At 72.2% G+C, this 44,186-nt stretch carries 42 protein-coding genes and 1 pseudogene; 29 read left to right on the forward strand and 14 right to left on the reverse strand.

The genetic code is table 11. From position 1 onward, the window contains the following. Nucleotides 1–25: 25 nt before the first annotated feature. Entirely contained in the window at nucleotides 26–415 is a 390-nt protein-coding gene (locus ACFCY7_RS22740; protein WP_376487766.1) for a hypothetical protein, read from the reverse strand. Between the two features lie 77 nt (nucleotides 416–492). Then, complete coding sequence (locus tag ACFCY7_RS22745; protein WP_376487767.1) at nucleotides 493–1,704, reverse strand: pyridoxal phosphate-dependent aminotransferase; 1,212 nt, start codon at nucleotides 1,702–1,704, stop codon at nucleotides 493–495. Between the two features lie 123 nt (nucleotides 1,705–1,827). Between ACFCY7_RS22745 and ACFCY7_RS22750 the strand changes: the two genes are divergently transcribed. From ACFCY7_RS22750 to ACFCY7_RS22760, 3 genes are all read left to right on the forward strand, one after another. Next, nucleotides 1,828–2,292: a hypothetical protein gene (locus tag ACFCY7_RS22750; protein WP_376487769.1), complete on the forward strand. Its 465-nt coding sequence runs from the start codon at nucleotides 1,828–1,830 to the stop codon at nucleotides 2,290–2,292. 110 nt (nucleotides 2,293–2,402) lie between these two features. After that, a complete protein-coding gene (mptB, locus tag ACFCY7_RS22755; protein ID WP_376487770.1) occupies nucleotides 2,403–3,908 on the forward strand; it encodes a polyprenol phosphomannose-dependent alpha 1,6 mannosyltransferase MptB in 1,506 nt (501 codons plus the stop codon). A gap of 11 nt (nucleotides 3,909–3,919) precedes the next feature. After that, complete coding sequence (locus tag ACFCY7_RS22760; RefSeq protein WP_376487771.1) at nucleotides 3,920–4,345, forward strand: glutaredoxin domain-containing protein; 426 nt, start codon at nucleotides 3,920–3,922, stop codon at nucleotides 4,343–4,345. A 34-nt stretch (nucleotides 4,346–4,379) separates the two neighbouring features. Here the strand turns inward: ACFCY7_RS22760 and ACFCY7_RS22765 are convergent, their stop codons facing one another. Beyond that, entirely contained in the window at nucleotides 4,380–5,975 is a 1,596-nt protein-coding gene (locus ACFCY7_RS22765; protein WP_376487772.1) for an amidohydrolase family protein, read from the reverse strand. Between the two features lie 17 nt (nucleotides 5,976–5,992). Then, nucleotides 5,993–7,339: an alanine racemase gene (locus tag ACFCY7_RS22770; protein ID WP_376487774.1), complete on the reverse strand. Its 1,347-nt coding sequence runs from the start codon at nucleotides 7,337–7,339 to the stop codon at nucleotides 5,993–5,995. 123 nt (nucleotides 7,340–7,462) lie between these two features. On the opposite strand from ACFCY7_RS22770, the gene ACFCY7_RS22775 reads away from it, so the two are divergent. From ACFCY7_RS22775 to ACFCY7_RS22785, 3 genes are read left to right on the forward strand one after another with little or no spacing between them, the layout of a single operon-like run. Then, the gene (locus ACFCY7_RS22775) at nucleotides 7,463–8,542 is read left to right on the forward strand and encodes a sugar kinase (protein ID WP_376487776.1); all 1,080 of its coding nucleotides are present in this window, start codon (nucleotides 7,463–7,465) and stop codon (nucleotides 8,540–8,542) included. After that, nucleotides 8,539–9,312, forward strand: a complete 774-nt coding sequence (locus ACFCY7_RS22780; RefSeq protein ID WP_376487777.1) for an IclR family transcriptional regulator — start codon at nucleotides 8,539–8,541, stop codon at nucleotides 9,310–9,312. Before ACFCY7_RS22775 ends, ACFCY7_RS22780 begins: the two co-directional genes overlap by 4 nt. Then, entirely contained in the window at nucleotides 9,309–9,719 is a 411-nt protein-coding gene (locus ACFCY7_RS22785; protein ID WP_376487779.1) for a RidA family protein, read from the forward strand. The genes ACFCY7_RS22780 and ACFCY7_RS22785 overlap by 4 nt, the downstream gene beginning before the upstream one ends. A 63-nt stretch (nucleotides 9,720–9,782) precedes the next feature. Here ACFCY7_RS22785 and ACFCY7_RS22790 read toward each other — a convergent pair whose 3' ends face one another. After that, entirely contained in the window at nucleotides 9,783–11,138 is a 1,356-nt protein-coding gene (locus tag ACFCY7_RS22790) for a M14 family metallopeptidase (RefSeq protein WP_376487780.1), read from the reverse strand. A gap of 117 nt (nucleotides 11,139–11,255) precedes the next feature. On the opposite strand from ACFCY7_RS22790, the gene ACFCY7_RS22795 reads away from it, so the two are divergent. Then, nucleotides 11,256–12,758 (forward strand): protein kinase, encoded by a 1,503-nt coding sequence (locus ACFCY7_RS22795; protein ID WP_376487782.1) that lies wholly within the window; start codon nucleotides 11,256–11,258, stop codon nucleotides 12,756–12,758. Nucleotides 12,759–12,841: 83 nt separating this feature from the next. On the opposite strand, the gene ACFCY7_RS22800 is transcribed toward ACFCY7_RS22795, so the two are convergent. Continuing rightward, nucleotides 12,842–14,557 carry a chitinase gene (locus ACFCY7_RS22800; protein WP_376487784.1) on the reverse strand — a complete coding sequence of 572 codons (1,716 nt, stop codon included), beginning with the start codon at nucleotides 14,555–14,557 and terminating at the stop codon, nucleotides 12,842–12,844. 418 nt (nucleotides 14,558–14,975) lie between these two features. Between ACFCY7_RS22800 and ACFCY7_RS22805 the strand changes: the two genes are divergently transcribed. From ACFCY7_RS22805 to ACFCY7_RS22860, 12 genes and pseudogenes are all read left to right on the forward strand, one after another. After that, the gene (locus ACFCY7_RS22805; protein ID WP_376487785.1) at nucleotides 14,976–15,941 is read left to right on the forward strand and encodes a hypothetical protein; all 966 of its coding nucleotides are present in this window, start codon (nucleotides 14,976–14,978) and stop codon (nucleotides 15,939–15,941) included. A gap of 91 nt (nucleotides 15,942–16,032) precedes the next feature. After that, the gene (locus tag ACFCY7_RS22810; RefSeq protein ID WP_376487787.1) at nucleotides 16,033–16,743 is read left to right on the forward strand and encodes a Flp pilus assembly protein CpaB; all 711 of its coding nucleotides are present in this window, start codon (nucleotides 16,033–16,035) and stop codon (nucleotides 16,741–16,743) included. Between the two features lie 7 nt (nucleotides 16,744–16,750). Beyond that, a complete protein-coding gene (locus ACFCY7_RS22815; protein WP_376487789.1) occupies nucleotides 16,751–18,016 on the forward strand; it encodes a CpaE family protein in 1,266 nt (421 codons plus the stop codon). Between the two features lie 2 nt (nucleotides 18,017–18,018). Continuing rightward, nucleotides 18,019–18,387, forward strand: coding sequence for a TadE/TadG family type IV pilus assembly protein (locus ACFCY7_RS22820; RefSeq protein ID WP_376487790.1), 369 nt, complete (start codon nucleotides 18,019–18,021; stop codon nucleotides 18,385–18,387). Between the two features lie 143 nt (nucleotides 18,388–18,530). Continuing rightward, nucleotides 18,531–18,977, forward strand: coding sequence for a TadE/TadG family type IV pilus assembly protein (locus tag ACFCY7_RS22825; protein ID WP_376487792.1), 447 nt, complete (start codon nucleotides 18,531–18,533; stop codon nucleotides 18,975–18,977). Then, complete coding sequence (locus ACFCY7_RS22830; protein ID WP_376487794.1) at nucleotides 18,974–20,320, forward strand: CpaF family protein; 1,347 nt, start codon at nucleotides 18,974–18,976, stop codon at nucleotides 20,318–20,320. Before ACFCY7_RS22825 ends, ACFCY7_RS22830 begins: the two co-directional genes overlap by 4 nt. A gap of 37 nt (nucleotides 20,321–20,357) precedes the next feature. Further along, nucleotides 20,358–21,299: a type II secretion system F family protein gene (locus ACFCY7_RS22835; protein WP_376487796.1), complete on the forward strand. Its 942-nt coding sequence runs from the start codon at nucleotides 20,358–20,360 to the stop codon at nucleotides 21,297–21,299. 11 nt (nucleotides 21,300–21,310) lie between these two features. Further along, nucleotides 21,311–22,198, forward strand: a complete 888-nt coding sequence (locus ACFCY7_RS22840; protein ID WP_376487797.1) for a DUF5936 domain-containing protein — start codon at nucleotides 21,311–21,313, stop codon at nucleotides 22,196–22,198. 208 nt (nucleotides 22,199–22,406) lie between these two features. Beyond that, entirely contained in the window at nucleotides 22,407–22,616 is a 210-nt protein-coding gene (locus ACFCY7_RS22845) for a Flp family type IVb pilin (protein ID WP_376487799.1), read from the forward strand. Between the two features lie 35 nt (nucleotides 22,617–22,651). Further along, nucleotides 22,652–23,221 (forward strand): annotated as a pseudogene (locus tag ACFCY7_RS22850) (pilus assembly protein TadG-related protein); the annotation flags it as partial. Nucleotides 23,222–23,252: 31 nt separating this feature from the next. Further along, a complete protein-coding gene (locus ACFCY7_RS22855) occupies nucleotides 23,253–23,834 on the forward strand; it encodes a hypothetical protein (protein ID WP_376487801.1) in 582 nt (193 codons plus the stop codon). Nucleotides 23,835–23,843: 9 nt separating this feature from the next. Further along, the gene (locus ACFCY7_RS22860; RefSeq protein ID WP_376487803.1) at nucleotides 23,844–24,461 is read left to right on the forward strand and encodes an OmpA family protein; all 618 of its coding nucleotides are present in this window, start codon (nucleotides 23,844–23,846) and stop codon (nucleotides 24,459–24,461) included. A 9-nt stretch (nucleotides 24,462–24,470) separates the two neighbouring features. Here ACFCY7_RS22860 and ACFCY7_RS22865 read toward each other — a convergent pair whose 3' ends face one another. After that, nucleotides 24,471–25,391 (reverse strand): hypothetical protein, encoded by a 921-nt coding sequence (locus ACFCY7_RS22865; RefSeq protein ID WP_376487805.1) that lies wholly within the window; start codon nucleotides 25,389–25,391, stop codon nucleotides 24,471–24,473. Between the two features lie 122 nt (nucleotides 25,392–25,513). On the opposite strand from ACFCY7_RS22865, the gene ACFCY7_RS22870 reads away from it, so the two are divergent. Continuing rightward, nucleotides 25,514–25,924, forward strand: a complete 411-nt coding sequence (locus ACFCY7_RS22870) for a hypothetical protein (RefSeq protein WP_376487806.1) — start codon at nucleotides 25,514–25,516, stop codon at nucleotides 25,922–25,924. Nucleotides 25,925–26,077: 153 nt separating this feature from the next. Then, nucleotides 26,078–27,181: a hypothetical protein gene (locus tag ACFCY7_RS22875; RefSeq protein WP_376487808.1), complete on the forward strand. Its 1,104-nt coding sequence runs from the start codon at nucleotides 26,078–26,080 to the stop codon at nucleotides 27,179–27,181. A gap of 196 nt (nucleotides 27,182–27,377) precedes the next feature. Here ACFCY7_RS22875 and ACFCY7_RS22880 read toward each other — a convergent pair whose 3' ends face one another. Further along, nucleotides 27,378–27,737 carry a DUF192 domain-containing protein gene (locus ACFCY7_RS22880; RefSeq protein WP_376487810.1) on the reverse strand — a complete coding sequence of 120 codons (360 nt, stop codon included), beginning with the start codon at nucleotides 27,735–27,737 and terminating at the stop codon, nucleotides 27,378–27,380. A gap of 40 nt (nucleotides 27,738–27,777) precedes the next feature. On the opposite strand from ACFCY7_RS22880, the gene ACFCY7_RS22885 reads away from it, so the two are divergent. Then, a complete protein-coding gene (locus ACFCY7_RS22885) occupies nucleotides 27,778–28,518 on the forward strand; it encodes a prepilin peptidase (protein WP_376487811.1) in 741 nt (246 codons plus the stop codon). A gap of 306 nt (nucleotides 28,519–28,824) precedes the next feature. Here the strand turns inward: ACFCY7_RS22885 and mgrA are convergent, their stop codons facing one another. Next, on the reverse strand, nucleotides 28,825–29,862 hold the full coding sequence (gene mgrA / locus ACFCY7_RS22890) for an L-glyceraldehyde 3-phosphate reductase (RefSeq protein WP_376487812.1): 1,038 nt from the start codon (nucleotides 29,860–29,862) through the stop codon (nucleotides 28,825–28,827). Between the two features lie 127 nt (nucleotides 29,863–29,989). On the opposite strand from mgrA, the gene ACFCY7_RS22895 reads away from it, so the two are divergent. From ACFCY7_RS22895 to ACFCY7_RS22915, 5 genes are all read left to right on the forward strand, one after another. Further along, the gene (locus ACFCY7_RS22895) at nucleotides 29,990–30,751 is read left to right on the forward strand and encodes an isoprenyl transferase (RefSeq protein ID WP_367821361.1); all 762 of its coding nucleotides are present in this window, start codon (nucleotides 29,990–29,992) and stop codon (nucleotides 30,749–30,751) included. A 298-nt stretch (nucleotides 30,752–31,049) separates the two neighbouring features. Next, entirely contained in the window at nucleotides 31,050–32,375 is a 1,326-nt protein-coding gene (locus ACFCY7_RS22900; protein WP_376487814.1) for a PhoH family protein, read from the forward strand. Between the two features lie 378 nt (nucleotides 32,376–32,753). Then, nucleotides 32,754–33,455 (forward strand): transglycosylase SLT domain-containing protein, encoded by a 702-nt coding sequence (locus ACFCY7_RS22905; protein ID WP_376487816.1) that lies wholly within the window; start codon nucleotides 32,754–32,756, stop codon nucleotides 33,453–33,455. Nucleotides 33,456–33,610: 155 nt separating this feature from the next. Then, complete coding sequence (locus tag ACFCY7_RS22910; protein WP_376487818.1) at nucleotides 33,611–35,080, forward strand: AI-2E family transporter; 1,470 nt, start codon at nucleotides 33,611–33,613, stop codon at nucleotides 35,078–35,080. Continuing rightward, the gene (locus ACFCY7_RS22915; RefSeq protein WP_376487820.1) at nucleotides 35,077–35,748 is read left to right on the forward strand and encodes a hypothetical protein; all 672 of its coding nucleotides are present in this window, start codon (nucleotides 35,077–35,079) and stop codon (nucleotides 35,746–35,748) included. Before ACFCY7_RS22910 ends, ACFCY7_RS22915 begins: the two co-directional genes overlap by 4 nt. 61 nt (nucleotides 35,749–35,809) lie before the next feature. Here the strand turns inward: ACFCY7_RS22915 and ACFCY7_RS22920 are convergent, their stop codons facing one another. Next, entirely contained in the window at nucleotides 35,810–36,343 is a 534-nt protein-coding gene (locus tag ACFCY7_RS22920) for an alkyl hydroperoxide reductase (protein WP_017239860.1), read from the reverse strand. Nucleotides 36,344–36,359: 16 nt separating this feature from the next. Then, complete coding sequence (locus ACFCY7_RS22925) at nucleotides 36,360–36,914, reverse strand: peroxiredoxin (RefSeq protein ID WP_017239861.1); 555 nt, start codon at nucleotides 36,912–36,914, stop codon at nucleotides 36,360–36,362. 135 nt (nucleotides 36,915–37,049) lie between these two features. Here ACFCY7_RS22925 and ACFCY7_RS22930 point away from each other — a divergent pair, with 135 nt between their 5' ends. Further along, nucleotides 37,050–38,024 carry a hydrogen peroxide-inducible genes activator gene (locus tag ACFCY7_RS22930; RefSeq protein WP_376487822.1) on the forward strand — a complete coding sequence of 325 codons (975 nt, stop codon included), beginning with the start codon at nucleotides 37,050–37,052 and terminating at the stop codon, nucleotides 38,022–38,024. Between the two features lie 52 nt (nucleotides 38,025–38,076). On the opposite strand, the gene ACFCY7_RS22935 is transcribed toward ACFCY7_RS22930, so the two are convergent. Genes ACFCY7_RS22935 through ACFCY7_RS22945 form a run of 3 tightly spaced genes read right to left on the reverse strand, consistent with a single transcriptional unit; the run spans nucleotide 38,077 to nucleotide 41,650 of the window. After that, a complete protein-coding gene (locus ACFCY7_RS22935) occupies nucleotides 38,077–40,449 on the reverse strand; it encodes an FtsX-like permease family protein (RefSeq protein ID WP_376487823.1) in 2,373 nt (790 codons plus the stop codon). After that, on the reverse strand, nucleotides 40,446–41,129 hold the full coding sequence (locus ACFCY7_RS22940; RefSeq protein ID WP_376487824.1) for an ABC transporter ATP-binding protein: 684 nt from the start codon (nucleotides 41,127–41,129) through the stop codon (nucleotides 40,446–40,448). Before ACFCY7_RS22940 ends, ACFCY7_RS22935 begins: the two co-directional genes overlap by 4 nt. Then, on the reverse strand, nucleotides 41,126–41,650 hold the full coding sequence (locus tag ACFCY7_RS22945) for a PadR family transcriptional regulator (RefSeq protein ID WP_376487826.1): 525 nt from the start codon (nucleotides 41,648–41,650) through the stop codon (nucleotides 41,126–41,128). Before ACFCY7_RS22945 ends, ACFCY7_RS22940 begins: the two co-directional genes overlap by 4 nt. Before the next feature lie 277 nt (nucleotides 41,651–41,927). Here ACFCY7_RS22945 and ACFCY7_RS22950 point away from each other — a divergent pair, with 277 nt between their 5' ends. After that, a complete protein-coding gene (locus tag ACFCY7_RS22950; RefSeq protein WP_376487827.1) occupies nucleotides 41,928–44,141 on the forward strand; it encodes a transglycosylase domain-containing protein in 2,214 nt (737 codons plus the stop codon). The last annotated feature ends 45 nt before the right edge of the window (nucleotides 44,142–44,186 follow it).

Raw genomic sequence — 44,186 nt, forward strand, 5'->3', positions numbered from 1 at the left:
GTTCGTGCCGCGCGGACCGGGGCCGTCAGGGGGCGGCGACCAGGGTGTCCCCGGTCAGTGCCGCGGTGTGCGCGTCCATGCGCCCGGCGGCGAGGATCGCGGCGGCCGTGTCGGCCCGGGAGGCGGCGACGACCAGCGCGCGGCCCGCGAGGGCGTGCGCCTTGCGGTGCAGGTCCGGCGCGGACGAGCCGCTCAGACCTGCGTGCCGCGCGGGCGGTGCGCCGCGCAGCCGCGCCACCTGCCGGGCGATGAGCTCGCCGGCCTCCGTGTCGCCGAGCTCGTCGGTGACGGCGAGCAGGGCGGCGAGGTGTCCGGCGAGCTGGATGTCCAGCTCCTCCTCGCGGGAGCGGTGCGGATACGCGTGGTCGTCGTCGGACATCCGGTGGACCGACTTGGTGCGGATCGGTTCGTACATGGATGGCCTCCTGATTGCTCGAAAGCCATCCTAGCTTAGATTCGGTCTAAAGTTGAGTGTTGTCCGACTGCTGGTCGCTACGGCTGGCTGTAGCCGTCCAGGAACCGGCCGATCCGCGTCACCGCGTCCGCCAGGTCGGCCGCCGCCGGCAGCGTGACGATCCGGAAGTGGTCCGGCTCGTGCCAGTTGAAGCCCGTCCCGTGCACGACCATGATCTTCTCGGCCCGCAGCAGGTCGAGGACCATCTGCCGGTCGTCCTTGATCTTGTAGACGTTCGGGTCGAGGCGCGGGAACAGGTACAGCGCGCCCTTCGGCTTCACGCACGTCACGCCCGGGATCTGCGTCAGCAGCTCGTACGCCGTGTCCCGCTGCTCCAGGAGCCGCCCGCCCGGCTGCACCAGGTCCTCGATCGACTGCCGGCCCTGCAGCGCGGCGGCCACCGCGTGCTGCGCCGGCATGTTCGCGCAGAGGCGCATGTTCGCGAGGATCGTGAGGCCCTCGATGTACGAGGACGCGTGGTGCTTCGGGCCGCAGACCGCGAGCCAGCCGGAGCGGAAGCCCGCCACCCGGTAGTTCTTGCTCATCCCGTTGAAGGTGAGGCAGAGGAGGTCGGGGGCGATGGCGGCGGTCGGCGTGTGCGTGGTGCCGTCGTAGAGGATCTTGTCGTAGATCTCGTCCGAGCAGACCACCAGGCCGTGGCGCCGGGCGATCTCCGTCAGCCCGCGCAGCATCTCGTCGTCGTAGACCGCGCCCGTCGGATTGTTCGGGTTGATGATCACGATCGCCTTGGTGCGATCGGTGATCTTCCGCTCGATGTCCGCCAGGTCCGGCATCCAGTCCGCCTGCTCGTCGCAGCGGTAGTGCACGGCCGTACCGCCCGCGAGCGACACCGAGGCCGTCCACAGCGGATAGTCCGGAGCCGGGACGAGGACCTCGTCGCCGTCGTCGAGGAGCGCCTGCATCGCCATCTGGATCAGCTCGGAGACGCCGTTGCCGAGGTAGATGTCCTCGACGGAGAGCGGGATGCCCCTGGTCTCGTAGTGGCTCATGATCGCCCGGCGGGCCGACAGGAGGCCCTTCGCGTCGCCGTAGCCGTGCGCCTCGGAGAGGTTGCGCAGCACGTCCTCGAGGATGGCCGGCGGACACTCGAAGCCGAAGGCGGCCGGGTTGCCGGTGTTGAGCTTGAGGATGCGATGACCCGCGGCCTCAAGCCGCATCGCCTCTTCGAGCACCGGACCCCGGATTTCGTAACAGACGTTGGCGAGCTTCGTGGACTGGATCACCTGCATGTCGAGAGCTTACGGCGGGGCGGGCCGGGACGCCTCGTGTTTTGGGACACGCCGGACACCCCCGCGGGGCCCTATGTGACCCGGATCGCATCCACGGTGCCGCGCTCCCTACAATTCGGGCCCATGAGCCAGCAGGACCCCGGAGCCGCCCCACGCAGGCGCGGCCGCCGCCGCCACGCCCCCGCACGCCGGGTGCGCGTACCGGCGTTGCTGATCGCCGCGGGTGCCGCCGGCCTCCTCGGCCTCGGCGCCGCCCTGCTCTCCGGCGGCTCGACCCCCCGCGGCGGCGCCCCGGCCGACAGCGGCCCCGGCGGGCCGCCCGCCCTCATCCAGGGCGACCCCTCGGCCGCGGACGGCACGCCGGAAGGCACCGCGTCGACGCACCCGGGCGAGCCCGGCACCACCCCCTCCGCCGGCGCGACCACCCGGAGCCCCGGACCGACCGCTGCTCCGTCCGGGGACGCGAAGGCTCCCGGCGGCTCCACCCCGTCCGCCGGCGCCACCGCGACCGGCGGTGCCACCGCGACCGGCGACGCCCCCACGGACCACCCGGGCCGCGGGCGGGGCCTGAACAAGCGGCCCAGGTAGCGGGCGGGGCCTGAACAAGCGGCCCAGGTGGCGGCCCGGGGGCCGGGGCGGTACGGGAGACCGGACGGCCGAGTAGGGGTACCCCGCGGGGCGGGATAGGTTGGCGCGTCATGTGGGTTTTCAGTGCCTCCGGATGCCGGTGGCTGGGTGCGGCCGGGTCGCTCGCCGTCGCCGTCGGCGGATACGCGGCCGGTGCGCTTCCGGTGCTCGGCGGCGGGCCGCTGTGGCAGCCGCGGGGCACCGCGCCCGCCACGGCCGGCGCCGTCCTCGCCTACCTCGGCCTGACCTTGCTGGTCGCCGCCTGGTGGCGGTACGGGGTGCTGCACGCCCGGGGCGTACGGGACCGGGTGCTCGCCACCCTCTGCTGCTGGGCCGCGCCGCTGCTCCTCGCCCCGCCGCTGCACAGCGCGGACGTGTACAGCTACATCGCCCAGGGCGGAATGGTCCTCGAAGGGCACGACGTCTACGGCGCCGGACCGTCCGTCCTCGCCCCCGGCGACCTCGGCGCCGACGCCGCGGCGAGCGTCGGCGGGAACTGGACCGACACGCCCGCGCCGTACGGGCCCGTCTTCCTCCTCCTCGCCGAGGCCGTGGTCAAGCTGACCGGCGGGGCGATCGTCCCCGCCGTCCTCGGGACGCGGCTCGTCGCGCTCGGCGCGCTCGCGCTGATCGTCTGGGCCGTACGGGGGCTGGCGGGCGGCTCGGGCGGGGCTGGTGGTTCCGGTGGGGCTGAGGGCTCGGGCGGGGCTGAGGGCTCCGGCGGGGCTGGTGGTTCCAGTGGTTCCGGTGGGGCGCTGTGGTTGGCCGCGCTCAACCCGCTGATGCTCGTGCACGTCGTCGGCGGCGCGCACAACGACGGCCTGATGATCGGGCTCATGCTGAGCGGGGTGCTGCTCGCCGTGCGCGGGCGGTGGGTGATCGGCTGCGTCCTGGTCGGCCTCGCGATGATGGTCAAGTCGCCGGCGGCGGTCGCGCTGCTCTTCATCGGCGTGATGATCGCGCGCCGGGACGGGGGCGTACGCGGTGTCGTCAAGGGCCTCGTCCTGCCGGGGCTCGTCGCGGGCGGCGTGGCCGCCGGGGCGACCCTCGCGGCGGGGACCGGGTTCGGCTGGCTCCGCACCCAGAGCGTCGCCGGGGCCATCCACACCCCGCTCTCCCTCACCAGCGACCTCGGGCTCGCCCTCGGCACGCTCCTCGCCGACGACCCCGACCCCGTCAAGGCCGTCGTGCAGAAGCTCGGCCTGCTCGCGGCCCTCGCGATCATCGCCGCGCTCGCCTGGCGGGCCTGGCGCGGCCGGATCGACCCCGTCCTCGGGCTCGGCCTCGCCCTCGTCGCCCTCGTCGCGCTCTCGCCCATGGTCCAGCCCTGGTACCTGCTCTGGGGCACCACCGTCGTCGCCGCGGTCGCCTGGCACAGCCGGGCGGGGCAGGTCCTCGCCGTCCTCTCCGCGGCGCTCGTCTACGAGACGGCGCCGTCGGGTCACACGCCCTGGTACGGGTTCGTGGTCGCGGTCGGCGTGCTCGTGCTCGGGCTGGTGTGGATGCGGCGGGAGCCGTGGCAGGCGGGCGAGGCGGTGGGTGCGGGGGCGTATCCCGAGGGTGTGCGGTCCCGGTAGCGTCCGTCGGCATGACGCGTGTGTGGATGCTCCCGGTGTTGATGCTCCTCTGCGGTGGGCTCGTCGCGACCGGGGAGGCCGTCGACGGGAGCCCTGCCGAGGCCGTCTTCTCCTTCCTGCTGTTCGCGCTGCTCGCGTTCGCGACCTCGCCGCTGGTGTTCCCCCGGTCCGTCGGGGCGGCGGAGGCGGGGCGGCGGGCGGCGGTCGACGGGCGGCCGGTCGTCTACTGGCGGCCGGGGTGTGCGTACTGCCTGCGGCTGCGGGTGAGGCTCGGGGTGCGGGGGCGGCGGGCGCACTGGGTGAACATCTGGCGTGATGCGGAGGGGGCGGCGGTGGTGCGGGGGGCCACCGGTGGGGACGAGACGGTGCCGACCGTGGTGGTCGGGTCCGAGGTCCGGGTGAATCCGGATCCCGCATGGGTGAGGGCGCGGCTTTAGAGGTCGGGGCGCGGACGAGTGTCCGCGATGGGGGTCACAGCGGGGTTCGGCGGATGGCGCGGCCTGCGAGGGTGTCGGTGCGGGTGTGGTCCTCGATGACGAACTTGCCGTCGACGAGGACGTGGGGGATGCCGGTGGGGAGGGTGCGGGGGGAGGGGTAGGTGGCGTTGGAGGCGACGGTGGTGGGGTCGAAGAGGACGAGGTCGGCGCGGTAGTGCTCGCGGACGAGGCCGCGGTCGGGGAGGCGGAGGCGGGCGGCGGGGCGTGAGGTGAGGTGGGCGACGCATTCCTCGAGGGAGAGGACGCCGAGGTCGCGGACGTAGCGGCCGAGGTACTCGGGGAAGGTGCCGTAGGCGCGGGGGTGGGGCTTGAGGCCCTGGAGGATGCCGTCGGAGCCGCCGGTGTGGACGCGGTGGCGCATGATCGCCCGGACGTTCTCCTCGTGGCCGACGTGCTGGAGGATCGTGGTGCCGAGCCGGTCGTCGATCAGGAGGCGGCGGGCGGTGGGCCAGCCGTCGACGCGGCGGCCGACGTGGTCCGCGAGGGCGGGGTCGGCGACGCCGGAGATCTCGACGGTGTCCCAGTCGACCGGCACGCCGTGGCAGCCGTCCGAGCCGAGGTCCTCCAGGTGGTGGCGGATGCGTTCCGCGGCCGTGTCGTCCCTGAGGCGGGCGAGGACCGCCTCGGGGCCGCCTTCGCTCGCCCAGCCGGGGAGGAGGGCGACGAGGGTCGTGCAGCCGGGGGTGTACGGGTACGTGTCGAGGCTGATGTCCGCGCCGGCGTCGAGGGCCTCGTCGAGGAGGGCCAGGAGTTCGGGCGCCCGGCCCTCGTTGACGCCGAAGTTCATGGTGGCGTGGGCGAGGTGGAGGGGGCAGCCCGCCTCCCGGGCGAGGGCGACCATCTCCGCGTACGCCCGGAGCGCGCCGGCGCCGTACGAGCGGTGGTGCGGGCAGTAGTAGCCGCCGTACCGGGCCACGACGCGGCAGAGTTCGGTGAGCTCGGCGTCCGGCGCGTACATGCCGGGGGTGTAGGTGAGGCCGGAGGACATGCCGACCGCGCCCTGTTCGAGGCCCTCCGCGACGAGCCGGCGCATCCGGTCGAGCTCGGCCTCGGTCGCGGGGCGGTCCTCCCAGCCCATCGCGTACATCCGGACCGTGCCCTGGGGGACGAGGTACGCGGCGTTGACCGCGATCCCGCGGCCCCCGTGGGCCCCGTCGAGGCGGTCCAGGTACTCGCCGACCGTGCGCCAGTCGAGGTCGAGGTCGGACCCGTCGCCGTTCCAGCCGGTGACGGCCCGCCGTACCTCCGCGAGCGTCCGGTCGTCGACGGGGGCGTACGACAGGCCGTCCTGGCCCAGGACTTCGAGGGTCACGCCCTGCGCGGCCTTCGCGCTGTGGTCCGGATCGCGGAGCAGCGCGAGGTCGCTGTGGGCGTGCATGTCGACGAAGCCGGGGGAGAGGACGAGGCCCTCGGCGTCCAGGACGCGGCGGCCGGTGGGGCGCTGGCAGCCGGCCGCCGCGCCCTCCTTGACGATCGCGGCGATCCGGCCGCGGTCGATCGCCACGTCGGCCCGGTAGGAGGGGCCGCCGCTGCCGTCGACGACCTCCGCGTCGCGGATGACGAGTTCCATGGCTGGGCTCCCGGCTCCTAGAAGTAGGTGCGGACGTAGTCGACGACGGTGCCGTCCGCCTCGACGAGCGGGATGAGCTGCCATTTGTCGAAGGAGGTGCAGGGGTGCGACAGGCCCATGCCCACCCAGTCGCCGACCTCGACGTCCGCCCCGGGTTCGGTGCGGAGCCAGGCGTGCTGGTCGGAGAGCTTCGTGACGGTGATGCCCTCGGCGGCGCGGATCTCGCCCGTGCGGGCGTCGCGGACGACCTGTGCCTCGGGGAGGTGCAGGTCGTGGGCGGCGTCGCGCTTGCCCGCGTTGGTGAAGGCCTGCTCGTCGGTGGGACGGGACACGACCTGCGACCACAGCCGGAACGCGGGCTGCAGCGCGCCCTCCTCGGGGACCCGGTTGAAGGGGGTCAGGTTGCGGTACTGGCCGTCGTCGTGCGAGACGTACGCGCCCGAGCGGAGCAGCTTCAGGGTGGGCAGGGACAGTTCGGGGAGTTCGGCGAAGACGTCGGCGACCGTGTCGAACCAGGCGCTGCCGCCCGCGCTCACGATGATCTCCTCGACGCCGCCGTCCGGCCCGCGGAACCGGCCCGCCTTGTCGAACTCGACCGCGAGCGCGGTCAGCCGGCGCAGCCACGCGTCGACCCGCTCGGGCGTGGCCTCCGGCACCTCGCCCTCGTACCCGGCGACGCCGACCAGGCGGAGCGTGGTGGTCGCGGCGACCGCGTCGGCGACGGCGGCGCACTCGGCCTCCGTGCGGACGCCGGTACGGGCCCCCTCGCCGGCGCCCAGTTCGACGACGACGTCCACCGGGCGGACGGCGCCGGCGGCGCGCAGGGCCTCGTCCATCAGCTCGACGCCGCGCACGGAGTCGACGTAGCAGACGAAGCGGAGGTCGGGGTCGGCGTCGAGTTCGGCGGCGAGCCAGCGCAGGGCGACGGCGTCCACGAGCTCGTTGGCGAGGAAGATCCGGGAGATGCCGTGGGCGCGGTAGACGCGGGCCTGGTGGGGCACGGCGGCGGTGATGCCCCAGGCGCCGTACTCCATCTGCCGGTCGAAGAGCTGCGGGGCCATGGACGTCTTGCCGTGCGGCGCGAAGGCGAGGCCGTGCCGTTCCGCGTACAGCTCCAGGAGGCGCAGGTTGTGCTCGACGGACTCCGCGGAGAGGGCGAGGACGGGCGTGGTGAAGCCGCCGGTGAACAGGTCGCGCCGCTGGGCGGCGAGCTCGCCCACGGTCAGGCCCTCGGCGTCCGGGGGAAGGCCCTTGAAGCGGTCGTCGACGCGCTCGGCGGCCGGGTCGGGCTTCGCCGTCGCCGTCGCCGCCGCCGCCTTCGCCTTCGCCGGGTCGGGCTTCGTCTCGTTCGCCGCGTCGGGCATGAGGCCTCCTCGTCGTGGTCGTTGCGTAGAATGCAACGCTCATTGCGCATTGTGCTCATGGCTGTCTAACATCCGGGCCAAGGCCGGGTCAATGGACCCGTAGGAGTCCCAGGGAGCACGAGAGTGAGCGGACACGCGCCCCCGGAGGTCGTCTGCCTCGGCGAGTCCATGGTCACCTTCCTCCCCTCCAGGCCGGGCCGCCTCGCCGACGTCCCCTCCTTCACCCGCGCGATCGGCGGCGCCGAGTCCAACGTCGCCTGCGCCCTCGCCGCCGCCGGACACCGCACCCGATGGGTCGGCCGGGTCGGCCGCGACGGCTTCGGCGACCACCTCGTCGAGACCATCGCCCGCCACGGCGTCGACGTCACCGCCGTCGGCCGCGACCCGCACCGGCCGACCGGCGTCTACTTCCGCACCGACGAGGACCGCGCCACCGACGCCCACGAGGTCGTCTACTACCGGGCCGGATCGGCCGCCTCGGCCATGTCGCCCGCCACCGTCCCGTACGACACCGTCGCCGGCGCCCGCGTCCTCCACCTCACCGGCATCACCGCCGCCCTCTCCGCGGACTGCCTCGACCTCGTCCGGCACCTCACCGCCCCCCGCCCCGGCCGCCCGCTCGTCTCCTTCGACGTCAACCACCGGCCCGCCCTGTGGCGCGACGACAGCGCCCCCGAGGTGCTCCTCGAACTCGCCCGCCGCGCCGACCTGGTCTTCGTGGGCGCCGACGAGGCGAAGGCCCTGTGGGGCCTGAAGGGCATCCGGGCCGTCACCGAGCTCATCGACGGACCCGAGACCGTCGTCCTCAAGCTCGGCAAGGGCGGCGCCCACGTCACCGACCGCCGCCCCGCGTCCTTCGCGGACATCGAGGACGCCGACGGCGTGGGACACCTCCAGCGCCCGCCCCGCGTCGACGTCGTCTCCACCGTCGGCGCCGGCGACGCCTTCGCCGCCGGATTCCTCTCCGCCACCCTCCGCGACCTCGACATGCCGACCCGGCTCCGGCACGGCCACCTCATGGCCGCCGCCGCCCTCACCGCCCCCGGCGACCTGGCCCCGCCGCCCCGCCGCGCCCACGCCGACCGGCTGGCCGCGCTCGACACCGCCGCCTGGGAGACACTTCACCTCGGCCCCGGCTGGACCGAGGCCGACCAGCAGGGCCCCGGCCGGACGGGGGACGACCAGGAGGTACGCACGCCATGAGCCAGACCGTCGACCGGGCGCTCAGCATCCTGCCGCTGCTCGCCCAGGGCCCCGCCGACCTCGGGCAGGTCGCCGAGCAGCTCGGCGTCCACAAGTCCACGGCCCTGCGTCTGCTGCGCACCCTCCACGAGCACGGCCTCGTCCACCGGCAGCAGGACCAGCGCTACCGCCTCGGCGCCCGCCTCTTCGCCCTCGCGCAGGAGGCCGTCGAGAACCTCGACATCCGCGACATCGCCCACCCCTACCTCGCCGCCCTCAACGAGCGCATCGGGCACACCGTCCACCTCGCCGTGTACGAGGAGGGCGAGGTCCTCTACATCGACAAGGTCGAGAGCCGCTACCCGGTCCGCATGTACTCGCGCATCGGCAGGCCCGTCGCGATCACCGTCGCAGCCGTCGCCAAACTGCTCCTCGCCGACCTGCCCGAGGCGGAGCGCCGCGCCGTCGCCGCCAAGCTCGACTACCCCCCGTACACCCCCCGTTCGACCCCGAACGCCGCCGCCTTCCTCAAGGAGCTGGCGGCCGTGCGCGAACAGGGCTGGGCCACCGACCTCGGTGGCCACGAGGAGTCCATCAACTGCGTCGGCGCGCCCATCCGCGGCGCCGACGGCCGGGTCGTCGCCGCCATGTCGGTCTCGGCGCCCAACGTGGTCGTCACGGCCGAGGAACTCCTCACGCTCCTCCCGCAGGTGCGCCGCACCGCGGACGCCATCAGCCGCGAGTACTCCGGCACCGCCCCGACGAAGGAAGCAGAGGAACCGACCGCATGACCGAGAAGACCGCCCTCACCCCCGCCACCCACACCGCCCCGCCCGCCAAGTTCTCGCACGGGGTCAGGAAGGGGAACATCCTCCAGGTCGCCGGCCAGGTCGGCTTCCTCCCCGCCGTCGAGGGCCAGGCGCCCACCGTCGCGGGCCCGACCCTCCGCGAGCAGACCCTCCAGACCTTCGCCAACGTCAAGGCCATCCTGGAGGAGGGCGGCGCGACCTGGGACGACGTCATGATGATGCGCGTCTACCTCACCGACGTCGACCACTTCGCCGAGATGAACGCGATCTACAACCAGTACTTCGAGGAGCAGGACCTCAAGGCCCCCGCCTCCGCCCGCACCACGGTCTACGTCGGCCTCCCCGCCGGCCTCCTGATCGAGATCGACGCCCTCGCCGTCCTCGGCTGAGCCGGTGACACGACGGGGCGCCCCGGCGGTGTTCCCGCCGGGGCGCCCGTCACGTACGGACCGTCAGGCCGCGCAGTACTGCGCCTGCTTGCCGATCGAGCGGTACATGCAGTCGGAGTTCTCCAGGAGTTGGAGGACGGCGTCGCGGTTGCGGGAGGTCTCGCGTTCGATGACCTCGTCGGGCGGGTAGAAGCCGCCGCCGGAGGAGGACGTCGGGTACATCTCGAAGGTGTAGGCGAAGATCCGCTGGGCGCCCCAGAGGTAGTCGTCGATGGACCCGTCGGTGATGTAGAGGTCGCTGGACTGCTCGGGGGTGTAGCCGTTGCTCGCGGCCATCCTGCCGCCGACGGTGGCGAAGGCGTCCCGGTCGTCCTGGGTCATGCCGGTGGTGGTGTTGGCGGTGGTCCAGCCGAAGGGCCAGAGGACCAGCTCGCTGTAGGTGTGGAAGTCGATGGCCGCGGTGATCTGCTGCTTGCCGCCGACCACCCGGGAGCGGACGAAGTCTGCGACGACCTTGACCTCGGGGGCGGACTCGGGGGCGGTGCCGCGGTAGGTCTCGGAGCTCTTGGAGCCGGAGGAGCCGCCGCAGCAGCCCCACTTGTAGTTCCAGTTCCGGTTGGTGTCGGTGCCGATGTACGAGGAGCCGGAGTTGGGCTGGCGGTTCTTGCGCCAGCTGCGGTAGGAGCCGGAGGCGATGTCGTACTCGCCGCCGTCGGGGTTGAGGTCCGGGACGATCCAGATCTCGCGCCCGTTCACCGCGTTGGTGATCCGGGAGTCGGTGCCGTAGCCCGCGCCGAGCTCGCGCAGCAGGTACAGCGCCATCTCGACGGTGAGGTGCTCGCGGGCGTGCTGGTGGTGGGTGAAGAGGACCTCGGGCTCGTTCTCGTCGGTGGCGACGTTGTCGCTGATCTTGATGGCGACGATGTCCCGGCCCTGGTACGACTTCCCGATGACCTGCTTGCGCATGATGGACGGGTAGGCGGCGAGGCGCTGGTCGATCTCCGCGTTCGCCTCCGCGTAGTTGTGGTACTTCGCGTCGGCGGAGGGGAAGTCGAGCGGGCCGGCCGCCTTGCCGCCCTCGTCCGCGCGGTCCGGCGGTCCGGGGAGCGCGACCGGCTTGTAGCCGAGCGCCTTGAGGTTCGCCAGCTGCGCGGTGTTGGCGCTGACGACGACCGAGCGGGCGTCGACCTCGTCGATCGAGACGCCGGTGGCGGCGAGCGCGGTGCGGGCGGCCGGGGTGGACGGCCCGGCGACCTCGTACTGCCGGATCACCTCCTCGGCGCCCGAGGCGATACGGGCGGCGGTCGGTGCCGGGTCGGCCCCGGCGGGCGTGGAGAGGGCGGAGAGGGGCGCCGCGAGGGCGAGCGCCACGAGGGCCGCGAGGGTGGCGGACCTTCTGCCGCGGGTGGGACGTCGCATGCTGTCTCCTGGGTGGGGAGTGTGGGGGAGTGCGACAAACTCGTGCGGGTGTCCGGGCACATGGTGGGGCTATGTCATGGACCGGTCAAGGTAGCGAGTTCGGCCATACTGTCCCGCGTGGGGACCCTCATCGGTAGATACGTCATCGAGCACAAGCTAGGCGAAGGCGGCATGGGCACCGTCTATCTCGCCCGATCGCGCGGCGGGCGCGCCGTCGCCGTCAAAGTCGCGCGGCCGGAACTCGCCTCCGACCCTTCCTTCCGCGCCCGCTTCCGCGCCGAGGTCGCCGCCGCCCGGCAGGTCGGCGGCTTCCACACGGCGCAGGTCGTCGACGCCGACCCCGACGCCGAGGCGCCCTGGCTCGCCACCGCCTACATCCCCGGCCCCACCCTCTCCGGACTCCTCACCGCCGAGGGCCCGATGGGCGAGGACCGGCTCCGCGCGCTCGGCGCCGCGCTCGCCGAGGCCCTGGAGGCCATCCACGCCTGCGGGCTCGTCCACCGCGACCTCAAGCCCGGCAACATCGTGATGGCCCCCGACGGTCCCCGCGTCCTCGACTTCGGCATCGCCCGAGCCCTCGAGTCCACCCGGCTCACCGCCACCGGCAACGCCTTCGGCACCCCCGGCTACCTCGCCCCCGAACAGGCCCTCGGCGAGGAGGTGACGGGCGCCGCCGACGTGTTCGCCCTCGGCGCCGTCCTCGTCGCCGCGACCGGCGGGCGCCCCTTCGGCGACGGCACCCCGATGGGTCTCATGTACCGGTCCGTGCACGAGGCCCCCGACCTCGCCACCGTCCCCGAGGCCCTCCGCGACCTCGTCGGCCGCTGCCTCGCCAAGAACCCGTACGAACGGCCCACCCCGGACGAGATCCTGGACGCGCTCGGAGAAGGCGGCCGGGGGGCGGCCCTCACGCCGCAGGCCCCGGCACCCGTGCCGGTGCCGGGCCAGAACTCGGTGCCGGTCCAGGCGGCGCTGCCGGCTCAGGCCCCGGGTCCGGTTCAGGCTCCGGGTGCGGTCCAGGCCTCGGGCCCGCTTCAGGCTCAGACCCCGGCTCCGGGTCCGGGCCCGCTTCAGGCTCAGACCCCGGCGCCGGCTTCGGCCCCGGTTCAGGTCCCGACCCCGGCCCCCGTCCAGGCCCCGGTGCCCGGTTGGGGACCGCCGCAGGGGTCCGTGGTGCCGTCCGGGCCGGTGGCGCCGTCCGGGCACGTCGCGCCCGGGTCCGTGGCGCCGCCCGGTTTCGGGCCCGCGCAGCCGCCGGATCCCGGAGTGCTGCACGTACCGCACGGGCAGGGGTTCGCCGTGCCGCCTCCGCCGGCCGGGCCGCCGCAGCCCGGGCCCGAATTCGTGGCGGCGGACCGGGCGTCCGGGATCGTCGTGGACGGTGGAGGGGTGCACCTCCAGCTGTACGGCGAGGAGGCGGCGTTCACCTGGGCGGAGATCGTCGGGGTGGAGTACTGGCCGACCCGGCGCGGCCGGGGGCTGCGGATCGCCGTGTCCCTGTCCCCGCAGCTGGGCGGTGGCGTGTACGCCTGCGAGCTGGACGGGCGCCGTACCGTCCGGGTCGACGAGTGGGCCGCCCGGCTCGCCGCGGTCCTGGCCCATTACCTGCCGCCCCGCTGATCCGCGTACGAGGGGAGGGCGGGGCGGAAACGGCGACAGCGCCGCCGGGGGAGCGGCGGCGCTGCGCGTGAGGGGTCCTGTCGTTACGGCAGGTTGTGGACGTGGGGGCCGACCGCGTTCGACCAGGCGTTGCCGGCCGTCGCGTCCCAGTTGGTCGACCAGGTCATGGCGCCGCGGAGGGTGGGCCAGGCCTGGGCGGGCTTGAAGGTGCCGCAGCCGGTGAGCTTGGTGAGGCAGTCGAGCGCGTTCTTCACGACCTGCGGGTCGACGTAGCCGCTGCCCGCGCCGCGGGTGGAGGCGGGGACGCCGAGGCCGACCTGCGAGGGGGCGAGGCCGCCCTGGATCTGGATGCAGGCGAGCGCGGTGAGGAAGTCCACCGAACCCTGGCTGTAGACCTTGCCGTCGCAGCCGAGCATCGAACCGCTGTTGTAGTACTGGGTGTTGACGACCGTGAGGATGTCCTTCACGGCGAGCGCGGTCTTGAAGTACTCCGTGCCCGTGGACTGCATGTCGATGGTCTGCGGGGCCATCGTGATGACCAGGCTCGACCCCGCCTTGGCGGAGAGCTGGCGCAGCGCCTTGGAGAGGTACGTGGAGTTGATGCCGTGCTCGAGGTCGATGTCGACGCCGTTGAAGCCGTACTCCTGCATCAGGGCGTACGCGCTGTCGGCGAAGGCGGTGGCGCTGGCGTCACTGTTGATCGTGACGTTGCCCTTCTCGCCGCCGACCGAGATGATCACGGACTTGCCGGCGGCCTTCTTGGCCGCGACGTCGGCCTTGAAGTCGGCGACCGAGGCGTAGCCGACGGCGGGGTCGAGGTTGAAGGTGATCTGGCCGGGCGTGGTGGTCGAGTCGGCGAACGAGACGGCGATGATGTCGTAGGCCGCCTGGACGTCCCGCAGCTTCTGCTTGGCGGCGCCGTTGTCGAAGTTCTGCCAGTAGCCGGTGACGGCGTGCTTCGGGACGGCCGGGCCGGGGCCCGGGTCCGTGACCTTGGCGGTGCGCGCGGTCACGGCGGCAGACTTCGCGGACTCGCCGGCCGCGTTCGCCGCGGAGACCTGGAACTGGTACGCGGTGTCGGCGGTGAGCCCGGTGACGGTGGCGGAAGTGCCGGTCACCGTCTGGGGGTTGGCGCCGTCCCGGTACACCTTGTAGCTCGTGGCGCCGGAGACCGCGCCCCAGCTCAGGGCGACGGAGGACGTGGTGACCGAACCGGCGGCGAGGCCGGCCGGGGTGGACGGGACGACCGGGTCGGGGTCCTGGCCGCCGCCCCCGTCGGGGCCGTAGACGCTCACGTCGTCCACGAGGTAGGGCGAGGTGCCGTACCAGCCGTGGGTGTAGATCTCGACCGAGGTGGTGCTCGCCCCGGTGGTGAACGTGGTGGTCAGCTGCTTCCAGGAGGGGCTGTCGGGCGTCCAGGTGGAGACGGTGCCCGTGCCGGTCCCGGTGTTGTTCGCGCCGAGGTAGGCGTAGCCGCCCTGGACCCAGGCGCTCAGCGTGTACGTCGAGTTGGGCTTGACGGCCACGGTCTGCACGCACTTGGCGTTGTCGAGGCCGGCCGGGGTGGCCTTGAGGGCGCCGGCCCCGGTGCGGACCGGGGAGGAGACGGCGGCGCCGCTGCCTGCGGAACAGGACCAGTTGGCGAGGCCGTTCTCGAACCCGGCGTTCTTGGCGACGTTGACGTCCGCCGCCTGCGCGGTGCCGGCTCCGCCGACGAGGACGAGCCCGGAGCCGACGGCGAGCGCGAGGGCTCCGCCGAGCCAACGGCGTCCGTGCGGGCGGGTGGTGGTGCGGTCCACGTGCATCCTCCGGTGGGGGAGTTGGGGATGTGGAGGTGCCGTACGTCGTCGTACGGAGGATCCGTCAGCGATTCGTACGGGGGTACGAGGCTGTGCGGGAGGTTCGACGGTGGCCACCGCTGTCGGAACAAGCTGGTCCAGACCAATCGCGTTGTCAAGACCTCTGGCAGGAGACGGCGTTCGCGGCCCCCGCGCCTCCACCGCCCCCGCCACGGGAAACGCCGGGGTGGGAAGGGTCGGCGGGGCCCGCGCCCCCACCCCAAATTGATGGGGGCAGCTTGGCGGATTGTGTGTTCACCACCCCGGGGGACGTGGATAGGGTGCAGACACGGTCGCACCCTGCGGTGACGCCGTGAACGCGGTAAGTGATCCGCGGCCCCCGGCGCACCGGAGGCCGGAGGGGACGGGGGAGCCTGACGTGCCGACAGCGATCGCGGTCACCGGCGCCGACCTGGTGCTGCCACCGACCGACCCGGGGACCCCGAACGCCGCCGTCCTCCCACCCCCCGACAACCGCCCGCTCGACGCCTCCGTCGCCGACATGCAGCACCTCCTCGCCCGGCACGGACACGTCGTCGTCGTCTGCCCCGCCGCCGCCCCCGCCGCCGTCGAGCAACGCCTCCGCGCCGTCCGCGGCCTGCTCGAAAGCGACCGGATCGCCCTGGTCAGGACCGACCTGCCGCCCCTCGGCACGGCCGTACTCGTCCGCCAGCTCCGGCAACTGGCCGGCTGCGACTTCAGCCCCGGCGTCCTCGCCTCCGCCGCCCGGCTCCTCGCCCACTACATCTACGCCGGCGCCGTCCTCGGCTCCGTCGCCCGGCTCGACCGCGTCCCCGTCAGCCTCGGCTCCCACCTCAAGGGCTGGCTCCCCGGCGCCCACTTCGCCGTCCTCGCCGGACCCACCCCCCAGATCGTGCGCCTCGGCAACGGCGAAACCCCCCTCGCCGGACCCGAGTTCACCACCGAACTCCTCCTCGCCCGCGGCCACCTCCAGACCGACTGGCCCACCACCACCCTCGTACCCCAGTGGCGCATCGGCGGCCCCGTCCACGAGACGCCCCTGCCCGAGACCTCACCCGCCTGGTGGGGCACCCCCAAACTCGTCGAGTTCGCCGCCTACCTCCCCGACCTCCCCGTCCTCTACCAACTCGTCTCCTCCGTCCGCCGCGAGACCTGCCACTGGTGCGGCATGGACCTCATCGGAGACCGCTGCGGCTTCTGCGCCGCCCCCCTCGCCCCACCGGACCAGGCCCCCCGCGCGGTCGCCCCCGCGGGCCGGACCCCCGGCGCCCTCACCGGCGGCCCGCCCGTCCGCGCCCTGGGCACCGGCGCCCACGCCGCCCCGGCCCTCGGCCCCGCGCACCCCACCCGCGCCCTGCCGTGAACCGCGCCCGCCGCGACGCCCCCGCACGACCCGCCACCCACCAGCCGCCCCGTCCGTCCGGACCCACGTCTCCGATCGAGGTAGTACGGCCATGAACTCCCGCCAGCGCCGCGGCGTCATCCTGCTGCTGCTGTCCGTCCTGTGCGCGCTCGGCGCCTTCGCCGGCGTCCTCGCCGTCATCAGCGACGTGAACTCGAAGGTCGGCCCGGAGGTCACCGCGTACCGGATCGCCAGGAACGTGAAGCCCTACACGGCCCTGAGCACCGGCCAGTTCGAGAAGATCACGATGCCGAAGCGCTGGCTCCCCGAGACCGCCGTCACCGACCTCCGGCGCATCCAGGGCAAGATCGCCGTCACCGAACTGCGGGAGGGCTCGCTCCTCCAGGAGGACATGATCGTCGACCGGCCGGCCCTCCAGGACGGCCAGCAGGAGATCGCCATCATGATCGACGCGGCCACCGGCGTCGCCGGCAAGATCACCGCGGGCGCCACCGTCAACATCTACGCCACCTTCGCCGGCGAGAAGAAGGGCGACCCCTCCCAGTCCCGGATGATCGTCGCCGGCGCCCGCGTCCTCGACGTCGGCAAGCTCACCCCCATCCGCGACCAGTCCGGCAACACCGGCCGCACCGGCGCCGAAGCCGTCCCCATCAGCTTCGCCCTCTCCACCCTCGACACCCAGCGCGTCGCCTACGCCGAGTCGTTCGCCGAGCACGTACGCCTCGCCCTCGTCGCGCCCACCACCGGCGGCGCCCCCGCCGACCAGCGCGACCGCACCTACACGCTCGAAAAGGACAAGTGAGGCCGGTATGACCACCAGGATCCTGCCGGCCGTCGGGGACCCCGACGCGGCCCGGTCCGTCATGACGCTGCTCAGCCAGCTCCCCGACGCCGAACCCGCCCCGCCCGTCGCCGACTCCACCCAACTCGTCGACGCCCTCGCGCGCCTCGCCGCCGTCTCCGTCGACGAACTCCCCGAAGTCGTCCTCGTCCACGAGCGGATCGGACCCGTCCCCGCGCTCGAACTCGTCCGCGAGGTCGCCCTCCGCTTCCCCGCCGTCGGCACCGTCCTCATCAGCGCCGACGCCAGCCCCGTCCTCTTCTCCGCCGCCATGGACTCCGGCGCCCGCGGCCTCGTCACCCTCCCCCTCGGCTACGAGGAACTCGCCAGCCGCGTCCAGGCCGCCGCCCAGTGGTCCACCGGCGTCCGCCGCCACCTCGGCGCCGGCGCCGAGCGCCCCACCGGACCCGGCGGCACCGTCGTCACCGTCAGCGGCGCCAAGGGCGGCGTCGGCACCACCGTCACCGCCGTCCACCTCGCCCTCGCCGCCCGCGCCTCCGGCCGCACCGTCGCCCTCGTCGACATGGACCTCCAGAACGGCGACATCGCCTCCTACCTCGACGTCCAGTTCCGCCGCTCCGTCGCCGACCTCTCCACCATCGCCGACATCTCGCCCCGCGTCCTCCAGGACGCCGTCTACCTCCACGAGACCGGCCTCTCCCTCCTCCTGGCCCCCGCCGAAGGCGAACGCGGCGAAGAGGTCACCGACCGCGCCGCCCGCCAGATCGTCAGCGCCCTCCGCGGCCGCCACGACGTCGTCGTCGTCGACTGCGGCTCCCGCCTCGACAGTGCCAACGCCGCCGCCGTCGAGATGGCCGACACCGCCCTCCTCGTCACCACCCCCGACGTCGTCGCCGTCCGCGCCGCCAAACGCACCGTCCGCATGTGGGAACGCCTCCAGGTCCGCAAGGCCGAGGACACCGTCACCCTCGTCAACCGCCACCACCGCTCCACCGAGATCCAGCCACCCCTCGTCCAGAAGATCACCGGCACCCGCATCGCCTCCGTCGCCGTCCCCGCCCACTTCAAGGAACTCTCCGCCGTCGTCGACGCCGGCCGCCTCCACGAACTCGACGCCAAGTCCACCGTCAAGCAGGCCCTGTGGGCCCTCGCCGGCGAACTCGGCCTCGTCGGCGCCCCCGCCGCCGACACCCCCGGCGCCCCCGGCAAGCAGCTCGCCCGTGCCGGCGACCGCGGCTCCCTCGGCCTCCGCCGCCGCACCGGAGGACGCTGACCATGACCGCGATCCGGGACGACGACAGAGGGCAGGTGGCGGTCGAGTTCGTCGGCATGGTGCCGCTCATCCTGCTCACCCTCGCCCTGCTCTGGCAGGTCGTCCTGGTCGGCTACACGTACACGCTCGCGGGGAACGCCGCGGACGAGGCGGCGCGGGCGGCGGCCGTCGGCGACGACTGCTCCGAAGCCGCCCTGCGCCACCTCGACGGAGCCTGGAAGAGCGGAGCGAGGCCGGCCTGCTCCTCGGACGGAAGCATGGTCACCGCCGTCGTCGCGATCCGCGTCCCCGTGCTCTTCCCCGGCGTCGGCGGCCTCTTCACGGTGGAGGCGAAGGCCGCCGCGGTGGACGAGGAGGGCATGCGGCCATGACGGGCGACCGACGCGGAATGCGGTGGGATCTTCGTCGAACGCGGCGCGACCGACGCGGAACGGGATGCGGCCGTCGCGGAATGTGGTGGGATCTTCGTCGAACGCGGCGCGACCGACGCGGAACGGGATGCGGCCGACGCGGAATGCGGTGGGACCTTCGCGGAACGCGGCGCGACCGACGCGGAACGGGATGTGGCCGTCGCGGAACGCGGTGGGACCTTCGCCGAACGCGGCGCGACCGGGGCCAGGCGGCCGTCGAGTACCTCGGCTTCCTGCCCGTCCTCCTGCTCGTCGGCCTCGCCGGGCTCCAGCTCGGCGTCGCCGCGTACGCCGCCCAGCAGGCGGGAACGGCCGCCCGCGCGGCGGCGAGGGCCGCGAGCAGCGACGCCGACGACGCCCCCGACCCGGAGACCGTCGGCCGCGCGGCCGCCGACTGGGCCACCTCCGTCTCGGTCACCGAGGGCGGCGGCGAGGCCGTCGCCACGGTCACCGTCCGCATCCCCTCCGTCGTGCCCTTCTGGGACTTCGGCGACGTGACCAAGACCGCCACCATGCCCCTGACCGAGACGCCTCCGGAGGACCTGCCATGAGCCTGCGCTCCCGGATCAACGCCCCCGAGGACAAGGGCGGCGGCGCGGCTGCCAGGGAGGACGGCCACCTGGTCGCCGCCTTCCGCGCCAAGCTCCTGGAGGAGATCGACCTCACCGAGATGTCCGCGCTCGCGGCCGCCGAACGGCGCGCCCGCCTGGAGCGCGTCCTCGGACACATCATCAGCCGCGAGGGACCGGTCCTCTCCACCGCCGAACGCGCCCAGCTGATCCGCCGGGTCGTCGACGAGGCCCTCGGGCTCGGCGTACTCGAACCGCTCCTCGAAGACGCCTCCATCACCGAGATCATGGTCAACGGCCCCGACCAGATCTTCATCGAGCGCGGCGGACGCGTCGAACTCCTCCCGCTCCGCTTCGCCTCCCACGACCAGCTGATGCAGACCATCGAGCGGATCGTGTCGACCGTCAACCGCCGCGTCGACGAGTCCAACCCGATGGTCGACGCCCGGCTCCCCTCCGGAGAACGCGTCAACGTCATCATCCCGCCGCTCTCCCTCACCGGCGCGACCCTCACCATCCGCCGCTTCCCCCGCGCCTACACGCTCCACGAGATGATCGGCCTCGGCTCCCTCGACGAGCAGATGCTGCTCCTGCTGTCCGGGCTCGTCCAGGCCAAGTTCAACCTGATCGTCTCCGGCGCCACCGGCACCGGCAAGACCACTCTCCTCAACGCCCTCTCCGGCCTCGTCCCGGACGGCGAACGGATCATCACCATCGAGGACTCGGCCGAACTCCAGCTCCAGCAGTCCCACGTCATCCGCCTGGAGGCCCGCCCGCCGAACATCGAAGGCCGCGGCGCCATCTCCATCCGCGACCTCGTCCGCAACTCCCTGCGCATGCGCCCCGACCGGATCATCGTCGGAGAGGTCCGCGGCGGCGAGACCCTCGACATGCTCCAGGCGATGTCCACCGGCCACGACGGCTCCCTCGCCACCGTCCACGCCAACTCCGCCGAGGACGCCCTCATGCGGCTCCAGACCCTCGCCTCCATGTCCGAGGTCAAGGTCCCCTTCGAAGCCCTGCGCGACCAGATCAACAGCGCCGTCGACGTCCTCGTCCAGCTCACCCGCCACCCCGACGGCACCCGCCGGATCACCGAGATCTCCGTCCTCGCCTCCCACGGCCGCGAACGCTTCCTCCTCGCCACCATCTGCCGCTTCCAGGCCCAGCCCGTCGCCGCCGACGGACGCGTCTACGGCCGCTTCACCTACCACCCGCTGCCCCGCCGCGTCGCCGAACGCCTCTACATGGCCGGACAGCCCATCCCCCAGGCCTTCGGCGTCGCCGCCACCGACGCCCACCTGGCCACCCGAGAGGCGGAATGATGACCGACGCGAACCTCGTCACCGGGGAGGCGCGGCGATGACCGATCCCTTCTGGCTGACCGCGGGCGTGACCCTGATCGCCTGCGTCCTGGGCGTCGTCGGCGTCCAGCTGTACGCGAGCGGGGCGCGCCGGCACGCGGCCCTCGTCGCCCGACTCGACGAGACGGCCGAGCCGGAGGCCACGGGCCGCCGCCGGCGACGGTTTCGCGGCATCGACCGGCGCGTCCGCAAAACCACCCTCGGACGCAAGCTGGAACTGCGCATCGCGGCCACCGGACTCGACGTCACACCCGGCGAGTTCACCGTCGCGCTCGCCGCGACCGTCGCCGTCCTGTGGATCGTCGGACAGGCCGCGCTCTCCCCGTTCTTCGGCCCGATCTGCGGACTCCTCGGCATCTGGGTCGCCCTCGGCTACCTCAACTGGCAGCGCCAGAAGCGCATCGAGAAGTTCATCAACCAACTCCCCGAACTCTCCCGCATCCTGGCCAACGCCACCCAGGCCGGCCTCGCCCTCCGCATGGCCCTCAGCCTGGCTGCCGACGAACTGGAAGCCCCGGCCGGCGACGAACTGGAGAAGGTCGCCCAACAGCTGGCCGTCGGCACCTCCCTCGACGACGCCCTCGGAGAACTCGCCGAACGCCTCCCCTCCCGCGAACTCGTCGTCCTCGTCACCACCCTCGTCCTCGCCAACCGGGCCGGCGGCACCGTCGTCTCCTCCCTGCGCAACCTCACCGAGACCCTGGAGGAACGCAAGGAGACCCGGCGCGAGGTCCGCACCCAGCTCTCCCAGGTGAGCATGACCGCCTACGCCGTACCCGTCATCGGCGTCGGCTCCCTCCTCCTCATCGACAACATGCAGCCCGGCGCACTCGACCGCATGACCGGCTCCGGCATCGGACAGGCCGCCGTCGTCGCCGCCTTCGCCCTGTACGTGGTCGGCTTCGCCGTCATCCGCCGCTTCTCGAAGATCGACGTATAGGAACGGCCGCCGTGGACCTCCTCCTCGCCCTCCTCGCCGGCCTCGCCGTCGCCGGCGTCTCCTACGGCCTGCGCCTCTACCGCGCCGACGCCCGCCTCCCCGACGACCTCAAACTCGCCCTGGAGGTCGGCGCCACCCGCACCGGCGCCGTCGACTCCGCCGTCGACCGCCTCGGCATGCGCTGGTCGCCCGCCGTCCTCCGCCTCATGGGCCCCAAGCGCGTCAACTCCGTCCGCCGCCGCATCGACCTCGCCGGCAACCCCGGCGGCCTCACCATCGACCGGTACGGTGCCCGCCGCGCCGTCTACGGCTTCCTCGGCGCCCTCGGCGGCCTCCTCATGCTGAGCAAGGGCTCCTACCTCGTCGCCCTCCTCCTCTTCGCCTTCGGCGCCTTCTGGACCGAAGTCGGCATCTGGTCCGCCGTCCGCATCCGCAAGGACCAGATCGAACGCACCCTCCCCGACTTCCTCGACGTCCTCGCCGTCGTCGTCTCCGCCGGCCTCGGCTTCCGTCAGGCCCTCGAACGCGTTGCCGACAAGTACGAAGGCCCCTGGTCCGACGAACTCCGCATCACCCTCCGCCAGATGGACATGGGCGTCAGCCGCCGCCAGGCCTTCGACGAACTCCGCCGCCGCAACGACTCCGAACAGGTCGCCCAGTTCGTCACCGCGCTCCAACAAGGCGAGGAACTCGGCGCCCCCATCGTCGACACCCTCATCCAGATCGCCAACGACATGCGCCGCACCGACGCCCAGAACGCCCGTCGCAAAGCAGCCAAAGCCGTCCCCAAGGCCACCATGGTCATCACCACCCTCATGGTCCCCGCCACCATGATCCTCCTCGGCGCCGGCCTCTTCCTCGGCACCGGCACCGACTTCGGCTCCGTCGCGGGCAAATGATCCGTCCGCCCTCTGACATATTCCGCCGAAACCCCTTCGTCCACGCAACACGATGTGCCACAGTGCCAACTGAGTGTGAGGGAGGCGCCCGTGCACCAGGCCCACCCAACGACCCGGGCCCACCCACAGGCCCCCGGGCCCTGTCCGCCGACCCACCCATCGGCCAACCACACCCACACGCAAGCGTCTCAACGCGGAGGGGACCACGATGAACGACGCGCTGCTCAAGACCCTGACAAAAGCCAAGGTACGAGCCACCACCCGCCTCCTCCGGGGCGACCGCGGCCAGACCGCGGTCGAGTACCTGGGGATCATCGTCGTGGTGGTGGCGATCGTGGTGGCGATCACCGGCACGGACATCGGCCAGTCGATCAAGGGCGCGATTGCGGAGAAGATCGCCGAACTGACCGGCGAGTAGGACGGAAAGGATCGGGGGACTCCGGGCAGGCGTTTCCTGTCTACATCGCTGTTGTGGCAGGCCTCTTGTTCCTGGCCTTCGTCTACTTCGCGGTCGGTCAAGCCGCATTCACTCGAAACAGTGCCCAGACCGCTGCCGACGCCGCGGCGCTCGCAGCAGCTCAGGACGCTCGGGATCAGCTCCGGAAAGGCTGGCTTGAGGTGATCCTCGACCCTGAGCGCTGGGATGAGTTCGTTCAGGGCGTTGCATACGTCGACTCCGCGGCCTGTGAGCAGGCAGCAGTCTTCGCGGCTCGGAACGAGGCAGAGCTGTCAGGCAGTGGCTGTGTGCCTCTCGCCGCGGGATTCGACGTCACGGTACGCACGACGGGGGCGGAGTCGCGGCATGCAACGGCTACTGCTGAAGCAGTGATCGAGCCTCGATGCACGTTCGCGGAACAAGACCTCCCCACGGAGCCCACGACCGATCCGACACCATCCGACGGAGGGGAAGAGGAGACCCCAATCGAGGGCCTCGTATGCGACGGCGAGCCTTGGGATGTTGATCCGGATGACCCGAGGCTCCCGGATGCTGTCGACCTCTTCACAGTCCGGCTGTCCGAATGACCGGCGACGACGATCAAAGGAAGAGCGGTACATGAACGTGCGGGACTCGATGAATCGCCGGCGAGCGGTAGCCGTCGTCGCTGTCGCGTCGGCAGTGCTCCTCATGGTTGGCTGTGGAGCCGAGGAGAAGCCAAAGGCGGACAAGCCAGCTGCCACCTCCGCTGCGCCTCAGAAGACCCGGAACGGCCAGGAGCAGCCGAGTCCCGAGGACTCGGCCGAGGTCGTGGCCGTCCTCAAGGGGCGGAAAGGGCTTGAGTTGGCTGTCAGCTCGGTAGAACGGGACGCAGGAGGGTTCCTTACGATCAAGGGGCGTCTGCGGAATTCCTCCGAATCCAGCCACGCCGTGCCGCCCCAGACGAGCGGCGACGAGACGGAAGTGGTCAAGCACGGCACGTCATTGGGCGGAGCCACGCTTGTCGACTCCATCGGCAAGAAGCGGTACTACGTGCTGAGGGACACGGATGGGCGGCCGTTGACCACGTCCGGCCTAGGTGTCGTCTCGGCCGGCGATTCGGTCGACGTCTTCATGCAGTTCCCCGCACCCCCCGCCTCCACCACCGAAGTCTCCTTCCAGCTGCCCACCTTTGAACCCGCCACCCTCAAACTCTCCTGAGGCGACGTGATGACGACGAGGAAACGACGGATCGCGGCGGTGGTCGTCGCTTCGGTGGCGCTGTGGCCGATGGTGGTGCCGACTGCGCAGGCGGATGATCCGCCGGGGGCGGCGGGGAGTGCGTCGCCGGTGCCGGTGATCGATGCGAACGCGCCGGGGTTGATGCTGCCGGACGGGGCGACGTTGGCGCCGGCGAAGGTGTTGGACATCAAGCAGATCGTGGAGGAGGAGGGTGGGGAGCAGCGGAGGCAGGACACGAATGTGGACGTGACGTTCGCGTTGCAGGCCGAGGTGTTGTTCCCGAAGAACAGCGCGAAGTTGTCGGGGGCGGCGACGGCGCGGATCGGGGCGATCGCGGCCGAGATCAACAGGATGGGGTCGGGGAGGGTCAGGGTGTTCGGGTTCACGGACAACCTGGGGACGTACGAGCACGGGTTGAAGCTGTCGAAGGAGCGGGCGGTGGCCGTGCAGCAGGTGTTGGCGCGGGCGTTGGATCCGGGGACGACGTTCGACATCCGGGGGTACAGCGAGGACTACCCGATCGCGGACAACGGGACGGAGGAGGGGCGGAAGAAGAACCGGCGGGTGGAGGTGTCGTTCCCGAGGACGACGTCGACGGCGCCGTGAGGGGTGGGGTCAGAGTTTCAGGGCGGACAGGATCGTGGCCGTCATGCGGGCGGGGTGGGTGAAGACCTCGGTGGCGGTGAAGCGGAGGACGCGGCGGATGCCGGAGCAGGTCTGAAGGGCGTTGAAGCGGGAGACGTCGCGTTCGTGGGCGCGGCGGGTGCCGTGGTAGGCGTAGCCCTCGATCTCGACGGCGAGGCCGGTGGCGCGGAAGAGGAAGTCGGGGCGGAGGGGGCGGCCGTCGGGGGTGTGGAGGGTGGGCTGGGATTCGGGGAGGAGGCCGGCGTCGCGCATGTGGAGGCGGGCGACGGTTTCGGCGGGGGAGCCGGAGGAGGGTTCGGCCCAGGGGAGCCAGGCGCGGGCGCGGGTGGCGCCGGGGCGTGGGGCGGCGAGTTCGGCGGCGAGGTCCTCGTAGCGGACGAGGGGGTCGCGGTGGATGCCGTCGACGGCGCGGTGGGCGAGGGCGGAGTCGGCGGCGACGACGGCTTCCTCGCGGCTGCGGGCGCCCCGTATGAGGTCGCCGACGGTTCGGGCCGGGGTGGTCGTGCGGAGGCCGCGGCGGGTCGTGCGGTCGTGGTCGGCGAGGTGGGTGGTGGTGTGGACCCGCAGGCGCGGGTGGCGTGCGGGGCGGGTCGGGGGCGGGGCCGTGAAGTCGAGGAGTTTGGGCGGGCCGGACGCGTCGAGGCGTTCGATGCGGTGGAGGTGTGCGGCCGTTCCGTGGCTGCAGACGAGTTCCGGGCGGAGGAGTTGGAGGGCGGTCGCTCTGACGCGCCAGTCGACGTCCTTGCCGGGGGCGGCCCACGCGCCGCGGTGGATCCGCTGCCAGCCGTCCCGGCGCAGGCGGCCGGCCAGCCGGCCCGGGGGCCAGCCCGCCGCGACCGCCCGGGCCGTCAGGAGGATCCCGCCTCTGGCGAGGATCGCCAACTCGTACATACGCGCAACGATCCACGGAAGGGGGACACTTCGCACCCCCTGTGGAAAACCCGTCGAAAGGCGTCGTCAGGAAAGCGCAAAAGTGGCGGGACGTACCCGCCGCGCAGGAGCATTCTGGACAGATGACGACGACTCCGAGCGAGACGCCGAGCGCGAGGCCGGGCGGGACGCCGGGCGCGACTCCGAGTGTGCAGTTGGTCAGTGACCTCGTCACCCGGATCCCCGAGTTCCGGGGTGTGTACGAGACCCATGTCTTCCATCAGGGGGGTGTGTTGCCGCATGTCTTCTTCTGGGACGTGGTGCAGGACACCGTCCGCTCCTTCCTCGGCGAGGCGCCGACGGCGGCCGACTGGCGCCGCACGCTCGACTTCCTGGAGGAGCAGAGCTGTCGGGGCGTCGTCGGCATCGACGAGGTCATCATCACCTCCTTCCTCGGCGACCTGCCCTCGCCGCAGGAGCCGGGGCACGCCATCGTCGAGCAGCTCGGACCGGTCATGGCCGCCAAGTTCGGGCGCATAAGGCCTCTCGGCTGAGGCTGCCCCCCGCCGGCAGCACCGGGCACACCGGTAGCACCGGGCACACCGGCAGCATCAGCCGTACGGGCCGCCCCGCCAGCCCCAGGGGCTGCCGGTCCAAGGCACCCCGCCAGCCCCAGCCGCCCCAGCCGCCCCGGGATAATCGGCCCCATGCCCAGGCCCGTTCTCCCCCGTACCCCGCTCGCCGCCGCCCTCGGCGGTTACGTCGCGACCCGGTCGATCGGGCTCGTGGTGCTCGCGATCGTCGCCGCTGCGACGGGCAAGGACGGGCTGCACCGGCTCAAGGGGCGGTGGGACTCGGTCTGGTACGTGCGGATCGCCGAGCACGGGTACGGGTACGAGGTGACGTTGCCGAACGGGGACGTGCACAAGGATCTGGCGTTCTTTCCGCTGTTGCCGGCGTTGGAGCGGGGGCTGTCGGCGGTGCTCGCGGTGGACGCGGGGACGGCGGGGCTCGTCGTGTCGTGGAGTGCGGGGATCGCGGCCGCGTGGGGGATCTACCGGTGCGGGGCCGAGTTCGGCGGCGAGCGGGTGGGGGTGCTGCTCGCGGTGCTGTGGGGGGTGTATCCGACGGCGTTCGTGCAGTCGATGGCGTACACGGAGACGCTGTTCACGGCGCTGGCCGCCTGGTCGCTGTACGCGGTGCTGCGGGGGAGGTGGGTCCTGGCGGGTGTGCTGTGCGCGGCGGCCGGGCTGACCCGGCCGACGGCGGCGGCGTTGGTCGCGGCCGTCGGGATCACGGCGGTGGTGACGGTGGTGCGGGAGCGGAGGGTGTCCGCGCGGCTGGCGGCGGGGGTGGTGATCGCCCCGCTGGGGTGGCTCGGGTACGTCGTGTACGTCGGGGTGCGGGAGGGGAGCGCGACGGCGTACTTCGGTGTGCAGGCCGCGTGGGGGAACTCGATCGACGGGGGCGTCGCGCTGGCCCGGTTCATCGTGGGCCTGCCGTGGGCCGCGGCCCTGGGGCTGTGCGCGGCGCTGGCGCTCCTCGGCTGGCTGGTCGTGCTGTGCGTGCGGCAGGGGCAGCCGCTGCCGCTGCTCGTGTACACGATCGGCGTCGTGTTCGTCTCCCTGGTCGGAGCCGCGTACTTCGGCTCCCGGCCGCGTCTGATGATGCCCGCCTTCGGGCTGCTCCTGCCGCCGGCGGCGGCACTCGCGCGCGTACGGACCCGCACCGCCGTGCCCGTCCTCGGCGGGCTGGCGGTCGCCTCCGCCGTGTACGGGGCCTTCACGCTGCTGGGCTCGGGCCCGCCGTGACGCCGGACCCCCGGCCGGTCCGGCTCGCGGTACCCGCCGCCTGCCGGGCGTCTCCACGCGCATGTGTACGTCGGCCGCTGTGACGCCGGACCCCCGGCCGGTCCGGCTCGCGGTACCCGCCGCCTGCCGGGCGTCTCCACGCGCACGCGTACGCCGCCCGCCGTGACGCCCGACCCCGGGCGGTCCCGGCTCGCGGCTACCCGTCGGCCGTCTCCACGCGCACGCGTACGCCGCGTCGCAGGCCCCATCCGGCCATGGCGCCCGCCTCCGCCTCCAGGACGTGCCGGCCGCGGGGGCGGATCATGCCGAGGCGGCCGGGGGGCATGGTGACGACGGAGAGGACGGTGAAGGAGCGGTCGAGGTGGGCGACGTCGATCGGGAACCGCATGCCGAAGGTGTGCACGCTGTTCGTCCGGACGATGAGCAGGGCTCCCGGGACGCCGTCGCGGCCGAGGAGGCCGCGGCGCCGGGCCCGGTAGGAGGCGGCGATCTCCAGGGGTACGGCGAGCGCGTGCGGAGCCGTCAGCGTTCCTGTTCCGTCCACCCATTTCTTCATGCGCCAGACCGTAGCGGTACCGGGCTCTAGGGTCGGGTCCGTGGACGTCACGATGATCATCGTCGCCGCCGTGTGGGGTGCCGTGGCCGGGCTGTTCGTGCCGCGGGCGGCGTACCGGCTGGCCGTGGAGCCGGAGGAGCCGTGGCGGGACCGGTGCCCTGCCGGGCATCCGCTGGTCGGGCCGGCCCGGGGGTGGCTCGGCGGGCCGGGGCGGCGGGAGTGCGCGACGACCGCGGGGCCGTCGGTCGCGCCGCTGCTGACCGCGGCGGTGTGTGCCGCGCTCGCCGCGGCGGCGGGCGGGCAGCCGCGGCCGGAGCTGGTGGTGTGGCTGCTGGGAGCGCCCTTCGGCGTCCTGCTGGCGTGTGTGGACGCGCGGGTGCACCGGCTGCCGGACGGGGTGACGCTGCCGCTGGCCGCCGCGGTCCCGCTGCTGCTCGGCGGGGCCGAGCTCCTGCCGTACGAGGCCGGGTCCTGGGTGCACGCGGTGCTCGGCGCGGCGGTGCTCGGCGGGGCCTATCTGGTGCTGTTCCTGATCAATCCGAGCGGGCTCGGCTTCGGTGACGTGAAACTGGCGGTGCCGCTGGGGGCCGCGCTCGGCTGGTACGGCTGGGGGGTCCTCTTCAGCGGGGCCTTCGCGGGCTTCCTGCTCGGCGCGGTGTACGGCCTCGGTCTGGTCGTCCTGCGGCGGGCCGGGCGCTCCGCGGCGATCCCGTTCGGCCCGTTCATGCTGGCGGGCGCGCTCCTCGGGCTGCTGCTCGGCGGTTTCACGGCCCTGCCCTGATCTCGCCCCGTGTCCGCCCGGCTGCGCCGCGTCAACGCGGCGCGTCCTCCGGTCGTTCCCCCGTGGGAGGGACGGAAGTCCGCCGCCACGCCGGGGCGCAAACCCGCCACGGGGCCCTGGAGCCCTTGTCCCGCTTGGGATCTGGCGAATTCGCGACGGTTCGTCGGCCGCACGTGGCGCGCAAGACGACTAGCGAAGGGTTATGGTGGAAACCCCCCCTCGGGCCGGTCCGTATCCCCCCCACGGACCGGCCCGTTTTTCTTTTCCCGGGTCCCGGGGGAGGCACCCCGGGTCCCTTCGGGAGCGTCAGCCCCGGCCGGCCCAGATGTTCGTGCCGGCGGTGTCGACCGCGAACGAGTCGATCTCCTTGAGCTCCTCGGCGGTCAGCGCGGGGGCGGCGACCGCGGCCACGTTCTCCTCCAGCTGGGCGACGCTGGACGCGCCGATCAGCGCCGAGGTCATCCGCTCGTCGCGCAGCACCCACGAGAGCGCCAGCTGCGCCAGGGACTGCCCGCGCCGCTCCGCGATGTCCGCGAGGCCGTGGAGGCGCCGCAGCACCTCGTCGGAGAGGAGGTTCGGGTCGAGGGACTTGCCCTGGGTGGCCCGCGAGCCCTCCGGGATGCCCTTCAGGTACTTGTTGGTGAGCAGGCCCTGGGCGAGCGGCACGAAGGAGATGCAGCCCATGCCGGCCGCCTCCAGGGTGTCGAGGAGGCCGTCGTCCTCGGTCCAGCGGTTGATCATCGAGTACGACGGCTGGTGGATGAGCGGCCGGACGCCCATGTCCTGGAGGATCCGGGCGGCCTCGGCGGTCTGCTCGCTGTTGTACGAGGAGACGCCGACGTACAGCGCCTTGCCCTGCTGGACGGCGGAGGCGAGGGCCCCCATCGTCTCCTCCAGCGGGGTGTGCGGGTCGAAGCGGTGCGAGTAGAAGATGTCGACGTAGTCGAGGCCCATCCGGTTCAGGGAGGCGTCGAGCGAGGACAGCAGGTACTTGCGGGAGCCCCACTCGCCGTACGGGCCGGGGTGCATCTCGTAGCCGGCCTTGGTCGAGATGATCAGTTCGTCGCGGTAGGGCGCGAAGTCCTGGGCGAAGAGCTTGCCGAAGTTGAGCTCGGCGGAGCCGGGCGGCGGCCCGTAGTTGTTCGCGAGGTCGAAGTGGGTGACGCCGAGGTCGAAGGCGCGGCGCAGGATCGCGCGCTGGGTGTCGAGGGCCTTGTCGTCGCCGAAGTTGTGCCAGAGGCCGAGCGAGACGGCCGGGAGCTTGAGGCCGCTGCGGCCCGAGCGGCGGTACTCCATGGTTTCGTAGCGGTCCGCGGAGGCGCGGTACAGGGGGGATTCAGTCACGTATCTCTGCTTATCACGGACTTGTGACAGTCCCGGGCTGGGAGCCTGTCGCCCGTCCGCAGTAGTGTGGCCGCTTGCGGACCGCCGCTGCCTGGCGGACCGCCGGTGCATGGAGGGGTAAAGAACAGTGAACCTGCGCGACCTGGTGTACGGGCTCTACGCACGCCGGGTGGAAGGCCGCCTCGACCACGCCCAGGTGCCCAAGCACATCGGGGTCATCCTCGACGGGAACCGGCGCTGGGCCAAGGCGTCGGGCGGGACCCCCGAGCAGGGGCACAAGGCGGGCGCGGACAAGATCCAGGAGCTGCTCGGCTGGTGTGCCGAGACGGACGTCGAGGTCGTGACGCTCTGGATGCTCTCGACGGACAACCTGAACCGGCCCGAGGAGCAGCTCGTCCCGCTGCTCGGCATCATCGAGAACGCCGTGCGGTCGCTGGCCGCCGACGGCCGCTGGCGGGTCAACCACGTCGGCACGATGGACCTGCTGCCCGCGCGGACCCAGTCGGTGCTGAAGGAGGCCGAGCAGGCCACCCACGCCAACACGGGGATACTCGTCAACGTGGCCGTGGGCTACGGCGGCCGGCAGGAGATCGCGGACGCGGTCCGCTCGCTGCTGCTGGAGCACGCGGAGCGGGGGACGAGCTTCGAGGAGCTCGCCGAGATCGTCGACGTCGAGCACATCTCGGAGCACCTGTACACGCGGGGCCAGCCCGATCCGGACCTGGTGATCAGGACGAGCGGCGAGCAGCGTCTGTCCGGATTCATGCTGTGGCAGAGCGCGCACTCGGAGTACTACTTCTGTGAGGTCCACTGGCCGGCCTTCCGCAAGGTCGACTTCCTCCGGGCGCTGCGCGACTACGCGGCCCGGCACCGGCGCTACGGAACCTGACCTCCTCGGGGGGACATTCCCGGTCGGAACCGATCATCTCGTGTTCACGAACACGTCGTCATATGCCCTGGCATGGCTGTGCCTGTTCGAGGGCATATCCCTGGTGAAGTGAGCGGCACGGAGACCGCCACCCGGGAGGCCCCTTGCACCAGGACGACCGTGCGGGACACGTACGGGAGAAGCGGAGGGCCGTGGTTCGGCCCGCGCATGGCGGCCTGAGCCCGGTCCCATTCCGCAGCGACACCGGTTCCGTCGCACCCCGACCTCACAGGGGTCTTCCGAGGGGGTCTGTCCTTCCGTGGTGACCAGCACGAAGCGCCGCCTTTCCGACCGGCGCACCTATGTTCTCGACACCAGCGTCCTGCTGGCCGACCCCAACGCCGTCTCGCGGTTCGAGGAGCACGAGGTCGTGCTCCCGATCGTCGTGGTGACGGAGCTGGAGGCCAAGCGGCACCATCCCGAACTCGGCTACTTCGCCCGGCAGGCCCTGCGCCTGCTCGACGACTTCCGGGTCCGGTACGGACGCCTCGACGCCCCCCTCCCCGTCGGGGAGCTGGGCGGCACCCTGCGTGTCGAACTCAACCATTCCGACCCCGGCGTGCTGCCCGCCGGCTACAGGTTGGGGGACAACGACTCACGGATCCTCGCGGTCGCGCGGAACCTCCAGGCCGAGGGGTACGACGTCACGGTCGTCTCCAAGGACCTGCCGCTGCGCATCAAGGCGTCCTCGGTGGGCCTCCTCGCCGAGGAGTACCGCGCCGAGCTCGCCATCACGGACACCAACGGCTGGACCGGGATGTCCGAGCTCGCGCTCTCCGGCGAGCAGGTCGACCTGCTCTTCGAGCAGAACACGCTGTACGTCCCCGAGGCCGCCGAGCTCCCGGTCCACACGGGCCTGGTGCTCCAGTCGGAGCGCGGCAAGGCGCTCGGCCGGGTCACCGCCGACGGGAACGTACGGCTGGTCAGGGGCGACCGGGAGGCCTTCGGGCTGCACGGCCGCAGCGCCGAGCAGCGGATCGCGCTCGATCTGCTCCTCGACCCGGACGTCGGCATCATCTCCATGGGCGGCCGGGCCGGCACCGGCAAGTCCGCCCTGGCCCTCTGCGCGGGCCTGGAGGCGGTCCTGGAGCGCCGGCAGCACCAGAAGGTGATGGTCTTCCGTCCGCTGTACGCGGTCGGCGGCCAGGAGCTCGGGTACCTGCCGGGCAGCGAGTCCGAGAAGATGAGCCCGTGGGCCCAGGCGGTGTTCGACACGCTGTCCTCGGTCGCGAGCCGCGAGGTCATCGAGGAGGTGCTCGGGCGCGGGATGCTGGAGGTCCTGCCGCTCACCCACATCCGGGGCCGCTCCCTCCACGACGCGTTCGTCATCGTGGACGAGGCCCAGTCCCTGGAGCGGAACGTCCTGTTGACCGTTCTGTCCCGAATCGGGGCGAATTCGCGGGTCGTCCTGACCCATGACGTCGCCCAGCGGGACAACCTCCGGGTCGGCCGGTACGACGGAGTCGTCGCCGTGGTCGAGAAACTGAAGGGGCATCCGCTCTTCGCCCACGTCACCCTCACCCGTTCCGAGCGCTCCCAGATCGCCGCGCTCGTGACGGAGATGCTGGAGGACGGTCAGATCTGACCGATTCGTACGCCTCTGTACGTGTACGGCAGTTGGCGCCGCCCGGCAAAGCGCAGGAGCTTAGCCGGGCGGCGCCGCGCTGTCGCCCGTAACTCCGAAAACTCGTGCCCCTGCCGAGGTGTGAGCTTTCACACGCAACACGGAATTGCCTTGCGGTGTCGGCGTCCGGCAAAGTCTTGCTTCCGTCAGGCCCCGCATACGGCACACGTGCACCCTCAGGGGTGCGCACAGCACCGCACAACTCAACAGCCGTCCGCCGTATGCCGCCCACAGCACCACGGGCCCGTGTCTTCTGTGACCCCGTACGTCGGAGACCAGCGCCAGGGGCACGATTTCGCCCGCGTGGTCACCTGTGCGGGCGTGCTGGAAGGAAACCGTGTGAGCCGGATCTCGGTCCGGGGATTCGCGGTGGCTTCGGCCACTGCGGTCACCACCGTCGGCGCCGTCGTGGGCGTCGCCTCGGGCAACGCCGTTCAGCCCTCGGACGACAACTTCGAGGCCGCAGCTGCCGATGCCACGCTGCTCGCGGACATTCCCGCGGGCGAGCAGGCCCAGGTACAGGTCTCGTCCCTGTCGGAGCAGGCCGACGTCCAGGCCGCCGCCGCGGACTCGATCGCGAAGAAGTCCGCGGAGGAAGCGGCTCGCGTCCGCGCCGCCAAGGACGCCGAGGCGAAGAAGGAGGCGGCCGACAAGGCCGCCAAGGCCGAGCAGGAGCGCAAGGACGCCGCCGAGCGCGCCAGCCGCGACTCCGTCCGCGACGCCTCGACCTTCTCCGCGCAGGGCTCGTACACCATCGCCGAGGTCAAGGCGATCGCCCGCCAGATGATCCCGGCCTCGCAGTTCCAGTGCTTCAGCAACATCGTGGACCACGAGTCCGGCTGGAACTACCGCGCGACCAACGCGTCTTCGGGCGCCTACGGCCTCGTGCAGGCCCTGCCGGGCTACAAGATGCAGTCCGCCGGCGCCGACTGGCAGACCAACCCGGCCACCCAGATCAAGTGGGGCCTCAACTACATGGACAGCCGCTACGGCAGCCCGTGCGGCGCCTGGTCGTTCTGGCAGGCCAACCGCTGGTACTAGTACCGGCTGGCTCAACCTCGGGGAGCCCCTCACCGTCCTACGGTGGGGGGCTTCTTCCGTGTAGGTTTCGAAGCCCCGTGCCCCCGCGGGGGGAACCAGCGGGGGCGAGCGGGGAAGTGACTACGGGGAAGAGCCGGCGGGGGAAGAGGAAAGAGATGTCGAGAGTGCCAGGGTGGCTGGGCCGGCTGGGCGCGAGCCTGAGCCGCATGGGTGAACGCCTCGACGAGCGCAGGGCCGAGGCCGAACGCGAGGATCCGCTCGGCCCGCCGTACGAGGACGTCCTGGAGACCCCCCGCGAGACCCTGGCCGCGGTCCCGGGCGGCGCGGCCGCCGCCGTGCGGTCCGGCCCGGAGGCCGACCCGGACACCGCCCTGCCGCTCCCGGACGCCGTGGACACCGCGGCGGGAGGAGCCGCGGAGGCGGGCCGCTCCGTGCCCGCGCCCCCCTCGTACGCACCGGCCGTGGCCGCCCGCCCCGATCCCGTCGCCGCGATCCCCTGGGGCATGCGCGTGGCGGCCGAGGCGAGCTGGCGGCTGCTCGTCTTCGCCGGCACCGTCTGGGTGCTGATGAAGGTGATCAGCTCCGTGCAACTGGTCGTCCTCGCCTTCGTCGCCGCGCTGCTCGTCACCGCCCTGCTCCAGCCCACCGTGGCCATGCTGCGCAGGAAGGGCCTGCCGCGCGGGCTCGCCACCGCCGTCACGGCCGTCTCCGGCTTCGTCGTGATGGGCCTGGTCGGCTGGTTCGTGGTCTGGCAGGTCATGGACAACATCGACAACCTGTCCGACCAGGTCAAGAACGGCATCGAAGAGCTCAAGCGCGGACTCCTCAACAGCCCCTTCCACGTCACCGAGCAGCAGATCAACGGCATCGCGAAGAACCTCAGCGACTCCGTCGGCGCCAACGCCGAGCAGATCACCCAGGTCGGCCTCCAGGGCGTCACCGTCGTCGTCGAGACGATGACCGGCATCCTGCTCGCCATGTTCTCGACGCTCTTCCTGCTCTACGACGGGAAGAAGGTGTGGGAGTGGACGCTCAAGCTGGTCCCCGCCCAGGCCCGGCCGGGCGTCGCCGGCGCCGGCCCGCGCGCCTGGCGCACCCTCACCGCCTATGTGCGGGGCACGGTCATCGTCGCCCTCATCGACGCCGTCTTCATCGGCCTCGGCCTCTGGTTCCTCGAAGTGCCGATGGCGGTGCCGCTCGCCGTCTTCATCTTCCTCTTCGCGTTCATCCCGCTGGTCGGCGCCGTCATCTCCGGAGCCCTCGCGGTCGTCGTCGCCCTCGTCACCAACGGGCTCTTCACCGCCCTGATGGTGCTCGTGGTCGTCCTCGCCGTCCAGCAGATCGAGGGCCACGTCCTGCAGCCCTTCATCCTGGGCCGCGCCGTGCGGGTCCACCCGCTCGCCGTCGTCCTCGCGGTCGCGGCCGGCGGTCTGACCGCCGGCATCGGCGGCGCGGTCGTCGCCGTCCCGCTGGTCGCCGTCGCCAACACGGTCGTCGGCTACCTCCGCGCGTACAGCACCGAACAGGCGCTGCGCAGCACGCCGGAGCCGCGCGGGGCGACCGCCTTCGAGGTGGCGCCGACGCCGGCGCCGGGCATGCTCGCCGCCAAGGGGGACGGCAAGTGATATCGGAGCCCGAGTTCACGGGGTCGGTGGAGTTCGACGAGCCCGAGGTGCTGACCGAGACCCCGCCGCCGGGACCGCCCCGCCCCCGCCGGCCCTGGGTGTGGGCGCTCGGTGGCGCGGTGGTGGCGTCGGCGGTGTGGGGCGGCGGACTCTACGCGTACGGGCAGCAGAAGGACCCGGGGCCGGATTTCGGCGGGTACGAGCCGGCGGAGAAGCTCTGCGAGATCGCGGAGATCAAGGCCCTCAGCGGCGCCCTCGGCAAGCGGAGCCAGGACGGCGTCGGTCCCTTCATGGACGAGGCGGCGGTCAGCGAGTCCTCGTGCCACATCACCTTCGGCACGCCGGACACCGGGGCGAGCCTCTCGATCACGTACACCCTGCACAAGGTGATCGACCCCGGGCCGGAGTTCGAGGCGCGGGCGCGGCAGTTCGGCATCCTCCAGAGCGTCGACGGAGTCGGCGAGCAGGCCTTCTTCGACGACGAGGGCGGGGCCGGCGGCCGGCTCCGGATCCTCGACGGCCAGGCCGAGATCGAGTTCCAGGTCTACACCCAGTCCGGCATGGAGGTGGACGGGAAGGTCGTCGAGGTGCCGCCGGTGGACCTCTCCGGGATCGACGTGCCGATGATCCAGGACGCGCTGGCGCTCATGAAGGCGCTCAAGAAGTGACGGAAGGGCCCCGGGGTGGAAACCCCGGGGCCCTTCGTCGTACCGCTCGTACGGTGTCGCGCTACTCGGCGAGCACCGCTTCGGCGTCGAGGGTGACGCCGACCGCCTGGATCACCGCGGCGATCTTGACGGCCTCCTGGATGGTGGCGCGGTCGACGCCGGCCTGGCGCAGGACCTGCTCGTGCGAGTCCAGGCACTGGCCGCAGCCGTTGATCGCGGAGACGGCCAGCGACCACAGCTCGAAGTCGACCTTCTCGACGCCCGGGTTGCCGATGACGTTCATCCGCAGACCGGCGCGCAGCGTCCCGTACTCGGGGTCCGACAGCAGGTGCCGGGTCCGGTAGAAGACGTTGTTCATCGCCATGATCGCGGCGGCGGACTTGGCGGCCTGGTACGCCTCGGGCTTCAGGTTGGCCTGGGCCTCGGGCTCCAGCTCCTTGAGGACCTTCGGCGAGCGCGAGGCGATCGCGCAGGCGAGGACGGTGCCCCACAGCTGCTGCTGCGGGAGGTCGCTGTTGCCGATGACCGAGCCCAGGTTCAGCTTCAGGTCCTTGGCGAAGTCCGGTATGGCGGACTTCAGTTCGTCGAGAGCCATCTCAGATCACTCGCCCTTACTCGCCGGAGAGGAGCGCGGCGGCGTCGAGGGTGTTCTCGCCCTTGTTCCAGTTGCACGGGCAGAGCTCGTCGGTCTGCAGCGCGTCGAGGACCCGCAGGACCTCCTTGGGGTTACGGCCGACGGAGCCGGCGGTCACCATGACGAACTGGATCTCGTTGTTCGGGTCCACGATGAAGACGGCACGCTGGGCGAAGCCGTCCGCGCCCTGGACGCCGCAGTCGCTCATGAGCTCGTGCTTGGAGTCGGCCAGCATCGGGAAGGGCAGGTCACGCAGGTCGGCGTGGTCCTTGCGCCAGGCGTGGTGGACGAACTCGGAGTCGCCGGAGACGCCGAGGATCTGGGCGTCGCGGTCGGCGAACTCGTCGTTCAGCTTGCCGAAGGCGGCGATCTCGGTGGGGCAGACGAAGGTGAAGTCCTTCGGCCAGAAGAACACCACGCGCCACTTGCCCTCGTAGGCCTTGTGGTCGATCTGCTCGAACTCCTTGCCGCTCTCCAGCGACACGCAGGCGGTCAGGTCGTAGGTGGGGAACTTGTCACCGACAGTGAGCACGCGCTCTCCTTGCAAGGCGGGAAGGGTCCCTTTTGGGGTCTTCCGTGGGGGTTGGACGATTCCGACAGCATGGCACGGAGTGCATTGATCAGTGAAATAGCTAGACTGGTTCGTGTTGATCGAAGGTGGTTATCAGTGGCGTCCCCGTACAGCCCCCCGCACAGCCCGTACCGCGGCAAGCAGCCCAGCCTTTCCCAGCTCAGAGCGTTCGCGGCGGTGGCCGAGCATCTGCACTTCCGCGACGCGGCGGCGGCCATCGGCATGAGCCAGCCCGCCCTCTCGGGCGCGGTTTCGGCTCTCGAAGAGGCACTCGGTGTCCAGCTCCTGGAGCGTACGACGAGAAAGGTGCTGCTCTCGCCCGCGGGGGAGCGGCTCGCGGTGCGCGCGCGGGCCGTCCTCGACGCGGTGGCGGAGCTCATGGAGGAGGCCGAGGCGGCCCAGGCCCCGTTCACCGGGGTGCTGCGGCTCGGGGTGATCCCCACCGTGGCGCCGTACCTCCTGCCGACGGTCCTGCGGCTCGTCCACCGCCGCTACCCGGAGCTCGACCTCCAGGTCCACGAGGAGCAGACCGCCACCCTCCTGGAGGGCCTCGCGGCCGGACGGCTCGACCTGCTGCTGCTCGCGGTGCCCCTCGGCGTGCCGGGCGTCACCGAGCTCCCCCTCTTCGACGAGGACTTCGTGCTGGTCACCCCGGAGGGGCACCCGCTGGCGGGGCGGGACGACATCCCGCGCGAGGCCCTCAAGGAGCTCAGGCTGCTCCTGCTCGACGAGGGCCACTGCCTGCGCGACCAGGCCCTCGACATCTGCCGGGAGGCCGGACGCACGGACGGCGCCGAGGTCACCACCACCGCCGCCGGGCTCTCCACCCTCGTCCAGCTGGTGGCCGGCGGACTCGGCGTGACCCTGCTGCCGCGCACCGCCGTCACGGTCGAGACCGCCCGCAACACCGCCCTGTGGACCGGTCGCTTCGCCGAACCGGCGCCCACCCGGCGGGTCGCCCTCGCCATGCGGACGGGCGCGGCCCGGCACGCCGAGTTCGAGGAGCTGGCGGAGGCGCTCAGGGAGGACATGAGGGGGTTGCCCGTACGGGTGGCGGGCGGCGGTTCCTGAGACCCCCCGGCATCAGGAACCGCCGCCCCTCCTCGTACATCCGCCCGGAGGGTCACTCCGTGCGCAGGCCGTCCGCCCGCATCAGCCGCCACAGCACCGGCATGCTCAGCAGCGTCACGGCCGCGATCAGCCCGAGGCCGATCCCGGTGACGGGCAGGAAGACCCACCAGTCCTGGACGCGCTGCCCGCCCGTCTTCAGGAGGACGACCCCGAGGCCGAGCCCGCCCGCCACCGCGAGGGCGAGGCCGACGGCGATCGGCACCGCCGTCTGCCACAGCACCGACCAGGCGAGGGTGGAGCGCCGGGTGCCGAACGCGACCAGCGAGGACAGCAGCCGCTTGCGGTCCCTCAGCTGCTCCAGGGTCGTGACCAGGAGCGAGGCCGCCACCAGCAGCATCGTGAGGGTGGAGCCGACGAGGATGCCGGTGCGGACGCTGGAGAACGCCGCGTCCCGCTCGGTGTCCTTCAGGGTGCGCACCCAGGCCGTCGGGTCGATGGCCGCCGCCGTGTTCCACACGTACTCGGCGGCGTCGGGGACCGTCGGGTCGAGCCGGACCATCACCTGCGCGTCGGGCTCGTCCAGCCGGGCGGCGTCGATCGCCTTCGGGGTGGCGAGGACGCCGAACTGGAACATGCCCGTCGGGTCCGTGCGGGAGTCCACGACCTTGGCGGTGGCGGGGATGCGCCACTGCGGCATCGGGGTGCCCGCCGGGGGCTTCGGGGAGCTCGGGTGCGGTTGCGGGTCGCGCAGGGCGACCGTGGCGCCCGGCCGCGCGGTCTTCGTGACGAAGGAGTCGGGCGGGTTGCCCTGCGCGCCGTGGGCGAGGAACACGAAGACGTCGCCGTCCGTGCAGGAGGGCAGCGTGGCGAACTCCCTGAGCGAGGCGCAGTCGCCGACCCTGAGCGAGACGGAGGGGGCGAACTCCTCGCCGTTCGCCGGCGGGCCCGGCCGCCACACGCGCGACTCGACGACGCCGATGACGCCGGCGACTCCGTCGGTCCGCTCGAAGCGGTCGATCATCCCGCGGGCCGCGGCGGCGTCCGCCGCGTCGGCGCCGAACAGGATCTGGGCGCGGGACGAGTCGTCGCCCGTGGCGCGCGTGAAGTCGGTCTCCATCGCCTGGAAGAGCATCTGGAGTGCGATGGCCCCGGTCGCCGCGACGACGATGCCGCTGACCGCGCGGGCCGCGGTGCCGCTGCTCAACTGGAGCCTGCGGACGGCGAGCTGCCAGGCCACCGGCCCGGAGCGGAGCCGCTTCACCACGGACTCGACGAGCCACGGCAGGAGCGTGGTGAGGCCGATCAGGGCGAGGGTGGTGCCGGCCGCGACGCCGACGGTGTCGATGCTGGTCTCGGACACCTGGATGTCGCCGATGACCGGGACGAGCAGGCCGAGGCCCGCCGCGAGGATCAGCAGCCGCCACCAGAGCCGGCGCCGGCGCGGCAGCGAGGTCCTGACGACCCCGAGCGGCTCGATCGCCACCCCGCGCAGCGCGAAGAGGGTGACCACGACCGAGGCGACCGGGACGGCGCCGAGGGCGAGTACGGCGAGCGCGGTCATCGGCACCACGTCGGAGGGGTAGGCGTTGACGTCCCAGATCGTGAAGGCCCCGGCGAACTGCCGTGCCACCGCGAACAGTCCGACGCCCACCAGGAGGCCGAGCAGCGCGCCCGCGAGGGATTCGCCGGCCGCGATCCGCCGGGTCATGGCGGTGTCGGCGCCGACGAGCCGGAGCGCGGCGAGGCGCCGGTCGCGCTGCTCGCCGCCGAAGCGGACGGCGGTCGCGATGAAGACGAGCACCGGGAGGAGCAGGACGACGCAGGCGACGACGACGAGGAGGATGAGGAACGCGTTCATCGGTTCCTCGGGCACCGACCAGCCGTAGCGGGTGCCGCGTCCGTCGAAGTTGTCGGCGTCGAGGAAGTCGACGTGGGCGACGTACCGGAGCTCGGCCGGTCCGATGAGCCCGTCCTGCCCGATCGTCCCGGCCACCTCGTAGGGGAGCCGTTCCTTGAGGAGGGCGCCCTCGGGGGAGTCGAGCAGGTCGCGGAGGGCGGGGGAGACCAGCATCTCGCCGAGCCCGGGGAGCGCGGCGGCGCCCGGCGGGGCCGGGGGCGCGTCGCCCTCGGGGCGCAGCAGCAGGCCGCTGACGACGTCGTCCCGGTAGGCGGTGTTCCGCGTGAGGTGGAGGAAGGAGTCGGCCCGGGGCGAGGTGACCTGTTCGCTGCCGTCGACGGCGCGGACCGACTCGCGCACCTCGCGCTGGAAGAGCATGTTCGGGAAGGAGGCGGCGAGCAGCAGGAGGGCCACGCCGAAGCCGACGCCGGTCGCGGTCAGCAGGGTGCGGAGCAGGCCGGAGCGGCCGCCGGTGACCGCGAACCGCGCGCCGAGCGCCAGGTCGCGGGCCCAGGTGCGGAGCGTCATGCCGCCCACTCCGCGTCCCGGACGGATCCGTCCCGTACGACGATCTCGCGGTCGGAGTAGGCGGCGACCCGGGCCTCGTGGGTGACGAGGACGACGGCGGCGCCGGTGTCCCGCGAGGCGTCGGTGAGCAGCCGCATGACCCGCTCGCCGTTGAGGGAGTCGAGGGCGCCGGTCGGTTCGTCGGCGAAGATCACCCGCGGGGCGCTGACGAGCGCGCGGGCGACGGCGACGCGCTGGCCCTGGCCGCCGGATATCTCGCCGGGGCGCTTGGCGGCGGTGTCGTCGACCTCCAGGCGGGCCAGCCATTCGGCGGCCCTGGCCTCGGCGGCCTTGCGCTTCTCCCCGTTGAGGCGGAGCGGGAGGGCGACGTTCTCGACGCAGGTCAGCTCGGGGACGAGCTGGCCGAACTGGAAGACGAACCCGAAGTCGGTGCGGCGCAGGGAGCTGCGCGCGGTGTCGGTGAGGGCGGTGAGCTCGCGCCCGTCGTAGGTGATGGTGCCCGCGTCGGGGCGCACGATGCCGGCCAGGCAGTGCAGGAGCGTGGACTTGCCGGATCCCGAGGGGCCCATGACGGCGACGACCTCGCCGGCCCGCAGGGAGAAGTCGGCGCCCGCGAGCGCGGGGGTCGGTCCGTAGGCCTTGGCGAGGCCGGTGGCGCGGAGCAGGGGGAGGGCGGTCATCGGCGGATCTCCTCGGCGAGCCGGTCGAGGCGGGCGGCGGTCAGTTCCAGCCAGCGCAGGTCCGCTTCCAGGTGGAAGAGGGCGTGGTCGCAGATCAGCTGGTCGGCGAGGTCGCCGTCCTTCTTGCGGCGGGTGAGCTCGCGCATCAGGCGCAGGTGCTCGGCCCGCTGGGTGTCGAGGAGCTCCGCGGCCCCGCGGCCGGTGAGGAGGGCCAGGACGACCTTGGTGTAGAGCGTCGACTGGAGGTACGGCTCCGGCTTCTCGGGGGTGGCGAGCCACTGGGCGACGTCGGTGATGCCGGCGTCGGTGATCGCGTACCGCTTCCGCTCGGGGCCGCCGCCGGCCTCGATGCCGTCGACGACGACGAGGCCGTTCTTCAGGAGCCTGGACATGGTCGAGTAGACCTGGCCGTAGTGGAGCGGCCGGTCGTGGCCGAACTTCTCGTCGAAGGCGCGCTTGAGGTCGTAGCCGTGGCGCGGGCCGGACTCCAGGAGTCCCAGGAGGGTGTGACCGATGGACATGGGCATCACTGTACACGGGGTGTATACGCACGATGTATAGCTGGGCGACGGTCCTCCGGAGGCAGTTCCTCCGCTTTTGTTGTGGACAGAAAGGGCAACCATCCCGCTCGTACGAGCGTCGGTTCCCCTGGGGACAGGTGCTGATTGTCACGTCATGAAAAGACGTGATCGGTTGTCCTTTGTCCGCCTCGTCGGTGTTAGCTTGCTGAGCTGATCCGGCGTGGACGACCAGAGCGCCGAGGCGCCGAGACACACGACGAGCGGAGCGACAGGACCCATGGGCCGACCCGACAAGAGCAAGGCGAGGAAGCGCGGCATACGGCGCTTCTTCTCCTGGAAGAAGCTCCTGGGCACCTTCTTCGTGTGCTGCCTGCTCGCCATGGGCGCCCTGTACGTCGTCTACCTCTTGGTCCCCGTGCCCTCGGCCAACGCCGAGGCGACGATGCAGAGCAACATCTACAAGTACTCCAACGGCAAGATCCTCGCCCGCACCGGCGAGATCAACCGCGAGATCGTCGGCCTGGAGAAGATCCCCGAGAAGGTCCAGAAGGCGTTCGTCGCCGCCGAGAACAAGTCCTTCTACCGGGACAACGGCGTCGACATCAAGGGCACCACCCGCGCCGCCTGGTCCACCCTCACCGGCAAGGGCAAGCAGGGCGGCTCGACGATCACCCAGCAGTACGTCAAGAACTACTTCCTGAGCCAGGACCAGACGGCGACCCGCAAGCTCAAGGAAATGGTCATCGCCATCAAGGTCGACGACGAGATGAGCAAGAGCGACATCCTCGCCGGCTACATGAACACGAGCTACTACGGACGCAGCGCCTACGGCATCCAGGCCGCCGCCCGCTCGTACTACGGCGTCGACGCCACCCAGCTCACCACCGCCCAGGGCGCCTACCTCGCCTCGCTGCTCCAGGCGCCCAACCAGTACGACTGGAACTCCGCGAGCCCCACCGGCCGCAAGCTCGTCGAGGAGCGCTGGAACTACGTCCTCGACAACATGGTCGGCGAGGGCTGGCTCCCCGCCGCCGAGCGCGCCGGGATGAAGTTCCCCGTGCCGCAGAAGCCCAAGCCCGCCCCCGGCATGGAGGGCCAGACCGGCTACATCGTCGAGGCCGCCAACCAGGAGCTGATGCGCCAGGGCGTCAGCGAGGAGGACATCAAGGCCGGCGGCTGGACGATCACCCTCAACATCGACGAGAAGAAGCAGAAGGACCTCGTCAAGGCCGTCGACAAGCAGCTGGAGTCCAAGCTCGACCGCAAGGGCGACAAGAAGCAGGCCACCGTCCAGGCCGGCGCCACCTCCGTCGACCCCAAGACCGGCGCGGTCGTCGCGATGTACGGCGGCGTCGGCGCCACCGAGCACTGGATGTCCAACGCGACCCGCCGCGACTACCAGCCCGCCTCCACCTTCAAGCCGCTCGTCCTCGCCTCCGCCATCGACAACCACTCGGTCACCCAGGACGGACGGCAGATCGGCCTCGGCACGGTCTACGACGGCAACAGCCGCCGCCCGGTCGTCGGCAGCGACATCCCCTTCGCCCCGGAGAACGAGGACGACGACGACTACGGCCCCGTCACCGTCCAGAAGGCCACCAACAGCTCGATCAACTCGGTCTACGCCCAGATGATCGTCGACGTCTCCCCGGCCAAGGCCAAACGGACGGCCCTCGCCCTCGGCATGAAGGACGGCACGGACTTCCCCGAGAGCCCCGCCATCTCCCTCGGCACCATGGGCGCCTCGACCATGGACATGGCCGGCGTCTACGCCACGCTCGACAACCACGGCAGGAAGGTCACCCCGACCCTGGTGAAGGCGGCCACCCACCGGGACCGCACGGTCGACGCGGTGAAGGGGATCGGCGACCAGGTCATCACCCGCGAGGCCGCCGACACCGCCACCAAGGCCATGACGGGCGTCGTCCGGAGCGGCTCCGGCACCCGCGCCGCCGGCGACTACGAGGCCGCCGGCAAGACCGGCACCTCCGAGAACAACCGGTCCGCGTGGTTCGTCGGCTACACCCCCGAACTCGTCACCGCCGTCGGCCTCTTCGGCGAGGACGCCAAGGGCAACCAGGTCACCCTCACCGACACCATCAACCCGGGCCGCGCCAACGGCGGCCGCACGCCCGCCCTGATCTGGGGCGACTACACCGAGCGCGCCCTCAACGGCGGTTCGGACGCCTCCTTCGACCTGGAGACCGACGGCTCCGACTCGGACGGCACGCTGCCCGACCCCACCGACACCACCGAGGCGCCGGAGGACGAGCCTACCGACGAGCCGACCACCGAGTCCCCGGACCCGACGGCCCCGCCGACCACGACGGCCCCGCCGACCGAGCCCACCCGGCCGCCCACCACCGCGCCGACGCAGCCCACCCAGCAGCCGACGACCGAGGAGCCGTCCCCGCCGCCGTCGATCGAGCCGCCGGACGCCGGCATCGACCCCGCGGGACCCGGCAGGAACGCCCAGCGCCCGGCCCAGTAGCCCACCGCCGTACGACGAAGGCCGGACCCCCTCGGGGGTCCGGCC

It is taken from the genome of Streptomyces sp. NPDC056361 (genome assembly GCF_042262805.1).
GTDB lineage: Bacteria > Actinomycetota > Actinomycetes > Streptomycetales > Streptomycetaceae > Streptomyces.

What these genes read in the sequence shown, in the direction of transcription:
- ACFCY7_RS22825 (WP_376487792.1), top strand. Translation starts at nt 18,531, where the DNA reads ATGCGGTGGGACCTTCGCGGAACGCGGCGCGACCGACGCGGAACGGGA.
- ACFCY7_RS22745 (WP_376487767.1), bottom strand. Translation starts at nt 1,704, where the DNA reads ATGCAGGTGATCCAGTCCACGAAGCTCGCCAACGTCTGTTACGAAATC.
- ACFCY7_RS22940 (WP_376487824.1), bottom strand. Translation starts at nt 41,129, where the DNA reads ATGACCGCCCTCCCCCTGCTCCGCGCCACCGGCCTCGCCAAGGCCTAC.
- ACFCY7_RS22870 (WP_376487806.1), top strand. Translation starts at nt 25,514, where the DNA reads ATGACGACGACTCCGAGCGAGACGCCGAGCGCGAGGCCGGGCGGGACG.
- ACFCY7_RS22860 (WP_376487803.1), top strand. Translation starts at nt 23,844, where the DNA reads ATGACGACGAGGAAACGACGGATCGCGGCGGTGGTCGTCGCTTCGGTG.
- ACFCY7_RS22875 (WP_376487808.1), top strand. Translation starts at nt 26,078, where the DNA reads ATGCCCAGGCCCGTTCTCCCCCGTACCCCGCTCGCCGCCGCCCTCGGC.
- ACFCY7_RS22790 (WP_376487780.1), bottom strand. Translation starts at nt 11,138, where the DNA reads ATGCGACGTCCCACCCGCGGCAGAAGGTCCGCCACCCTCGCGGCCCTC.
- ACFCY7_RS22765 (WP_376487772.1), bottom strand. Translation starts at nt 5,975, where the DNA reads ATGGAACTCGTCATCCGCGACGCGGAGGTCGTCGACGGCAGCGGCGGC.
- ACFCY7_RS22820 (WP_376487790.1), top strand. Translation starts at nt 18,019, where the DNA reads ATGACCGCGATCCGGGACGACGACAGAGGGCAGGTGGCGGTCGAGTTC.
- ACFCY7_RS22830 (WP_376487794.1), top strand. Translation starts at nt 18,974, where the DNA reads ATGAGCCTGCGCTCCCGGATCAACGCCCCCGAGGACAAGGGCGGCGGC.
- ACFCY7_RS22950 (WP_376487827.1), top strand. Translation starts at nt 41,928, where the DNA reads ATGGGCCGACCCGACAAGAGCAAGGCGAGGAAGCGCGGCATACGGCGC.
- ACFCY7_RS22780 (WP_376487777.1), top strand. Translation starts at nt 8,539, where the DNA reads ATGAGCCAGACCGTCGACCGGGCGCTCAGCATCCTGCCGCTGCTCGCC.
- ACFCY7_RS22865 (WP_376487805.1), bottom strand. Translation starts at nt 25,391, where the DNA reads ATGTACGAGTTGGCGATCCTCGCCAGAGGCGGGATCCTCCTGACGGCC.
- ACFCY7_RS22835 (WP_376487796.1), top strand. Translation starts at nt 20,358, where the DNA reads ATGACCGATCCCTTCTGGCTGACCGCGGGCGTGACCCTGATCGCCTGC.
- ACFCY7_RS22935 (WP_376487823.1), bottom strand. Translation starts at nt 40,449, where the DNA reads ATGACGCTCCGCACCTGGGCCCGCGACCTGGCGCTCGGCGCGCGGTTC.
- ACFCY7_RS22945 (WP_376487826.1), bottom strand. Translation starts at nt 41,650, where the DNA reads ATGTCCATCGGTCACACCCTCCTGGGACTCCTGGAGTCCGGCCCGCGC.
- ACFCY7_RS22750 (WP_376487769.1), top strand. Translation starts at nt 1,828, where the DNA reads ATGAGCCAGCAGGACCCCGGAGCCGCCCCACGCAGGCGCGGCCGCCGC.
- ACFCY7_RS22880 (WP_376487810.1), bottom strand. Translation starts at nt 27,737, where the DNA reads ATGAAGAAATGGGTGGACGGAACAGGAACGCTGACGGCTCCGCACGCG.
- ACFCY7_RS22740 (WP_376487766.1), bottom strand. Translation starts at nt 415, where the DNA reads ATGTACGAACCGATCCGCACCAAGTCGGTCCACCGGATGTCCGACGAC.
- ACFCY7_RS22910 (WP_376487818.1), top strand. Translation starts at nt 33,611, where the DNA reads ATGTCGAGAGTGCCAGGGTGGCTGGGCCGGCTGGGCGCGAGCCTGAGC.
- ACFCY7_RS22815 (WP_376487789.1), top strand. Translation starts at nt 16,751, where the DNA reads ATGACCACCAGGATCCTGCCGGCCGTCGGGGACCCCGACGCGGCCCGG.
- ACFCY7_RS22855 (WP_376487801.1), top strand. Translation starts at nt 23,253, where the DNA reads ATGAACGTGCGGGACTCGATGAATCGCCGGCGAGCGGTAGCCGTCGTC.
- ACFCY7_RS22760 (WP_376487771.1), top strand. Translation starts at nt 3,920, where the DNA reads ATGACGCGTGTGTGGATGCTCCCGGTGTTGATGCTCCTCTGCGGTGGG.
- ACFCY7_RS22920 (WP_017239860.1), bottom strand. Translation starts at nt 36,343, where the DNA reads ATGGCTCTCGACGAACTGAAGTCCGCCATACCGGACTTCGCCAAGGAC.
- ACFCY7_RS22845 (WP_376487799.1), top strand. Translation starts at nt 22,407, where the DNA reads ATGAACGACGCGCTGCTCAAGACCCTGACAAAAGCCAAGGTACGAGCC.
- ACFCY7_RS22785 (WP_376487779.1), top strand. Translation starts at nt 9,309, where the DNA reads ATGACCGAGAAGACCGCCCTCACCCCCGCCACCCACACCGCCCCGCCC.
- ACFCY7_RS22770 (WP_376487774.1), bottom strand. Translation starts at nt 7,339, where the DNA reads ATGCCCGACGCGGCGAACGAGACGAAGCCCGACCCGGCGAAGGCGAAG.
- ACFCY7_RS22810 (WP_376487787.1), top strand. Translation starts at nt 16,033, where the DNA reads ATGAACTCCCGCCAGCGCCGCGGCGTCATCCTGCTGCTGCTGTCCGTC.
- mptB (WP_376487770.1), top strand. Translation starts at nt 2,403, where the DNA reads ATGTGGGTTTTCAGTGCCTCCGGATGCCGGTGGCTGGGTGCGGCCGGG.